The following is a 57,365-nucleotide window of genomic DNA, read 5'->3' on the forward strand; positions in this document are numbered from 1 at the left end:
CCACGGCAAGGACCGCATCAACGCGGCGCTCGCCTTCGGCGGGGTGCCGCTCGCAGTGAGCACCGTCGAGGACTTCACGGGCACCCGCATCGATCATGCCGCCCTCATCGACTTCGAGGGCATCCAGGGTCTCGTCGATGCGCTCGGCGGGGTCGACGTGCAGGTCAGCCAGGACTTCACAGCCGACGGCACCACCTTCACCAAGGGCTCGATGCACATGGACGGCGCGACCGCCCTGACCTTCGTGCGCCAGCGCAAGGCGTTCGCCGACGGCGACTTCCAGCGCAACCGCAACCAGCAGGCACTGCTGCAGGGGATCGTCTCCGAGCTGCTGAGCCGGGACACGCTGTCGAGCCCCTCGAGGATCTCCGAGACCGTGAAGGTGATCTCCCCGTACCTCACCACGGACGACGACCTCACCGGCAGCGCCCTGGTGAGCCTGGGGCTCTCCATGCGCGGCATCCGCGGCGACGACATCCACTACCTGGGCGTGCCCCACGGAGATCCCTACACCACCTCGGGCGGCGCGAGCGTCGTGGCCACCGAGGACGAGGACACCAAGGCCCTGCGCACCGCATTGAAGGACGACACCATGGACGAGTACTTCGCCGCGCACGAGGGCGAGTACTAGGAGCGGGCCGAGCACCGAGGTCGCGCAGGTACCATCGGACCGTCCCCGACACCGACCCCACACCGAGCAGGAGGCTCACGTGCCCAACCCATTGGTGAAGATCGCGATGACCGGTGCCTCGATCGCCGCCGGCATCGTCGGCCAGAAGGTGATCACCGCGGTGTGGAACGCCGTCGTCGACGACGACGCCCCCACGAACAAGAACATCAAGCGCTCCGCCAAGGAGACGAAGGCCGCCCGCAAGGAGGCCAAGAAGTCCGGTGCCTCCAAGCAGGAGGTCAAGGCCATCACGGACCCCGAGAACGAGCGTCCCGCCTGGCAGATCATCGTGTGGACCCTGCTCACGGGAGTGGTCCTGCAGGCGATCCGTCAGGCCGCCCGCAACGGCACCGAGGTGGGGGCGCGCAAGATCACCGAGCGCCGCCCGCGCGCGAACCGCGGCTGATCTCCCCCGCGACGTCAGCCGCCGCGGCCCGAGCAGCCGCGACATGCAGAACGGGGCCCCGACCGGATCGGTCGGGGCCCCGTTCTGTGTGCTGTGCGCCGCGTCGGCGCGCTCTCACTCCTCGTCAGGATCCCCCAGGGCGCCGCGCGAGTCGAGGGTGTCGCCGGTGACCAGGAAGCCCACGCGCCGCACGAGCGAGACGGCGTGGTCGCCGATGCGCTCGTAGTAGCGGGCGAGCAGGGTCAGGTTCATGACCTCGGCGCTCGAGTAGTCGTCGTTGCGGGCGATCGAGCGGTAGATCTCGGACTGCAGGGAGTCGAGCTCGTCATCGTCCTTCTCGACCTGCGCGGCCAGGGCCAGATCGTTGTCGCTGATGACCTTCGCGCTCGAGGTGACCGCGCCGAGGGCGAGCTCGCCCAGGCGCTGGAACTCCTCGCGATGGCGCTCGGGCACCCCCAGCTGCGGATGGCTGCGTCGCGCGACGATCGCGATGTGCGCGGCGAGGTCGCCCATGCGCTCGATGGTCGAGCTCATCCGGAGCCCCGCGACCAGCAGGCGCAGGTCGCTCGCGACCGGCCCCTGCCGCGCGAGCAGCTCGATCATCTTCTCGTCGATCTGCATCTGATCGTCGTCGATGTGCGAATCGGCGGCGATCACCCGCTCCGCCAGGGCGAGATCCCCCTCGAGCAGCGCCGTCGAGGCGTCCACGAGCCCCGACCGGACCAGGTCGAGCATCTCGACCAGATCCTCGACCAGGTGTCGCAGGTCGCTCCTGTAGGCCTCGCGCATGTGCCCCTCTTCTCCTCATGGCCGTGGTGGCCGTCATCCCCGTCGTGGCCGTCCGGCCGTCGCGGCCGTCCCGGCGATCGTGCCGACGGGACGCGTGCGTGCTGACGTCCGATGGTCGCAACCCTATGTGAACGCGAGGGCACGGCTTCGTGAACTCCTGCCGACCCGCCCGCCCCGACTCCGCCGACGGTGATTCAGCGCCGTTCACCTGCCTCTACGATGGGGGCGTGCCTGCGTCCGTCCTCCTCGTCCTCGCCGGGGCCATCGGCCTCGTGATCGGCTGTGCGGCGACGCTGTCGCTCGTGCGCCAGGACCGGCCCGCGCAGACCCCCTCGCCCGCGGGGACGGCCGTCGTCCCCCAGTCCGCCTCCGAGGTCCTCGCGATCCTCTCCACGGCCTACGTGGTGCTCGATGCGGGCGGCGACGTGCTGCGCGTCTCGCCCCTGGCGTACTCCTACGGGATCGTGCGCGCGAGCAGCGGCGACTACCCGCGCCTGGCGAACCAGGAGCTGGTCGAGCTCGCGGCCGACGTCGCCCGCAACGGCGGCTATCGCGACGAGCGCCTGACGATCCGCCGGCAGGGCCCGGAGGACTCCGAGTCCGTGATCGACGTGCGGCTCGGGACCCTCGGCTCCCACGGCGTGCTGCTGCTCGCCGAGGACCGCACCCGCGCGGTGCGCGTCGAGGAGACCCGTCGCGACTTCGTCGCCAACGTCTCCCACGAGCTGAAGACGCCCGTCGGCGCGATCACCCTGCTGGCCGAGACGATGGAGGACGCGGCCGACGACCCCGAGGCCGTGCGCCGCTTCGCCCAGCGCATGCAGACCGAGTCCCAGCGCCTCTCCCATCTCGTGCAGGAGATCATCGAGCTCTCGCGCGTCCAGGGCGCCTCGGCACTGCCCGACGCGAGCCCCGTGGACGTGGACGACGTGGTCGAGGAGGCGCTCAGCGCCAACCGCAACCTCGCTCTCGGCTCGGACATCGAGCTGAGCGGCGGCGCGTCCTCCGGCCTGCAGGTCTACGGCTCCACGACGATGCTCACCACGGCGCTGTCGAACCTGATCTCCAACGCGATCGCCTACTCGCCCGAGGGGACCCGCGTGGGCGTCTCGGTGCGCCGCGACAGCGGCATGGTCGAGATCGCCGTGAAGGACCAGGGCATCGGCATCTCCAAGGAGGACCTCGAGAGGGTGTTCGAGCGCTTCTTCCGCGTGGACCGCGCCCGCTCCCGCTCCACGGGCGGCACGGGTCTGGGCCTCGCGATCGTCAAGCACATCGCCACCGACCACGGAGGCGAGGTCACCGCCTGGTCGATGGAGGGCCAGGGGTCCACCTTCGTGCTGCGCATCCCCGAGATGGGACGCACCGACGCGGTCACGGTGGGCCAGGGCGGCAGACCTGCGGCGGAGGAGTCCTGATCCTCCACGCCGCTCCCGACGTCGTCGGCCCCGCCGGCGCGTCAGCCTCTGTATCATCCATCCAGCGCGGCGCCGCCGCACGAGAGAGAGGACGCCGATGACGCGGATCCTGATCGTCGAGGACGAGGAGTCGTTCTCCGACCCCCTCGCCTACTCCCTGCGCAAGGAGGGGTACGAGGTCGCCGTCGCCGGCACCGGCAACGAGGCGCTGCGGATCTTCTCGACCCACGGCGCGGACCTCGTCCTGCTCGACCTCATGCTCCCCGGCATCGGCGGCACCGAGGTGTGCCGCGAGATCCGCCGCACCTCGAGCGTCCCGGTCATCATGCTCACCGCCAAGGACGACGAGTTCGACAAGGTCCTCGGGCTCGAGCTCGGGGCCGACGACTACGTCACCAAGCCCTACTCCTCGCGCGAGCTGCTGGCCCGCATCAAGGCGGTGCTGCGCCGCGGCCAGGACACCGGAGAGGACGAGGAGGACGTGACCCTGCGCGCGGGCGGCATCGAGATGGATGTCGAGCGCCACGTGGTGACGGTGCGCGGCGAGGACGTCTCCCTGCCCCTCAAGGAGTTCGAGCTGCTCGAGCTGCTGCTGCGCAACGTGGACCGCGTGCTCACCCGCGGTCAGCTCATCGACCGGGTGTGGGGCGCGAACTACGTGGGCGACACGAAGACCCTCGACGTCCACGTGAAGCGCCTGCGCGCGAAGATCGAGCCCGACCCGAAGAACCCCGTCCACCTGGTGACGGTGCGCGGCCTCGGCTACAAGTTCGAGGCCCTCGAGCGCTGAGTGCCGGAGGGTCGAGTCCCGGAGCGCCCGGCTCCGAGAGGCTCAGCCCGTCTCCCCCGCATACGGATCGGGGGGGCCCCCCCCCCGGGGGGGCCCCCCCCGGGGGGGGGGGGGGGCCGGGCCCGCGGGGGGGGGGGGGGGGGGGGGGGGGCCCCCCCTGGTGGCGGGGGTGGCACCCAACATCCGGGGTTTGGGGGCCCCCCACGCTCATATCGTCGTGTCCGCGCGGGCATCGTCGTGCCCGCGCGGTCTCAGGCGTCAGCCCTTGAAGGCGACCTTCTTCTCGGCGATCAGGCCGTGCAGGAACTCGGCGGCCCATTCGCGGGTGAGCGCCTCGGCGGGCTGGAAGGTGCTGCCCGAGGCCACGCCCTCCTTCTTCAGCCAGGCGATCTGCCGGGCGAAGGTCGAGCTCGCCGGCACGTCGCTGAACGGCGCCTTCGTCGGCTTCGGGGCGGACGGGGAGCCCGCATACCGGTAGAGGTACGCGGCGGTCTCCTGACGGGTGACGGCCTGGGTGGGGCGGAAGGTGCCGTCGGAGTAGCCGCCGACGATCCCTTCCTGCTTCGCCCAGATGATCGCCCGGTAGTTGTTCGTCTTCCCCTGCTCGACGTCGCCGAAGGGCTCGTTGCGCGGCAGGCTCACCTCGGGCTTGCCGGCGGCGCGGTAGAGGAACGCGGCGAGCGCCGCGCGGGTGACCTTCTTGCGCGGGGCGAAGGTAACGTCGGCCCGGCCGGGGATGATCCCCTTGAGGGCCGCCCACTGGATCGCGTCGTAGTGCTCCGATCCCTTCTTCACGTCGCTGAACTCGGTGCGCGCGGGCAGGATCTGCACGACCGTCGGCTTCGGGCCGGTGCCCTCGAACTCGGGCCAGTAGGAGACCTGCTCGTCGAAGGTGCCGTCCTCGCCCGGGTGCTGGACCGAGACGAAGGCGGTGCGGTCCTGATCGCGCACGATCGGGCCGCAGGTCTCGGCATCCACCGGGACGGAGGCGAACTGCTCGACCTTGCCGCGCTGGTTCCCCTCGAGGGTCACGCGGAACAGGCCGTCGTTGTACCCGATGGTGCTCGGGGCGCCGTCGGTCGAGATCCAGAGGTTCCCGACCGAGTCGAAGGCCAGGTTGTCGGGGCAGGAGATCGGCGAGACCTTCTTCTTCGGGAAGCCCGAGAAGTAGGTCGAGGTGTTCTGCGCGGGGTCGCCGCACACCAGCAGCAGATTCCAGGCGAAGGACGTCCCGGACTGCTTGCCCAGCTCGTCGATCTCGACGACGTGGCCGTCGCGGTTGACGGTGCGGGGGTTGACCTCGTCGGGCCCGGCCTTGCCCTCGGTGCCGCGGCCGTCATTGTTCGTGCAGGCCACGTAGACCTTGCGGCTCTTCAGCGAGGGCTCGACGTCCTCGCAGCGGTCCATCTTCGTGGGACCCACCTTGTCGGCCGCGAGACGGGTCTTCACGAGCACCTCGTCGACGTCCATGCCCTCGACCTTGGACTTGCCGTCCACGATCAGCGGGATCCAGCGGCCGGTGCCGTCGAAGGCGCCGTCCTTCGGGACCGCGCCCGAGCCGTTGATGGTGCCCGAGTTGCCGTCGAACTTCGCGACGTAGAGGTCACCCTCCTCGAGGAGGGTCATGTTGTGCTTGCGGTTGCCCTCCTTGTACTTCTTCGCGGAGACGAACTTGTAGAGGTAGTCGAACTTCTCGTCGTCGCCCATGTAGGCGACCGCGTGGCCGTCCTCGGCGATGATGACGTTCGCGCCCTCGTGCTTGAAGCGGCCCATGGCGGTGTGCTTGCGCGGGGTGGACTCGGGGTCCCACGGGTCCACCTCGACGATCCAGCCGAAGTGGTGGGCGGAGTTCTCGTAGCCCTCGTTCGTGGTGTCGAAGCGCGGGTCCACGTTCTCCCAGCCGCGGGCGGTGGCCATGGCGCTCATGCCGTAGCGCTTGTCCTCGTCGGTGTCGCCGGCGGTGCGGAAGTACCCGTTGAAGTTCTCCTCGCCGCTGAGCTGCGTGCCCCACGGGGTGAGGCCGCCCGAGCAGTTGCCGAAGGTGCCGTGGGTGGCGTTGCCACGGGGGAAGTCCTTGGTCTTCAGCAGGTCGGAGAAGCGGGCGGGTCCGGTGAAGGCGTACTTCGTGTCGGCGAGGAAGCGGCGGTTCAGCTCGGCGTCGACCACGTACTCGTACGGCGAGTCGTGGTCCTCGCGCTGCAGCTCGACGACGGTCAGTCCGTGGGCGTTCAGGCCCACCTCGGCGACGGTCTCGGCGTCGGTGTCCTCCGGCAGCATGATGTTCTCGTTCGTGTACTCGTGGTTCACGAACATCACGGCGCGCAGGCCGTCGGAATCCGGGATCTCCTGGATCTCCGTGTAGTCGTTGTTGTAGCCGAACTGGCGCTTCTGCGCCTCGCCGGTCTGGGCGCCCCAGTCGAAGTCGGGGGCGTCGGAGAACAGCTTGTCGCCCCACTTGATGATGGGGTGCCACTCGAAGCCCTCGGGGACGGTGAACTCGTCGACCGTGAAGTCCACGGGGTCGATCGCGTCGAAGCGCAGCGGGCTGCCGTTCGGGGCCTTGGGGCCCTTTCCGGCGTCGACCAGGGGGCCGACGGGGGCCGCATCGGCCGACGTAGCGCCCGCGGTGCCGGCGACGGCGATCGCGAGGGCGCCCGCGGCGGTGCCGCCGAGCATGGCGCGGCGGCTCAGCGCGGCCGAGGCGACATCACGGAAGTAGGAGTTCGACGAGCTGTTGCAGGTCTCGCCGAGGCACGCGTTCGCGCACTTCAGGGCACAGGTCACGGGCGACCGCTTGCCGGCCACGTGATCCTTCATGAGCAGAGGGAGCTGGATGACCACGACGGGTCCTTTCGCGTGGGGACGAGGCCCCGGCGGAAGGATCTCCGGCGGCATGCGCAGCGCGGCACGGTCTCCGTCGCCGCACCATCGGGTGCAGCGCGGACTCCGCCGCCGCACCGATGGGCGCGGCGAGATCCTGCGCGGACGGTCGTGTCGCAGTGGCGCGTCCGCACTCCCCCGGGGCGCGAGGGGCGGATCGAGCATGTCGTCCCGGAATGTCCAGTGCCCCACGCCGACATGACAGGGAGGTGTCGGGACAGTGAGCGCGGCGGGGCCCGCCGCGTCAGTGAGCGGAGGACGCGAAGCGCAGCCCGGTGCCGGGCCGGAGCTGGGCGAGCAAGGGCAGATCGGCCTCGTCGACCACCGCGATCACGGGATACCCGCCGGTCACGGGGTGGTCCGCGAGGAACACGACGGGCAGACCGGAGGGCGGCAGCTGGACCGCTCCGGGGACCAGGCCCTCGCTCGCGAGCTCCTCGGTGCGCACCCGCCGCAGAGGAACGTCGCCGTCGGCCGCTTCGAGGCGGGCACCCACTCGGTCGCTGTCGCCGCCGACCACCCAGGTCCGCCCCAGCAGGGCGTCGTCCTCGGCCCAGTCCGCGCGCGGACCGCGGCGGATCCGGAGCACGGCGGCGATGCTCCCGCCGTCGCCCGCATCCTCGTCGAGGTCCGGGCCCTGAGGGGACTGCGGGGCCTCCGGGTCCTGAGGGGACTGCGGAATGACGGTCGCCGGCTCCTCGGGGGTGCCGACGCTGCGGTGCGCATCGGCCTGCCCGATGGTGAGCACGTCGCCGGCGGCGAGGGGGCGCGGGCCGAGTCCGGAGAGGGTGTCCGCCGCACGGCTTCCGAGCTGGGCCGGCACATCGATGCCTCCGCGCACCGCGAGATACCCACGCAGTCCCGAGGTCGGCGCGGCGAGGGCGAGGGTCTCGCCGTCGCGCAGGCCGAAGGGCTCGCACAGGGAGACGGGGAAGCCCGCGTCCTCGCGCTCGGCCGCCTCGTCGACCTCGTCGAGATCGCTGTCGCCCTCCTCCGCGGCACCGGCATCGGCCCCACGGATCACGCTCTCGCCGATCGCGCCGGTGAGTGCGAGGACCAGGTCGCCGCGGGCGCGCACACGGAGTCCGCCCAGCAGCGTCTCCAGGACCGCCGCGCCCGGGCCGTTGCCCACCAGGCGGTTCGCCTGGCGGGCCGAGGGACCGTCGGCCGCCCCGGAGCCCGTGACGCCGAGGTCGCCGAGACCGGGCCGGCCGGAGTCCTCCACGAGGGTGCGCGGACCGGGGGCGAGGATCTCGAGGGCGGACGCTCCCGCGGCCACCTCCGGGAAGGGGCGCGCCGCGGACGACGCGTCGCCGGCGGTCGCGACGTCCCCGCTGGTCGCGCCATCGCCGGACACCGCGGCCCCGACCGTCGCCTCGTCGGCCGTCGCGCCGCCGCGCCGCATCACCCGCGCGCTCTCGCGACGTGCCTCGAAGCGCACGGTGTCGCCGGGGCGGATCAGCGCGGGGTCCTTCGCGTCGGGGTCGAAGAGCACGGCGTCGGTGCGGCCGATGAGCTGCCAGCCGCCGGGCGAAGCCTTCGGGTAGACGGCGGAGAACTCGCCGGCGAGCGCGACCGCTCGCGCCGGGACCCGGGTGCGCGGGCTGTCCCGACGGGGCACCACAAGGCGCTCGTCGCCGCCGGTCAGGTACACGAACCCGGGGGCGAAGCCCCCGAAGGCCGCGGTCCAGGGCGTGCCGGTGTGGGCCGCGACGACGGCCTCGGCGCTCAGGCGGGTGGCGCGGGCGACCGCCTCGAGGTCCTCCCCGTCGTAGACGACGCCGATCCGGCGGGTCCGCCCCGTGGAGGCCTTTCCCGCTCCCGGGGTGCGCGCGGCGATCTCGTCGGCGGCCGCGAGGGCGTTGGCCGAGGTCGCGAAGCGCACGAGCACGGTGCGGGCGGCGACCACGCTCCACTCCTGGCCGGGCAGAGGCGCGGTGCACACGGAGTCGTTCCAGGCCAGGGCGTCCTCGAGGGTGGGCAGCTCGAGCAGCAGGGCCCGCTCCCCCATCGGCAGCACCTGCGCCGGGGCCGCGCCGGCGTCGTTCCCGCGCTTCGCGGCGCGTCCCCGTGCGGTCCTCCGGCTGGTGTCCCGGGTCTTCCCCGCCCGGTCCTCGCGGGGGCTCATGCGAAGCTCCGGACGTCCACGCCCGCGTCCTCGAGGCCGCGGCGCACGGCGCGGGCCAGGTCGACGGCCCCGGGGGTGTCGCCGTGCAGGCAGATGCTCGTCGCCTCGGGTCGCAGGACCGTGCCGTCGGTCGCCTCGATCTCGCCGCGGGTGGCGAACCGGACCATGCGCTCGGCGACCCGGACCGGGTCCTCGATCACCGCGCCGCTCTCCCGTCGCGGCACGAGCGTGCTCGAGGGGGTGTAGGCGCGGTCGGCGAAGGCCTCGCCGATCACCGCGAGCCCCGCCTCGCGCGCGAGCTCGGCCGCCCGGGAGCCGGGCAGCAGGAGCAGGGCGAGGGCCCCCGACCCTCCCGCGCCGTCGGGCCCGGCAGAGCCGCCGGCTCCGGCGGTCCCATCGGCCGCGCCGGAGTCGTCGGCCGCTCCGCCGACCTCGCGCACCGCCTCGACGACCGCGCGGGCATGCTGCTCGTGGTGGACGATCGTGTTGTAGAGGGCGCCGTGCGGCTTCACGTAGGCGACGCGGGCGCCCTCCGCGCGGGCCATGCCCTGCAGGGCGCCGATCTGGTAGATCACGTCGTCGGCGAGCTCGTCGGGGCTCGCGTCGACGAAGCGCCGGCCGAAGCCGGCGAGGTCCCGGTAGGAGACGTGCGCGCCGATCGTCACGCCGCGCGCGGCCGCCGCGCGCACCGTGCGCCGCATGTGCGAGGGGTCCCCGGCGTGGAAGCCACAGGCGATGTTCGCGCTGGTCACGACGTCGAGGATCGCCTCGTCGTCCCCCATGGTCCAGGCGCCGAAGGACTCGCCGATGTCGCTGTTCAGATCGATCGTGCTCATGGGGCCTCTCCGTCGACGCTCGTGGGACGCATCCTCGCTCCAAGGATCGCAGACTCCCCCGGGAGCCGGACCGCCCCGTCGGCCGGACACCCCGTCGGCACGGAACGCCCCACCGGCACGGACCGTGATCCCGTACATTCTGCGCGACCGATCGGGTGACATCGCGCCCAACCCATAAGCATTCCTAGGGTCACCCGAGTACGCTCGTCCCCATGGATCCTCGTCGTGTGCTCATCTTCCGGACGGTCGTGCGCAACGGCACCATCGGTGGTGGTGCCCGCGAGCTCGGCTGGACCCAGCCGGCCGTCTCCCAGCACCTCGCCGCCCTCGAGAAGGAGGTCGGCACCCAGCTGCTGCTGCGCTCCTCGAGCGGCGTCACGCCCACCGAGGCGGGCCAGCGCCTGTTCCGCCATTCCGAGCGGATCGCCTCCTCGCTGCATGCCGCCGAGGAGGAGCTCGCCGAGATCACGGCGCTGCGCCGCGGGCGCGTGCGCTTCGCGACGTTCCCGTCGGCCGCGGCCCTGCTGCTGCCGCCCGCGCTCGCGCGCATGGGCCGGGAGGCCGAGGGCGTGGACGTCACCTTCGACGAGCTCGAGCCGCCGGACGCGATCCAGGGTCTGCTCAGCAACGATCTCGACCTCGCGCTCGTCTTCCGCTACGAGGGCACCACCGTGGACGCCGAGGGTGCCCTCGAGTGGACCCCCGTGCTCGACGACCGCGTGCTCGCGGTGCTGCCGAAGGACCACGTCCGGGCCGACGACCCCGACCTCACCATGGCCGACCTCGCCGAGGAGGAGTGGATCGCCGGTTGTGAGCGCTGTCGAGCGAACCTGCTGGTCAACGCGCAGCGCGCGGGCTTCAGTCCGAAGGTCCGGCACACCACCGACGACGCGATCGTGGTGCAGCGCCTGATCCAGCACAGCGGCGGCATCGCCCTGCTGCCCGAGAGCGCGATCGAGGCTGCGCCCTGCGCGGATGTCACCGTGCGGCCGCTCTCCGGGCTCAACGAGCGCACCATCGGCCTGATCAACCGTCCCGGCGCGACCGCGATCCCCGCGGTCAAGGCGCTGCGGGACGCCCTCATCGACGTCGCGGCGGAGCGCTCGAGCGCCGCCGTGATGATCTGAGGTCCGACAGGGACCCGAGGATCCGAGGATCCGAGGACTCGAGGAGAAGCCGATGGAGCCGACGATCGCCCCCGATGCGGGCCGACGGATGAGCCGCGCGAGCCTGTGGGTCCGCCCGGTGCTGATGACCGTGGGCGGGCTCGCAGTGGCAGCCCTGCTGCTGCTCGCGGACCAGGAGATCGCCGCGGCGCTGCTCGTCCTCGCGGCCGTGTTCATGGGCTACTGGACCTCGCCGCTGCGCGCGGGGCGCCACGAGCCGTTCACCCAGGCATTGGCGCGCCGCGACGACGCCCACGCGATCATCCTCTGGGCTCCCGGCGATCCGCTCTCGGCGCGCCTGCAGACAGCCGTGCGCGGCGACCGCGAGGACGTGGCCTGGGTGAACGTGCTGCGCGATCCCTGCGCGGTCGAGTTCCTCGAGGCCCACGGCGGCCGCGGCGCGCTGCCGCTCGTGGTGGTCGGCTCGACGGTGCTGCGACGCGCGACCGCGAGCCAGTACCTCGAGGCGAAGGCCGAGGGCGAGCAACGAGCCGCCGCAGCGGGCTGACGCCGCGGCGCGGCCGATGGGCGGGACCGTCCGAAAGGAGTGCTCGAGCGACCCGCTCAGGACCGGGCGTACTCGGCGAGCACCACGCCGGACGCGAAGGCGCGCGTGTCCTCGCGCGTCCACGCCGAGGGCGCGTACGGGCGGGGGCCGAAGAGCGGCACGCCCTCGCCGAGCAGGACCGGGTTGATCTTCAGGGCGAGACGGTCGATCTCGTCGGCGAGCTGCGCGGCGAGCGCGCCTCCTCCGCACAGCCAGATCCCCCTGCCCTTCTCCCGCTTGAGCGCTCGGACCGTCTCGACGGGATCGGCGTCGGTGAAGGTCACGCCGTCGCTGCCCGCGGGAGCCTCGTGGGAGCGGGTGAAGACGATCTGCCGCAGGTGCTCGTAGGGGTCGGCCAGATGATGATCGGGCAGTCCCACGCCGTAGGTGTTCCAGCCCATGACCACGGTGTCGAAGGGACCGTCCTCGACCTCGAGCCCGACGGCGCGGGCGAGCGCGGTGGGAGCCGTCCCGCGGTAGCGCTCCCAGAGCGGCCCCATGTGATCGCCTTCGGCCAGGAACGCATCGAACTCGCCGCCCGCACCGGCGATGAAGCCGTCCAGACTCACGGCGACGTAATAGGTCAGCTCACGCATGGGGTTCCGTTCAGGAGGGGCGGCGAGCGCCGTGGGATGCCGTAGGGCGGCGGGGCGACGAGTCGACGGGCCGAAAGTCGACGGGCGGCACGTCGACGAGGCTGGTCAGACGAAGGAGACGGTCACGCGCCGAGCGAGCCGATGACCACGTTCCAGGTGTGGATCTCGCGCTCGGCGATCAGACCCTCGCGCCGGAACGGATCGTCCTCGAGCGCCGACTCGACCGCGGCGACGTCGGCCGCCTCGACGAGCAGCAGCGCGAGAGCACCCTCGGTGTCGGAGTACGGGCCGCTCGCGATGATCGTTCCGCGCTCCTGCAGGCCGCCCAGGAACTCCCGGTGGGAGGGGCGGTGCTCGTCGAGACGGGCCGGATCGTCCGCGTAGTGGTAGGTGACGGCGAAGGTGGTCACGGGTGCTCTCCTCGTGCTCGACGGTCGGGCCCGGCGCCCGCCGGGGTGTCTCGCGGCGGCGCTGGTCACAGCAGGATAGGTCGTCGGCGCGAGCACCGGGAAGGGCCATCCGTCTGCCGTCGGCCCGAGCGACTCGCGCCGCGCCCCGCCGGCGGCTCGCGCCGCGCGCGTCAGGCGCTGACGACCCCGCCCGCGAGCAGGCCCACGAGCACCAGGCCGACGATGATGCGGTACACGATGAACGAGGTGAACGAGTTCTTCGAGACGAACCGCAGCAGCCAGGCGATCGACGCGTAGGCCACGACGAAGGACACGACGGTGGCGATGATCGTCGGCCCCCATCCCACGGCCTCGGAGATGTCCCCGGCCGAGCCCACGGCCTCGAGCCCGCCCGCCGCGACCAGCGCGGGGATGCCCATGAAGAAGCTCAGGCGGGTCGCGGTGACCCGGTCGAAGCCGAGCATGAGCCCCGCGGAGATCGTCGCGCCCGAGCGGGAGACGCCGGGGAACAGCGGCGCGAGCGCCTGGAACACGCCGATGATCAGCGCGTCGAGCACCGAGACGTGGTGCATCTCCTTGGGCACGATCTGGTTCGCCTGGATGCGGTCGGCCGCCCACATGGCGAAGGACCACACGAGCAGCGCGATCGCGATCACCCACATGCTGCGCAGCGGCCCCTCGATGAGGTCCTTGAAGGCGAGGCCCACCACCGCCACGGGGATCGAGCCGACGATGACGCCCCAGCCCAGCGTGTAGTCGGGATCGGTGCGCGCCTCGGCGCTGAGCAGGCCGCGCACCCAGGCGACGGCGATCCGCACGATGTCCTTCCAGAAGTACAGGATCGCGGCGATGATCGCTCCGACCTGGATCACCGCCGTGAACGCGGTCATGCCGCGGGAGTCGATGTCGTAGCCCAGGAGCTTCTCGACGATGTTCAGGTGGCCGGTGCTGGAGACCGGGAGGAACTCGGTGATCCCCTCGATGATGCCGAGGAGGATCGCATGCAGCCAGTTCACGGGGCGTCTCCGGATCTCGGTGCGGACAGGACGCCCGGAGCATATCGCCGAGGTGCGGGGCGAGCCTGAAGCCTCAGCGGCGTGGGCGGCGTCCTGGCCCGGGCGGCGGGCGGGACCGCGCCAGCGCACGACCTCATCTCACCCTTGTCAACTTCTCCGGATTTCCGTAACCTCAATGTCTGCAGGCGGCGCCCCGCGATCGGCACGGCCGACCGCATGTGACGACGAGGAGGAACGATGGTCCGAGGAACGGCGAACAGCGAGGAAGCGTCCGCGCAACCACCGTCGGGCGCGTCCGGCCACGGCTCCACCCCCACCTCGCCGACGACCTCGACCTCGACCTCGACCTCGACGGGCAGCCTCGAGGACCGCATGGATCGGATGGAGCAGAGGCTCGAGGACGTCCTGACCCGACTGGAAACGGCAGCGGGAGAGACCTCCACGCCGTCGGCCAATGGCGCAGCGGCACCCTCGTCAGCCACCACCGATCCAGCCGACCCCACCGCCTCGGACCGCTTCTGGGCGCTCAACGCGTTGAAATCGCAGCTCCCCGCGCCCGGCGGCGTGGTCTACGCGGGCGCCGTCGACCTGCCGATCGGTCACGTCGAGTACCAGTGGGGCCGCCCCACCGATCCGCTGCTGCGCGCGGACTGGGCCGATCGAGCGGAGCGCGTCGCGGCCCTCGGCCACCCGCTGCGTCTCTCGCTGCTGCAGAAGCTGCTCGAGAGCGAGTGCACGGTCGCCCAGCTCGTCAACGAGCTGGACCTCGCCTCGACGGGCGTCGCCTACCACCACCTCCACCAGCTGCAGGCGGCCGGATGGGTGACCTCGCCCGCGCGCGGCACCTGGTCCGTCCCACCCACGCGCGTGGTGCCGCTGCTCGCGATCATCACGGCCCTCGAGGAGGCGTGAGCGATGAGCGAGAACCCGAAGAACGGCATTCCGGAGGTCGGCGTCCCGGGGCCCGAGGACCCGACGTCGGGCGGCCCTGACGTCGTCCGTCCCTCGCGCCGCACCGTGCTCGGGGTCGGCGCGCTCTCGGCCGTCGCTCTGCTGGGCACGGGCGCGCTCGCCGGTCCCCGGCCCGCGCGGCTCGGCGCACCGACGGGCAACCAGGATCTCGCGGCCGAGCTCGCCGACCACCTCACCGGCCAGCGCACCGTCGCGTGCGCGCTGATCGACGGCGACGACGTCCGCTTCGCGGGCTTCGGGACCGACGAGCACCGGGAGTTCGAGGTCGGCTCGGTATCGAAGACGTTCACCGCGGCCCTCGTCATGGACGCGGTCCGCCGCGGCGAGCTGGAGCTCGAGGCGACCGTGCAGGACGTGCTCGGCGCGAGCGCGAAGTGCTCGGCGATCCCGGACGTGACCGTGCGCGACCTCGCGAGCCACACCTCGGGCATCCCGTCGCTGCCGGCGCCGGTGATCGCGAAGAACCTCTGGCGCACGCCCCTGCACCGCGATCCGTACGCGGGCTTCGGCGCGCAGGAGGTCGTGGACCTCGCGCTGGACGTGACGCCCGTGGGCCGCGGCTCGGTCGCCTACTCCAACCACGGCGTCGCCCTCGAAGGACAGCTCGTCGCCCGCGCCGCCGGCGCGTCCTGGCCGGAGCTCCTCGCGGAGCGGGTGCTCACGCCGATGGGCCTCACGGCCACGCGCGCCCCGATCACTGCATCACGGCTCGGGGCGAAGGCCCCGACGGGCTTCACGGGCACCGGCCACCGCAGTGCCGCGTGGACCATGGACGGCTTCGCTCCGGCGGGCGGCATCCGTTCGACCGCGGCCGACCTGGTCACCTGGGTGCGCTCGATGATGGACGGCTCCAATGCCGGGGCCGACGGGATCCGCCCCACTGCGCGGCAGGACGAGAAGACCTCGGTGGGCGTCAACTGGTTCACGACCACGCTGGCGGGCGGCGGCCGCGCCGTCTGGCACAACGGAGAGACCGGCGGCTTCCACAGCTTCTGCGGCTTCTCGCCCGAGGCGAAGCGGGGGTGGGTCCTGCTCTCCGACACGGCCGACTCCGGGACCGACGACCTCGCCTTCCGGATCCTCGACGGGGAGGTCGCGGCATGAACGTCGCCGGCCTGCTGCTCGCCCTCGCCCCCTACGGGGCAGCACTGCTGCTCACGCTGCTGCTGATCCTCGAGCTCGTCCACATGCTGCTGAGGCGCCGCCATCCGCTGCGCATCCTCGAGCATGTGCTGAGCTGCGGGCTCTTCCTCCTTCTCGCGGGCCTGATGGTGCCGATCGGCGGCGCTCTCACGATCGTCTGGTGGGTGTTCGTGGCGTTGTCGCTCGGCGCGGCGATCCTGGCCCTGACGCGCAGCCGGGTCGCGGCCCCGAAGGCGGCGTCGACGCCGCCCGAGGCGCTCCCGGCACGCGGCACCCCGGCGGCCGCAGAGGCTCGACGCAATCGTCGCCGCCTCCACCGCGCCACGCGGCCGACGACCCCCGAGGTCGCGATCACCGTCGCCCTCTTCGCAGGCGCCGCGACCCTCTGGCTCCTCGCCGGCTGATCCCGAGCTCCCCGCGCAGCCCTCCAACGCCCCGCGCAGCCCCGCGCCCGGCGCACCCCGCGCCCGGCGCAGCCCTCGAGAGGTACGAAGTTGTTGCCAAGAACCGTCTTGGCAACAACTTCGTACCTCTCGAGCACCGAATGGCGGTTCGAGGATCGGATGGCTGCGGCTGAGCGGGTGGCGCCCCGCCCATCAGCGGCCGCGAACCGGCAGCCAGTCCAGGACGTCCTGGATGCCGCGGTCCCAGAATTCCCAGGCGTGGGTGCCGGGGCGCAGTCGGGAGGTGAGGTCGATGCCGCGCTCCTCGGCCAGGTCGATGAACGCCTGGTTCTGGGTGACCAGGTGGTCCTCGGTGCCGCAGTCCAGGAACAGCTGCGGCAGGGCGGTCGGATCGGCCGAGCCCAGCAGTCCCATGAGGTCGTCGGACGTGCCGGCGATGTCCTGACCACCCCAGATGCGCTGGGCGAGCTGACCCGCATGCTGGCTGAGGTCGAGGGCCACGGGGTCCAGCGCACCGGAGAGCGAGGCCGCGGCGGCGAAGCGCTCGGAGTGGTTCAGGGCGAGCTTGAAGGCGCCGAACCCGCCCATGGACAGGCCGGCGACGAAGGTGTCCTCGCGCGCCGTGGAGATCCGGAACGTGCGTGCGAGCAGCTGCGGCAGCTCCTCGGAGACGAAGGTCCAGTACTTCTCGCCGACGGCCTCGTCGGTGTAGAAGGAGCGGCGCACCTCGGGCATGACCACAGCGATCCCGCGCTCGGCGGCATAGCGCTCGATCGAGGTGCGGCGCTCCCAGATCGTGCAGTCGTCGCTCAGCCCGTGCAGCAGGTAGAGCACGGGGACGCCGCGCGGGGCAACCACCTCGCCGCCCGCGTCGCCGCCTGCGGCGCCCTCACCACCGTCTTCAGCGCCGGCGCCGTCGGCCCCGCCCATCCCGATGCCGGCCGCCTGCTGCGGCATGAGCACCACCATCGAGGTGCCCATGCCGAGGGACTCGGCGAAGAAGTCGGTGCGCATGCGGATCATGGGGGCTCCTCGTGGCTCTGCGGTCAGCGGCTCTGCGGCCAGTGGCTCTGCGGTGAGTGGCTCAGCGGTCTTGGGGTCTCGCCCGTCGCTCGTGCGCGGCGCCGCCCCGGTGGGTCGACCTCAGTATCCCAGCAGCCGCCCCACAGCGGGCTGCCTGCGGGCATAGGCGTCGACGAGCTTCCCGCCCAGGTCGACCGAGCGCACGAGGGGGTGCGTGGAGAAGCCCTCCCACGCGGCGCGGCGGGCGCGCACCGGATCACCGACGGTCGCGGCCTCGAGGATGCAGCGCTCCGCGCCGCGCTGCTGGGCCATCAGTCCGAGCTGCTCGAGGGGGACGGGGCCGACGGCCTGCGGATGGACGCCGTCGCCGTCGACCAGGCAGGGGAGCTCGAGGACGAGATCGGCCGGCAGCTGCGGGACGATGCGCCCGGAGAGGTCGACGGCGGTCGAAGATCCGGCCCGCGCATTGCCGACGTCCAGGATCATCCGCTCGGTGCGGCCGCTCGCGATCGCGGTCATCAGGCGCAGCGCGACCTCCTGGTAACCGCCCCCGGCGACGTCCTCGGGACGGCGCTCCTCGTCGGCCTCCCGGGACTCGGCCATGTAGGTCGCCTCGCGCTCGTGCAGCGTCGCGCGCCAGGCCGCGAGCGGTCTGTCACAGCAGGCCTCCGACCTCGCCCCCGACCCCTCCGCGGCCTGCCGGTAGAACCGTCCCTGCTGCTCGACGAGGAACTCGCCGCGGGTGGTGCCGGCCTCGAGGATCCGCTCCCGGGCCTGCTGGGTGAACAGGTAGTAGTAGAGGTACTCGTTGGGCAGGGCGCGCATGGCGCGCACCCAGTCGAAGCCCACGAGCCGCGCTTCCTCGATCTGCTCGAGGGCGGAGTCGTCGGCGAGGATCCCCGGCAGGCGGTCCTCGCCGTCGACCGAGAGGCCGCGCAGCCAGCCCAGATGGTTCAGGCCCACGTAGTCGATGCCGATGCGGTCGAGGGCGTCGGGCGCGTCGACGTCCTCGCCGATCAGGCGGCTCACGCGCCGCACCAGGCCGATCGGGGTGTCGCAGATCCCCACCACGCGGTCGCCCAGCACCGAGCGCATGGCCTCCGTGACGATGCCCGCGGGATTGGTGAAGGTGATGGTCCAGGCGCGGGGCGCGACCTCGGCGATGGTGCGGGCGATTTCGAGGGCCACGGGCAGCGTGCGCAGCGCGTAGGCGAGGCCGCCGGCGCCCACGGTCTCCTGGCCCAGCAGCCCCAGGTCGAGGGCGACGCGCTCGTCGACCGTCCGCCCCTCGGCGCCGCCCACGCGCACGGCGCTGAACACGAAGTCCGCGCCGGCCACGGCCTCGCGCAGATCGGTGGTCGCGATCAGGCGGGGCAGGGGGCCGACGGTCCGCCCCTGCGCGCGCAGCTCGGCCCCGAGGTCCTCGACGACCCGTTCGATGGTGCGCAGGCGGGACGGTTCGACGTCCTGCAGGACGATCTCGTCGATCGTGAGCCCGGTGGCGCCGGTCGCGGCCGCCTCGTAGACGAGCGGGACGCGGAAGCCTCCGCCGCCCAGGATGGTGAGCTTCATGGGGTGAGGACCTCCAGGTCGGAGTCGGGGGGCAGGTCCAGCTCGCGGGCCGACGGCGCTCTGTCCGTGACGAGCTGATCGAAGCGTGTGAGCGGCGCGACCTCGAGGTACCCGGTGCCGGGCAGCTTCTCGTGGTCGGCCAGCAGGCAGGAGACGGTCGCGATGTCGAGCAGGCCGCGCTTGATCGGCACCTCGCTGGGGGTCGTGTCCAGCACGGTCCCGTCGGCCCGGATCCCGGAGGTGCCCAGGAAGGCGCGGTCCACACGGATCTGGCGCAGCGCGGACTCGGTGAGGGGGCCGACGAGGCTGCCGTAGGTGGGGCGCAGGATCCCGCCGAGCACCACGAGCTCCACGTCGCGCGCCCCCGCGAGCCCTCGCACGACGGCGAGGGACGAGGTCACCACGGTGATGGAGCGACCCAGCAGGAAGGGGCACATGGCGGCGACAGTGGTGCCGATGTCCAGGGCGATGACGTCGCCGTCGGCCACCTGGGCCGCCGCCCGCTGGGCCATCTCGCGCTTGGGGCCGACGGCGTCGCGGGCGACCTGCTCGAAGCGCCGCGGGTCGGGCTCGGGGTGCGCGTCGCCCCGCGGGTCGCACGCGCCGCCGCGCACGCGCCGCACCTGGCCGTCCGAGGCGAGCTGCTCGAGATCCCGTCGGATCGTCGCCTCCGAGGCGGCGAAGGACTGCGCGAGATCGGCGACCGGGACCGAGCCGCGGCGGCGCACGGCGGCGACGATCCCACGGCGGCGGTCATCGGTGAGCATGCGGTCAACCTAGCACCGCGCACGCATCTTCACGCAGTTCCGAACACGTCCATCCATCTTCTCGCATCCTCGCGCAACCTGTGGGAAGCTGAGGTCCCCGCTCCCCTGGAGGACCTCATGCACCGTCGCCAGTTCCTCGCCTCCGCCACCGCCGTCGGCGGCATGGCCGCCCTCGCCGCCTGCGCTCCCGGCACCGGCACCACCGACGACCCCACCGGCCCGTCGTCCGACGAGGTCGACACCGACGTCGCCGGACTCGGCGACATCACCCTGCGGGTGTGGGACCAGGAGGTCCGCGGCTCGCAGGACGAGGCCATCACCGCCCTCATCAAGGCCTTCGAGAAGAAGTTCTCGAACGTGAAGATCGACCGCGTCAAGCAGTCCTTCGACGATCTGCAGAAGCAGACCGCCCTCACCCTCTCCGGGGCCGACGTCCCCGACGTCCTGCAGGTCAACAATGCGCGCGCCGACATGGGCGAGTTCGTGAAGGCCGGGCAGCTGCTGGACCTCTCGGGCTATGCGGAGGCGTACGGCTGGTCGAAGCGCTTCTCAGACTCCGTGCTCTCCAAGGCCCGCTACTCGAAGGACGCGAAGACCTTCGGCGAGGGCTCTCTCTGGGGCGTGCCGCAGACCGGCGAGGTCTGCGGCATCTACTACAGCGCGAAGGGGCTGAAGGGCATCGGCGCCGAGCCGCCGACCTCGTGGGACGAGCTGCGGACGGTCCTGGAGACGGCGGAGAAGGCCGGCGAGCTGCCGATCATGCTCGGAAACCTCGACAAGTGGCCGGCGCTCCACGTGTTCGGCCCGCTCCAGGCCGCCTACGTGGACCCCGAGCAGATCACGAAGCTCGCCATGGGCAACGCGGGCGGCGACTGGACCGACGCGAAGAACGTCGACGCCCTCACCGAGCTCGCCGACTGGGCGGAGAAGAAGTACCTGGGCGACTCCCCCAACGGCCTGGACTACGACGCCGCCTGGGCGGACTTCACCAAGGGCACGGGCGTGCTGCTGATCGGCGGCTCCTGGCTGGGCACCGACATGGCCAAGGCCATGGGGGACGACCTGCACTTCATGGCCCCGCCCGCCGGCGTCGGCGGGAAAGTCGCGACCACGGGCGGCACCGGTCTGCCGTTCTCGATCCCCGCGAAGGCGAAGAACCAGGTCGCGGCCGCGGCCTACATCGACTTCATCACCAGCGAGGACGCGATGAAGCTGATCGCCGAGAACGGCGGCATGCCCGTGCTGGACACCGCCGACCTCGCTCCGGAGAAGGGCGTGAACAAGGAGATCTTCGAGGCCTTCGACACCGTCTCGAACGACGGCGTGCTGCTGCCCTACCTCGACTACGCGACCCCCACGTTCTCCGACACCGCGGGCGCGACCCTGCAGGAGCTGATCGGCGGGCAGTCCTCGCCCAAGGACGCCGCGGCGGCCCTGCAGAAGGACTACGCGGACTTCACGGGCGCCTCGTGAGCACGCGCGCGGGGAACACGAGGACACGGCGCCGGAGCGCCCCGTCGGCCGTGGTCCGGGGCCGGCTCACGCCGTACCTGTTCCTGCTGCCCGGCTTCGTGGTCTACGCGGCGTTCGCGCTGTACCCGCTCGTGCGCTCGGCCCAGTTCTCGCTGTACGACTGGTCGGGGATCGGTGCCTCGACGTTCGTGGGGCTGGGCAACTACGCGGACCTGCTGCACGACGGCGGCTTCCTCGCCGCGATCGGCAACGCGCTCGTGCTCATCATCTTCTACGCGCTGCTGCCGCTCGCGATCGGCCTGCTGCTCGCCGCGGTGCTGCGCCGTGCGCAGGTGCGCGGGCTCGGCCTCTTCCGCACCGTGATCTTCCTGCCGCAGGTGGTCGCGCTGGTCGTGGTCGCCGTCGCCTGGAAGCACATCTATGCGCCCGACGGCCCTTTGAACACCGTGCTGCGCGCCGTGGGCCTGGACTCGCTGGCCCGCGGCTGGCTGGGCGATCCCGGGGCGGCGCTGCCCGCCGTGGGGTTCATCGGCACCTGGCTCGAGATGGGCCTGGTGATGCTCCTGCTGCTCGCGGGCATGAGCCGCATCCCCGAGGACCTCTATGAGGCGGCGCGCCTGGACGGCGCCGGTCCGGTGCGCGAGTTCTTCGCGATCACCCTGCCCTCGGTGCGCGGGGAGATCGTCTCGGCGCTCGTGCTGACGATCATCGCCGCCCTGAAGACCTTCGACCTCGTCTACATGACGACCTCGGGCGGACCGGGCGACGCCACCACCGTGCCCAGCTACGAGGTCTACCGGCGCGCCTTCGAGCTCAAGGACGTGGGCTCCGCGAGCTCCGTCGCGATCGTGCTGACGATCCTCGTGTTCGCGATCAACCTGCTGGTCACGCGCATCGACGAGCGTCCGGAGACGCGAGGGGGCCGACGATGAGGGTCTCCCCCGCCGAGCGCACCATGAACTACGTCGTCCTCGCGGCGTTCGCCGTGTTCGCGCTGTTCCCCGTCGTCACGATCCTGCGCGACGCCTTCTCCCCGCGCATCGGCGTCTCCGGCGGGATCCATCCGGAGAACCTGGTCGACGCCTGGCGGATCGGCGGCTTCGGGGCCTCGCTGGGGAACTCGCTCGTGGTCGCGCTGATCGTCGTGGTGGTCTCGGTGGCCCTGTCGCTGGGCACCGGCTACGCCTTCGGCACCATGCGCTTCCCGGGCTCGCGCGTGCTGTTCCCGCTGTTCCTGCTGGGGCTCATGATCCCCGCCGAGGCCATCGTGATCCCCCTGTTCTACGACCTGCGCACGGTGGGCCTCACCGACACCTACGCCGCGATCGCCCTGCCGCAGATCGCGCAGTCGATCGCCTTCGGCACCTTCTGGATGCGCGCCCAGTTCCGCGCCCTGCCGCAGAGCCTCGTCGAGGCCTCCGCGCTCGACGGGGCGGGTCCGCTGCGCACCCTGGTGCGGATCCTGGTCCCGGCCTCGCGGCCCGCGATCGTGACCCTCGTGGTGCTGGTGGGGCTGTGGACCTGGAACGAGTTCCTCATCGCCCTGGTGATGACCCCGTCGGGCCGTCACCGCACCGCCCCGCTGGGCCTGGCGAACTTCCAGGGCCAGTACACCGCCGACAACGCCCTGCTCGCCGCGGGCGCGATCATCGTCGCCGCGCCGATGCTGATTCTGTTCCTGGTGCTCCAGCGGCACTTCATCCGCGGCATGATCGACGGCGCCTCGAAGGAATGAGAGACGGAGTGAGAGAGATGGACGAGACCGCCCCAACGACCGACCCGTCGGCCGGCCCGTCGACCGGCCCCGCCCCCGCCATGACCTCGGCACCCGGGGACTGGGACCCGCTGGTCTCGCAGCGCACGCCCGAGGACCCGCCGCTGGACGTGCTGCTCTCGGGCACGGTCTTCTTCGACATCGTGTTCACGGGTCTCGAGCGGATGCCCGCTCCCGGCGAGGAGCTGTGGTCCGAAGGGCTCGGATCGTGCCCCGGCGGGATCGCGAACCTCGCGACCGCGACCGCGCGCCTGGGTCTGCGCACCGGGCTCGTCGCGGGCTTCGGGGACGACGCCTACGCGGACTGGATGTGGGAGACCCTCAGCCGCGACGAGGGCATCGACCTGCACGCCTCGCGCCGCTTCCCCAGCTTCCACTCGCCGCTCACCGTCTCCGTCGCGACCCCGCAGGACCGCGCGATGGTCACGCACGGCCATCCCCTGCCCGAGCCCCTCTCGACGCTCATCGACAAGGCGCCCGCCGCCCGCGCGGCCGTCGTGGACCTCGCCGGTGAGACCGCCTGGTGGGCCCGCCTGGCGGAGGCGGGCACGATGATCTTCGCCGACATCGGCTTCGATGCGACCGGACGCTGGGATCCGGCCGACCTCGCCCCGCTGACCCACTGCCACGCCTTCACCCCCAACGCGGTCGAGGCCATGGGCTACACGCGCACCTCCACCCCGGGCGCCGCCGTGCGCGCGCTCGCCGAGAAGGTGCCGCTCGCGATCGTCACCGACGGTGCCGAGGGCGCCTACGCGATCGACTCCTCGACCGGCGAGGAGGAGTACTGCCCGGCCGTCCCCGTGCGCGCCCTGGACACCACCGGCGCGGGCGACGTGTTCGCCGCGGCGATCGTGCTGGGCACCCTCGCCGGCAGGCCTCTCGAGCAGCGCCTGAAGTTCGCCTCGCTGTGCTCGGCGCTGGCCGTCCAGCAGTTCGGCGGCTCGCTCGCCGCCCCCGGCTGGGGCGACATCACCGACTGGTGGAGGGCGCTGACCAGCTCGTCCGACGGCGGCGACCTGCGCGCCAAGCACACCCGCGACGGCTACTGCTTCCTCGAGGAGGTGATCCCCGACCACGCCGTCCAGGGCAAGCGCCGCGCCCAGGGCACCTTCGCGCTGCGCTCGGACGCCGGCGCGCACTGAGCGCTGGGCACCGCATCCCGAGGATCCGTTCGAGGAGGAATGATGATCCCGATCCCCCAGACCACCACCCGCCCGTCCCGCCGCAGCGTCCTGCGCGGCGGCGCCGCCCTCACCCTCGCGGGCGGCGCCGGAGCACTCGCCGGCGGCGCGCTCACGCCCGCCGAGCAGGCCGCGGCCGCCGGCGCCGTCGACCTGGACGTGCTGTACATCGGCGCGCACCCCGACGACGAGGCATGGGCGCTCGCCGCCTTCGGCCAGTGGCACGAGTTCCACGACCAGGAGGCCGGGGTCATCACGGTGACCCGCGGCGAGGGCGGCGGCAATGCCGTCGGCCTCGAGGAGGGCCCCGAGCTGGGCGTCATCCGCGAGGCCGAGGAACGCACCGCGGTGGGCATCGCCGGCATCCGCCACGTCTTCAACCTCGACGCCGTGGACTTCTACTACACACTCTCCGCGCCGCTCACCCAGGACGTGTGGGGTGAGAAGGCCGTGCTCAGCCGCATCATCCGCGTCGTGCGCGCGACGCGGCCCGACGTCATCGTGACGATGAACCCGTCGGCCGTCGAGGGCAATCACGGCAACCACCAGCAGGCGGCGCGCTTCGCCCTCGAGGCCTACCTGATGGCCGGCCGCGAGGACGTCTTCCCCGAGCACTTCGACGAGGGGCTGAAGCCCTTCTCCCCCGCCCGGATCCTGCGCTCGGGCTCCGACGGCACGGGCGGCACCGGCCCGGACGCGGTGGCGGACGGCTTCGAGCCCACCGTCGCCTCCGACGTCGTCTTCGGCGCCTGGAACGGGACGGAGTCCGCGGAGCACGGCACGCGCTGGAGCGCCCTGCTCGACGAGTCGATCCACTCCTACGCCACGCAGGGCTGGACGGTGAATCCGCCGTCGCCGACCGACCCCGCGAAGATCCCCGTCGCCTGGTTCACGCTCCTCGATTCCCGCACGCCGCTCGCGGATCCCACCAGCGGCGACGAGGCCGCCCTGCGCGGCGCGTCCCTGCCGTCGGCGAAGGGCGGGCTGCCCGAGGGAACCCGCCTGGAGATCACCGCCGACGCCTTCGAGGTGGTCCCCGGCGTCCCGTTCACCGTGGAGGTCACGGCGCGCGCCGGCCGCAGCGCCCTGCCGCGGGCGGAGGTGGCGCTGGAGACGCCGAAGGGCTGGACCGTTCGGGGTCGGACGTCCCTCGGCACGATCGCGACGGGACGCAGCGCGACGGCCCGGCTCACCGTCACGCCCGCCTCCGACGCCGAGACCGGGACGGCCGTGCAGGTGCCGGCGGCCCTGCGCTCTCGACACGGCGAGGGCCGCAATGTGCTCCCCCTGCAGGTCTCCGGCCCGGTGCGCGCGGGTCTGGCGCCCCGCTCCGAGATCGCGCAGTTCCTGGAGTGGACCGAGAGCCTGGGGATGCAGCGCCTGGACGCGCTGGTGCCGACGCAGCACGCGCTGGGATCGGGGCTCGCGAAGACGCTCGACGTCGAGCTCCGCAACCTCACCGACGACCCCCGCTCCGCGGACGTCGAGCTCACCCTCCCCGAGGGCATCACGGCCGACCCCGCGACGCTCACCGGCACTTCGATCCCCGCCCATGGGACGAAGACCGTGCAGGTCACCCTCGAGAACACGGACTCGTCCCTGCCCACCGCCAACCGGGCGCCGCACGGCGGGATCTACCCGGTGACCGTGCGCGCCGTGAGCGACGGCGCCGCGCACGTGGAGAAGCAGGGGCTCGTGCTCGTGCCCCGTCTGATCGCGAAGACCTCGGACGGGGTCGAGGTGGACGGTCGCCGGGAGGACGGCGAGTACCCCGGCGATCCGATCGACGTGGGCACCCTGTGGGAGGGCGCGGAGGTCACCGCGGCCGACGCCTCCGGCTCCGCCTGGGTCACCGTCGACGAGGATGCGCTCCACGTCTTCGTGCACGTCGTCGACGACGTCGAGGGCACTGTGCTCGGGGCCGACGACAACAAGCAGCGCTTCCGCACGGACTCCGTCGAGATCATGATCGACCCGCGAGGCGACTCGGAGTCGACGGCCTCGACGTTCATCCTGGGCATCCTCCCGGACACCCTCGACGCCGACGGGGCCTCGGCCGGTGTCGCCGCCGGCCGGGACCACGACCAGCACCAGGGCGCGCTCGCGGAGACGGCGCCGGGAGTGCGCGTCGCCTCCCGCATCAGCGACCCGTACGAGGGCTACGACCTCGAGGCGACCATCCCCTTCGACGCCCTCCCCAACGGGATCGATCCCGAGCACATCGGCCTGAACGTCGTCGTGTACGACTCGGACACCCAGGACCGCACCGGCCAGTCCCGCATCGGCTGGTCGACCTTCCCCGGTGTGCAGGCGGACCCGTTCCGCTGGGGCGTGCTGCAGCTCCCCCAGGCCGAAGCTGGGGACGACGCGCCGCAGGATCCGGTCATCCCGAACACGGCCGCCCGCTCGGTCGAGTCGGCCCAGTCGATCATCCAGTCGGCGGGCGACGGCGTGGGTCTCGGCGGACGGCCGAGCCTGGGGCGCTCCGTGCTGAGCATCCACGACGCCCACCGCTCCGGCGACCGTGTGCGCGCCCGCGTCCGCTCGCGCCGCAGCGGCACCCTCCGCGTGCTCGCCTGGGACGGCGAGCGCACGCTGGGGCGGGCGGAGGAGATCGAGGTCCGCGAGGGTCGGACCACGCACGTCTCCTTCGCGATCGAGGCACCGAAGGGCGGGTCGTCCGCGCGGCACCGGATGCTCCTCGCCGCGTCCCTCGAGGACTCCGACGGGGCGACGGCGGCCGCGACCGCGAAGGTGTGAGCGAGTCCGCGCCGCCGTCGCCTGCCGGCCGTCGGCCCCGGCCGATGGCCGCCGACCCCGTGACGCCGCTCACCGCACGGGGTAGCGTCGAGCCATGAAGAAGCTCATCGATGCCACGGCCGACGTCGTCGTCGACGCCCTGCGGGGCATGGCCCTCACTCATCCCGATGACCTGCAGGTGGACCTCGAGAACCGCGTGGTGCTGCGCGGCCGCTCGAAGGCCGACGGCAAGGTCGCGATCATCTCCGGCGGGGGCAGCGGGCACGAGCCGCTGCACGGCGGCTTCGTGGGCGAGGGCATGCTCGACGCGGCCTGCGCGGGCGAGGTCTTCACCTCCCCGGTCCCCGACCAGATCACCGCCGCGATCGCCGCCGTGGACCGCGGCGCCGGCGTGCTGCAGATCGTCAAGAACTACACCGGCGACGTCATGAACTTCGAGATGGCGGCGGAGCTGGCCGATGCCGAGTCCGGCACCGAGGTGCGCAGCGTCGTCACGAACGACGACGTCGCCGTCGAGGACTCCACCTTCACCGCCGGCCGCCGCGGCGTGGGCGGCACCGTGCTCGTCGAGAAGATCGCGGGCGCCGCCGCCGAGGAGGGCCGGTCGCTCGACGAGGTCACCGCGATCGCCGAGAGGGTGAACGAGAACGCCCGCTCGCTCGGCGTGGCGCTGACCTCGGTCACCGTCCCCGCGAACGGCAAGCCGTCCTTCGAGCTGGGCGATGACGAGATCGAGATCGGCATCGGCATCCACGGCGAGCCCGGGCGGCGCCGGGAGAGGATCGCCCCGGCGCGCGAGATCGCCCGCACCATGCTCGAGCCGATCCTGGCCGAGCTCCCCGGCGAGGGCCCGGTGCTCCTGTTCGTCAACGGCATGGGCGCGACCCCGCTCCTCGAGCTCTTCATCCTCGCGGCCGACGCCCACGCGGTCCTCGAGGAGGCGGGCGTCGAGGTCGCGAGCGACCTGGTCGGGAACTACATCACGAGCCTCGACATGGCCGGCGCCTCGATCACCCTGCTGCGCCTGGACGAGGAGCTCACCGCGCTCTGGGACGCGCCGGTCGCCACACCCGCGCTGCGCCGCGGGCTCTGAGCCCGTCGGCCGTACCCGTCGGCCGCCCACGTCGGCCTTACCCGGCGGTCGGCCCGTCGGCCGCCCCTCATCAGCCACCACGAAAGGAGCTGGCGATGACCAGCGAGAACACCCCCGTCTCGGAGCTCGGGCTGCCCGAGCTGACCACCTGGCTGCGCCGCTGCACGGAGCTGGTCGACGAGAACGCCCCGTATCTCACCGACCTCGACGCGGCGATCGGCGACGCCGACCACGGCGCGAACATGCAGCGCGGCTTCGACGCCGTCGCCGGGATCCTCGACGCCGAGTACGAGGACGTCCAGGCGCTCATGAAGAAGGTCGGGATGACGCTCGTCTCGAGCGTCGGCGGCGCGTCCGGGCCGCTCTACGGCACGTTCTTCCTGCGCTTCGCGACCAGCGCGAAGGGGGCCGACGCGCTCGACCTCCACGCCCTGTTCGCCGCGCTGCAGGCGGGCGTGCACGGCATCGAGGAGCGCGGCAAGTCGATGATCGGCCAGAAGACCATGCTCGACGCCTGGGTCCCGGCGCTCGACGCCTACCAGCGGGCGGGCGAGACCCTGCAGGGCGCGGTCCTCGCCGGAGCCGCCGGTGCGCAGGAGGGCCGCGACGCGTCCGGGCCCATGGAGGCCACCAAGGGGCGTGCGTCCTACCTGGGCGAACGCTCCGTCGGGCACATCGATCCCGGCGCCGCCTCGACCGCGCTGCTCTGGGAGGCGCTGGCCGACGTGGTCCGCCCCGGCGGCCCGACGCCCGACGGCGAGGCCGGTGCCGACGGAGAGACCCGCGCCGACGGAGAAACCCGCGCCGACGGGGAGGCGGCCTCATGACCGGCATCGTCGTCGTCTCGCACTCGCGTCCGCTCGCCGAGGCCGCCATCGACCTCGCCCAGCAGATGGTCCGCGACGGCGGGCCCCGCATCGAGATCGCGGCCGGCGTGCAGGACCCCGAGACCGATCAGCTGGGACTGGGCACCGACGCGGCGGCGATCAGCGCGGCGATCGAGAAGGCCGACGACGGCCAGGGCGTCGTCGTCCTCATGGACCTGGGCTCGGCGATCCTCTCCGCGCGCACCGCCCTCGAGTTCACCGAGCCCGACATCGTCGAGCGCACCCGCCTGAGCTGGGCACCGCTCGTGGAGGGGCTCGTGGGCGCGGTAGTCACCGCCGCGAGCGGCGCCGACCCCGCCGAGGTCGCCGCGCAGGCCGAGGTCGCCTCCGAGGCCAAGCACCAGCAGCTCGCGGACTGACCGGCGCCGCTGCGCACCGCTGGCCGTCGGCCAGCCCGCGCCGCACCACACGGTCGGCCCCTTCGGCCCCGCTCCTTAGCGCACCCAGCCAGTCCGGCCCGTGAGAAGTACGAAACGGTTGCCAAGAGCGCTCTTGGCAACCGTTTCGTACTTCTCACGCGGCATCCGCGCCCATGAGCGACGCCCCCGCGTCCGATCGGCGCGAAGTCGGCGTCCTATCGGTGCGAACGCCGCACCCATCAGCGCGAGCACCGCCGCCCCGGGATCACTCCCCTGCGGTGATCATCTCCGCGCACTTCTCGCCCATCATCATCACGGTGATGTTGGGGTTGACGGTGACGATCTCGGGCATCGCGGAGGCGTCGACGACGCGCAGGCCGGTGACGCCCTTGACGCGCAGCTGCGGGTCGAGCGGCGAGTCGGCGTCGTCGAGCGGACCCATCCGGCACGTGCCCACCGGGTGGTAGACCGTGTTGTGGGTGGCGCTGATGTACTCGGCGAGCTCCTCGTCGGTCTGCGCCTCGATGCCCGGGGACAGCTCGCGGCCCGCCCACTCGGCCATGGCCGACTGGGAGACGATCTCGCGGGCCTTGCGGATCCCGGCGATCATCACGCGCATGTCGTGGCCCTCGGGATCGGTGAAGTAGCGGGGATCGACTTTGGGCTTGTCGCGGAAGTCCCGCGAGCGCAGGCGCACGGTGCCGCGCGAGCGGGCGTGGGTGACGTTCGGGGTGAGGCAGAAGACCTCCTCCGCCGTCGGGTAGCCCGCGCGGTAGGTGTGCATGTCGAAGGGCACCGACCCGAAGTGCATCATCAGGTCGGGCCGGTCCAGGCCCTCCTCGGTGGGGGCGAACACGCCGATCTCCCACCACTGGGTGGACTCGCGGACCATGGGCTGCTTCGACTCCCACTGGACCAGTCCCTCGGGGTGGTCCTGCAGGTGGGCGCCCACTCCCGGGGAGTCCACGCGCACGTCGATGCCGTGCTCCTCGAGGTGCTCGCGCGGGCCGATGCCGGAGAGCATGAGCAGCTGCGGGGTGTTGATCGCCCCGGCGGAGACGATCACCTCGCGCCGGGCCTCGATGAGCGAGGGCCGCCCGAAGGCGTTGTCGACGACCTGCACGCCGGTGCAGCGCTGGTCGTCGTCGAACTGGAGCTCCCGCGCCCAGGACCCGGTGAGGATCGTGAGGTTCTCGCGCTCGAGGATCGGGTGCAGGTAGGAGACGGAGGACGAGGACCGGGTGCCGTCGGCCCGACGGTTGACCTGGAAGAAGTTCGCGCCGTTCACGACGGTCTGCCCGGCGTTGAAGCGCGTGCGGGGGATGCCCGCCTGCTCGCAGGCCTCGAGCAGGGCGACGCCCGAGGGGTCCTTCGGCGGCACGTTCATGAGGTGCACGGGGCCGTCGTGCCCGTGGTGGGCGTCGGTGTCCTCGTTGGTCTCGAGCTTCGTGTACAGCGGGTAGGTGCGGTCGGACTCCCAGCCCTTGGCGCCGTGGACGTCGGCCCACTCGTCGAGGTCCTCGCGCGGCGCCCAGAAGGCGATGCAGGAGTTGTGGGAGGAGCAGCCGCCCAGCACCTTCGCGCGCGCGTGGCGCATGAACGAGTTGCCGTTCTCCTGCGGCTCGATCGGGTAGTCCCAGTCGAAGCCGGACTCGAGCAGCTCCATCCAGCGGTCCAGCTGGAGGACGACGTCGTGGTCCTGGTCCGAGGGGCCCGCCTCGAGGAGGCCGACGCTCACCTCGGGGTCCTCGCTCAGGCGGGCGGCGACGGCGGCGCCGGCGGAGCCGCCGCCCACCACCACGTAGTCGAAGGTGTGGGTGGTCTGCATGTGTGGTGTTCTCCTTCGTTCGGTGTCCGGGGGTCGGGGCGCGGCGGGGCCGACGGGCCGGTCAGGTTCCCCGCTCGGTCCGGCGGCCGCTCGCGCGCTCAGTGCTGGGGGAACCAGCCGGTGACCGCGGGGCGCAGGTTCTGGTAGATGTGCTTGGCCTCCTGGTACTCCGCGAGGCCCGTCGGCCCCAGCTCGCGGCCGGAGCCGGACTGCTTGTACCCGCCCCACTCGGCCTGCGGCAGGTAGGGGTGGAAGTCGTTGATCCAGATGGTGCCGTGGCGCAGCGCGCGGGCGACGCGCTGGGCGCGGCCGGCGTCCTGGGTCCAGACGGCGCCGGCGAGGCCGTAGAAGGTGTCGTTGGCGATGGCGATCGCCTCGTCCTCGCTGGTGAAGGTCTCGACGGTGACCGTCGGCCCGAAGGCCTCGTCGCGCACGACGGACATGCCGCGGCGCACCTGGTCGATGACGGTGGGCTGGTAGTAGAAGCCCTCGTCCAGGCCCTCGCCGGTGGCGAAGGCGCCGCCGGTGCGCACGCGCGCGCCCTCGGCCTCGCCGGCGCGCACGTAGGCGTCGACCTTCTCGCGGTGGGCCTTCGAGATCAGCGGGCCGGTCTCGGCGGCCTCGTCGAAGGGGCCGCCCAGGCGGATCTGCTCGGCGCGGCGCACGAGCTCGTCGACGAACCTCTCGGCGATGGACTCCTCGACGATCAGCCGGGCGCCGGCGGAGCACACCTGCCCCGAATGGACGAAGGCGGCGTTCATGGCGTTGTCCAGGGCCGCGTCGAAGTCGGCGTCGGCGAAGACCACGTTGGGGTTCTTGCCGCCCAGCTCGAGGGCGACCTTCTTGACGGTGCGCGCGGCGTTCTCCGCGATCAGGCGGCCGGTGACGAGTCCGCCGGTGAAGGACACCATGTCCACGTCGGGGTGCGTGGACAGCGGACCGCCGACGCTCGCACCGGCCCCGAGCACGAGGTTGCCCACGCCCGCGGGCAGACCCAGGTCCTCGAGCACCTGCAGCATGAGGATCGCGGTGTGCGGGGTGAGCTCGGCGGGCTTGAGCACGAAGGAGTTCCCGGCGGCGAGTGCGGGCGCGATCTTCCACGCGGCCTGCAGCAGCGGGTAGTTCCACGGGGTGATCAGCGTGCACACGCCCACGGGCTCGTGCTCGATGCGGCTGGCCACGTCCGGATCGCCGGCGTCGACCACGCGGCCGGCGTCCTGCGCGGCGATCCGCCCGAAGTAGTCGAAGCAGGCGGCGATGTCGTCCATGTCCAGGCGCGACTCGACGAGGCGCTTGCCGGTGTCCAGGGACTCGGCGCGGGAGAACTCCTCCTTGCGCTCGCGCAGCTGCTCGGCGGCGCGCAGCAGCAGGGCGCCGCGGTCGGCGGCCGGGACGGAGGTCCACACGCCGGAGTCGAAGGAGCGGCGGGCGGCCTCGATCGCGGCGATCGTGTCCGTCTCGGTGCCCTCGTCGACGACGGCGACGAGCTCGCCGTCCGCGGGGCAGCGGATCTCGCGCGTGCCGCCCTCGGCGGCGGCGCGCCAGGTCCCGTCGATGAACAGGGTGCTGGGCATGGTCTCTCCCTTCGTGGTGGGGCGCGGGCCCCTGGGGGTGATGGTCGGTGCTGTCGGCGGGTGGGGTGGGGTCGGGCGGGGTCAGCGCACCGGGGCGGGCTCGTCGTCGGCCCGGTCCCCGCGCGCCGGATCCCCGTCGGCCGACGGGCCCTCAGGATCCTCCTCGACCGCCGGGAAGTCCTCGTGCCAGTCGGTGGTGACGGCCGAGGCGAGGGCCCCGTCGACCCCTCCCTGCGAGACGCGCAGGTACTCTAGGTGGGACTCGTAGAGGTCCAGGACATCGGTGATCAGGTGCTCCGAGGAGTAGCCGTACACGTCGTAGCCGCGCGAACCGGTCGCGGTGAAGACCTCGAGCCGGTAGTAGTCGTCGTCCTCGGGGGCGACGCGCACGGCGAAGGACGGCATGGGCTGGGCGACGGGGTGCACCTGGTAGACGAAGTCGTCGCATCCGGGCAGGCGCACGCGCAGCACGAGGCTGGGCACGGGATGGCCCTCGACGTCCTGCCGCTCGACGTCGACCTCAGCGCCGCCATCGCGCATCTCGGAGGCGACCTCCTGCAGGGCCGGGGCGACGGTGCGCTCGAGGTAGCGCAGGGTCGCGCCACGCTGCGGGTAGGACATGGAGCGGCGCAGTCGCGAGCGCCAGGAGTGCTCGGAGGCGCCGGGGCGGGCCACCAAGGTGGCCCGGAAGCTGTCGACCTGCTGGGTCTCGCTGCGCAGCGCGCGGTACAGGGAGATCATCACCAGGTACAGGACGATCGAGAAGGGCACGCCGATCACGAGCGTCGCCCCCTGCAGGGTGGTGATCCCCCCGACCAGCAGCATCGCGAGGGTGAGCACGCCGGTGAGGACCGCCCAGAACACGCGCAGCCAGGTGGCGCCGTCCTGCTTCGGGTCCTCGATCACGGAGGTGAAGTTCGCGAGGACGAGCGCGCCCGAGTCGGCCGAGGTCACGTAGAACAGCAGGCCGGTGAGGGTCGCGAGGCCGATGAGCAGCGTCGCGCCCGGGTACTGGGCGAGCAGGTCGTAGAAGGCGCGCTCGGGTGTGGCCATCGCGACCTGTCCGAAGGCGTCGTCCCCGCCGATCACGAGCTCGAGGGCGCTGTTGCCGAACACCGAGATGAACAGGGCGATGAACAGGAACGGCACCACCAGCACGCCCAGGACGAACTGGCGGAGCGAGCGGCCGCGGGAGATCCGCGCGAGGAACAGGCCCACGAACGGCGCCCAGGCGATCCACCAGGCCCAGAAGAACAGGGTCCAGGTGCTCGACCAGGTGTCCGGCTGCTCCCACGCGAAGGTGTCCAGGAGCATGCCCGGGAAGCGCGAGAGGAAGTCGCCGACGTTCATCACGAGGCCCTCGAGGATGCGGCGCGTGTTCCCGGTGGCGGCGATGTAGACGAGCAGCACGATCGCGAGGATGACGTTGAGCTCGGAGAGCCGGCGGATGCCCTTCTCGACGCCGCTCACGGTGGACACAGTCGCCATCAGCACGCTCAGCACGATGAGGCCGATCTGCGCGCCGACGCCCTCGGGTAGTCCGAAGAGCTGGTGCAGGCCGTAGTTCAGCTGCACCACGCCGATGCCCAGCGAGGTCGCGATCCCGAAGACGGTGCCCAGCACGGCGGCGATGTCGACCGTGTGGCCGGCCCAGCCGTCCATGCGCCGTCCGAACAGCGGCGAGAGCAGCGTGCGGATGCTCAGCGGCATGTTGCGCCGGTAGGCGAAGTAGGCGAAGGCCGCGCCCATCAGCGCGTACATCGCCCAGCCCACGGGCCCGTAGTGGAAGAGGGTCCAGACGATGGCCTGCCGGGCGGCCTCGAGGTTCTGCCCTCCGCCCGTGGGCGGCTCGTAGTACTGGGAGATCGGCTCGGAGACCGAGAAGAACATGAGGTCGATGCCGATGCCCGCGGCGAACAGCATCGCCGTCCAGGTGAACAGGTTGAACTGGGGCCGGGCGTGGTCGGGGCCGAGCTTGACGGCGCCGGTGCGGCCGAGGGCGAGGAAGAGCACGAAGGCGATGACGATGCCAGCGGTGACGATGTAGTACCAGCCCAGGTTCTGCGAGGTCCAGGTGACGATCGCTCCGATCACCACCCCCGCCTGGGCGGGGGCCAGGATCGCCCAGAGGGCGACCGCGCCGATCAGGGCGGCAGAGCCGATGAGGACGGGTGGGTTCGCACGAGGTCCGCGCGGAGCCCGCGGCGCCGGGCCGCTCGAATCGCTCGGCGGTGCGGCCGAAGGGGCCGTCCTCGGCGGTGCCGGGGTGGTCGGGGTGCGGTCGGTGCCTGCTGTCATCTGCTCCTCGTCCTGCTGCGGGCGGTCGCGGATCCCGGCACCGGGACGCAGAGCACCCGGGCACGCCATCGATCCTCCAGCACCATAGACGAGGCCCGCAGCGGGGCCAGCGACCGCGCGGTGCAGGTGGACAGCGTGCGGCAGCACGTGGTACATACCCCGCGCCACCAGCGCGGAACCACACGCTCCCAGGGGTGCGGGGTCGCTGGGAGGTCAGGCGGGGATACTCGGAGACGACCCCTCGGATCGGGAGGCACCTCACAGCGCGTGTCCGTACCATGGCCCGATGGAGACCTCATCCGCCCCTGAGGCCCTGCCCCCGTTCGCCTCCGACACCCGCGCCGCGGCAGCCGCTGACCCCGCTGCGGGTGCCGGTGCCAGTGCCAGTGCCGCACCGTGGTGGCAGCACGCGATCTGCTGGCAGGTCTACCCCCTGGGATTCTGCGGCGCCCCGCTGCACCGCGAGGACCTGGGTGCCGAGACCTACGGCGAGCGCCAGGGCGACAACGTGGTCCATCGGCTGGACCGCATCGTCGGCTGGCTCGACCACCTGCTCGCGCTCGGCGCGGACGTGCTGATCCTGAACCCGATCTTCGACTCCGTCTCCCACGGCTACGACACCCTCGACCACCTGCGCGTGGACCCCCGGCTGGGCGACGAGGCGGACCTCGACGCGCTCATCGGGGCATGCCGCGAGCGCGGCATCTCGCTCGTGCTCGACGGCGTCTTCAACCACGTCTCGCACCTGCATCCGCTGGTGCGACGGGCGCTGGCCGACGGCCCCGACTCCCCCGCCGGCGCGTGCATCCGCTGGTCCGGCGCCCATCCGTACGGCTTCGAGGGCAACGAGGACCTCGTCGAGCTGAAACTCGCCGAGCCCGCGGTCCAGGAGCGGATCGCCCAGGTGATGAACCTGTGGCTCGACCGCGGGATCGACGGCTGGCGGCTGGACGCGATGTACGCGGCGGGCCCCGAGGCCTGGGCGCCGATCCTGGACATGGTGCGGGCAGAGCACCCGGAGGCGTGGATCCTCGGCGAGGTCATCCACGGCGACTACCGCGCCTTCGCCGAGGCCTCCGGCGCGGACTCGATCACCCAGTACGAGCTGTGGAAGGCGATCTGGTCCTCGATCCGCGAGACGAACCTCTTCGAGCTCGCCCACGCGATCGGCCGGCACGAGGCCTTCGTGCACGGCGGAGAAGACGACGGCGAGGGTGCCCCCTTCCTGCCGCTGACCTTCCTGGGCAACCATGACACCACGCGCATCGCCTCGCAGCTCGAGGACGGGCGTGACCTCGCGGTCGCGTTCGCCCTGCTCGCACTGCTGCCGGGCATCCCCGCCATCTATGCGGGCGACGAGATGGGCGCCGTCGGCACCAAGGAGGAGCGCGCGGGCGGGGATGACGCCGTGCGTCCCCTGTTCCCCGCCTCGCCCGACGCCCTGCGCTCGGGCATCGGACCCGACGGCACCTGGCACGGCGAGATCCCCGTCGGCACCTCCCCCTCGCTCGCGCTGCTCGCCCGCCCCGCCGCGCCGCGCCTCTTCGAGGTGCATCAGCGCCTGCTCGGCCTGCGCCGCCGCGAGGGATGGCTCGCGACCGCCCGGATCCGCGTGGACGAGGACTCGCTGACCAACGCGTCCGTGCGCATCGTGCTCGAGCCCGACGGCCTCGCCCCGTCCGATACCCCGCGCGGCCTCGCCCTCTGGCTCAACCTCGGCGACGAGCCCCTCGACCTGCCGAACGACGCGGAGGTCCTCACGCAGGTCTCGGGCGCCGACATGCTCGATGCCGTCGGCCCCGCCGCTCCCGGCACCGTGCCCGCCCACGGAGCCGCCGCGGTGCGGTGAGCGATGCGGTGCAGTGCGGTGACGGCCCGACCCCGCCGCCTCACACACCCCCTGCACCTGTCCAGCGTCGCGTCATAGGCTCGGCCCCATGAGCACCTCCACCGCGCTGAAGCCCGCCGAGTCCGTCCGCACCGCCCCCGTCGTCGCCACAGGTCTGCTGGGCGGCTGGATCACCGCGCGGGAGACGGGCATCCGCCCGCTCGGCGGCGTCGTCCTCGCCGCCGCAGGCGTCTATGCGGGCCGCACCTGGCTCGCCAAGCGCGGCGCCGGCACCACCGCGGCGCTGAGCGCGCTGTACGTGCTGGGCTTCGGGCTCTCCCACCCGCTCGCGAAGAAGATCGGCCCCTGGCCGTCCGTGCTGGCCGTCGCCGGCGCGAGCGCGGGCGCCGCGGCGCTGCTCTCGGACGCGAAGCCCGCGCGGGACTGAACCGCGCCGAGCGGCCGCAGCGACCGCACAGGACCGAGGGACCACCCGCGACGCCGCGCCGTCGTCCGGCCCGACTCGACGTCCCGCTCCGATCACGCCTCGGAATCCTCTGGATTCCCACGTGATCGTTGACTAGGCTAAAGGGCCGGTCCGCACGAGGCTCCCGATGCCCCCGGAGCCCGCCGGACCGGCCCGCCCCGCATCCCGCCCCTTCTCAGCCTCAGCCCGGTGCCCCGACCCGTCGGAGCATCCGGGCTGGACCGTCCTCCCCGCCCGCTCCGCCTCCTCAGCCCGCGCCGCACTCCCCCGCCCATCACCGCACAGCGAGGTGCCGCCTCTTCATGATCGCGTCCATGGGCCGTCTCTGGCAGACGGTCCGCCCCATCCGCTTCCGCCTCTTCCTCGGACTCCTCAGTGCGCTCGTCGCCTCCACGAGCGCCCTGCTCATCCCGCAGGCCCTCGAATGGATCATCAACCGCCTGGACGCCGATCCGACCGCCGCCGCGGTGTGGACCGGCGGCGCGCTGGTGATGGGCATCGGGCTCCTCGAGGCCTCCCTCATCTGGCTGCGACGCATGTTCGCCGTCTCGCCCTCGACCACGGTCGAGAAGGAGATGCGCGTCAGCTTCTACCGCAAGGTCATCCACCTGCCCGTCGCCTTCCACGACGCCTGGGGGTCCGGCCAGCTGCTCTCGCGCATGATGAGCGACATCAGCCTGATCCGCCGCTGGGTCGCCTTCGGCATGATCATGATCGTCACCGACGTGGTCACGATCATCGTCGGCATGGTGCTGCTGTTCCGCTCGAGCTCGCTGCTCGCGCTGATCTTCGTCTGCGCGGCGGTGCCGGTGTGCATCCTGGCCTTCCGCTTCAACCAGCGCTTCGCCTACCTCTCGCGCCTCTCGCAGGACCAGAACGGCGACCTCGCCACCACCATCGAGCAGTCCGTGCAGGGCATCCGCGTGCTCAAGGCCTTCGGCCGCGGCCCGACGGCCCTCGAGGGCTTCACCGCGCAGGCCGACGAGCTGCGCCGCACCGAGGTGAAGATGGCGACGGCCATGGCCACCTTCAACATGTTCATGTTCATGCTCCCCGAGCTCGCCCTCGGCCTCGCGCTGCTGCTGGGGCTGTACGAGACGGCGCACGGGAACATGACCGTGGGGCAGATGGCCTCCTACTTCGCGACCGCGACGATGGTGATCGGCCCGGTGCGGATGCTCGGCAACCACCTGGGCCAGGCGATCAACACGAACACGGCGCTCGACCGCCACTTCGAGGTCATGGACCTGTCCAACGACATCACCTCGCCCGAGAGCGCGGACGAGCCCGCCCCCGCCGGCTCGCGCGGCGACGTGCGCCTGACCGGCGTCCACTTCCGCTACGCCGACGCCCCCTCGCGCATCCCCGACGTCATCGACGGCGCCGACCTGCACATCCGCCCCGGGGAGACCATGGCGCTGGTGGGCGTCACCGGCAGCGGCAAGTCCACGCTGCTGCAGCTGATCCCCCGCCTCTACGACGTCACCGCCGGCCGCATCACCATCGACGGCGTCGACGTGCGCGACATGGACCTCGTGGACCTGCGCTCGCTGACGGCGGTCGCCTTCGAGGACGCCACCCTGTTCTCCGACACCGTGCGCGGCAACGTCATGCTCGGGGCCGACGAGACGCTCACCCCCGAGCAGTCCGAGGAGCTGCTGCACCTCGCGCTGCGCACGGCCGACGCGGGCTTCGCCCTCGATCTGCCCGACGGCCTGGACACCCGCATCGGCGAGGAGGGCATGAGCCTCTCCGGCGGCCAGCGCCAGCGCCTGGCGCTCGCCCGCGCGATCGCGGCGCGGCCCTCGGTGCTGCTGCTCGACGACCCGCTGTCGGCCCTGGACACGAAGACCGAGGAGCGGGTGACCGACCGTCTGCGCGAGGTGCTCGAGGGCACCACCACGCTGATCGTCGCCCACCGCACCTCGACGGTGGCCCTCGCCGATCGCGTCGCGCTCATCGACCACGGGGAGATCGTCGCGGTGGGCACCCACACCGACCTCATGCGCAGCTCCGCCCGCTACCGGTACGTGATCGCCAACCAGGAGGAGGAGGCCCGCAGCAACCAGGACATCGAGACCCTCACCGGGGAGCTCGATCTGCGGGAAGTCCAGGAGACCGCAGGGAAGGAGGGCGAGCGATGAGCGCCCCCGCACGTGAGGAGGACGAGGAGCAGCGCGTCCTCTCCCCCGAGGAGAACAGGCAGGCCCGGTCCCGCTCGCTGACCCTGCTGCGCGAGCTGCTGCACCCCGTGCGCGGCCAGTTCGCCGCCATGAGCGTGATGGTCGTGATCGCCCAGCTCGCGGTCGTCGCGGGCCCCGCGATCATCGCCTGGGGCATCGACAACGCCCTCACGCCGATGGTCGAGGGCAACCCCGCGCCCGCGCTCGGCGCCGCCGCCCTGCACCTGAGCTGCGCGATCGTCGGCGGCGTGCTGACCTTCGGGTACGTCCGCCAGGGCACCGTGGTCGGCGAGCGGATGCTGCTGAGCCTGCGCCGGAAGGTCTTCCGCTTCACCCAGAAGCAGGACCTCGAGTTCCACGAGCGCTACACCTCCGGCCGCATGGTCTCCCGCCAGACCTCCGACATGGAGGCCCTGCGGGAGCTCGTCGACTCCGGCGTCGACATCCTCGTCGGCTCCACCCTCTCGATGGTGTTCACGGTGATCCTCATCGTCACCATGGACTGGGTGACCGGCGTGGTCATGCTGCTGATGCTGATCCCCGGCGTCATGCTCACCAGCTGGTTCCAGAAGCGCTCGCGCGAGCAGTACCGGCAGATCCGCACCCATTCCGCGCGGCTCATCGTCCACTTCGTGGAGACCATGGGCGGCATCCGCGCCGTCCAGGCCTTCCGCAAGGAGCCGGCCGACGAGAAGCGCTTCGACGACCTCGCCCAGGACTATCGGGACGCCTCGCTGGCCTCGACGATGACCTTCGGCATCTACCAGCCGGCCCTGCGCATCCTCGCCAACGCGACGATCGCGGTGGTGCTGCTCGTGGGCGGCTTCCGCGTGCTCGGCGGCCACCTCGAGGTGGGGTCGCTGGTGGCGCTCGCGCTGTACTCGCGGCGCTTCTTCCAGCCCATCGACCAGCTCGCGAGCTTCTACAACACGCTGCAGAGCGGGCTGTCGGCCCTCGAGAAGATCGCGACGCTGCTCGCGGAGTCGCCGAGCGTCAAGGAGTCCGAGCACCCCACGCCGATGCCGGCCTCCACCGGGCGCGTCGACTTCGAGGACGTCTCCTTCCGCTACACGGCCGACGGCCCCCTCGTCCTGAAGCCCCTGGACCTCCACATCCCTCCGGGGCAGACGATCGCCCTGGTGGGGCAGACGGGCGCGGGCAAGTCGACGGTCGCGAAGCTCATCAGCCGCTTCTACGACGCGACCGAGGGCGAGGTGCTGCTGGACGGCGTGGATCTGCGGGACATCTCCATGGAGGACCTGACGCGCAACATCGTCATGGTCACCCAGGAGGCCTACCTGTTCTCCGGGACGGTCGCGGACAACATCGAGCTGGGCATGCCCGGTGCCCCGCGCGAGGACATCGAGCGGGCGGCCCGCGCCATCGGCGCGGACGACTTCATCGAGAACCTCCCCGACGGCTACGACACCGACGTGAACAAGCGCGGCGGCCGCGTCTCCGCCGGTCAGCGGCAGCTGATCTCCTTCGCCCGCGCCTTCCTCGCCGATCCGCGCGTGCTGATCCTCGACGAGGCCACGAGCTCGCTGGACATCCCCAGCGAGCGCATGGTCCAGGAGGGGCTGACCAAGCTGCTCGGCGAGCGGACGGCGCTGATCATCGCCCACCGCCTCTCGACGGTGATGATCGCCGACCGGGTGCTCGTGGTCCACGGAGGCGAGGTCGTCGAGGACGGCTCCCCCGCCGAGCTGGTCGCCGCCGGCGGCCGCTTCGCCGCGCTCTACCGGGCCTGGCAGGAGTCCCTCTGACGGCACCCCTGGGCGATGTCGCGCAGACGACATCGCTCAGGGGGTGCCGGCCTCCGTTCCGGGTGCTATCTTCCGACATATCCCCGTCGGACCGGGTCCCCGCAGGACGATGACGCCCCGCGGCCCCTCAGATCCTCCAGAGGTCACCATGCATCTGCCCCTCCTCCAGCGCGCCCGATTCCAGGACGTCCGCGTCCGGCCCCTGCTCGCCCTCATGCTGCTGCTCGCGCTCGTCGCGGGCCCGATCGCGGTCGCCCCGTCGGCCGATGCGGCGACGAAGAAGCCGCTGGACATCGTGAAGATCGTCTACGACCCCTCGGGCCGCGACACCTGGAAGAACGGCCACCTGAACAAGGAGTACATCGTCCTCAAGAACACGGGGAAGAAGACCCTCTCGCTGACCGGGTACACGCTGCGCGACAACGGCCCGCAGCGCTTCCGCTTCCCCAAGGGCACCAAGATCAAGCCCGGCAAGACCCTCACGATCCGCTCGGGCAAGGGGAAGAACACCTCCTCCACCCTGTACTGGGGCACCAAGAGCTACATCTGGAACAACACCCACGACACCGCCCGGACGTACAACTCCAAGGGCAAGAAGCTCGAGTCCTGCTCGTACAAGAAGCTCACCAAGAAGGCGACGAAGAAGTACGTGCGCACCACCGCGACGACCGCCTACTGCTGACGCCGCCGGGTCGTCCTGCGGCACCTGCACGTCCAGCCGGCGAGCAGGTGCCGCACGGGCCGGGCGATAGAGTGGGAGGGCTCCCGCGACCTCGGACCCCACCGGCGGTGTGTGTCCGCTTCGCCCGAAGCCCCTGACCGCCCGTCGCTGCCGGTCCCGCGCAGCCGGCGCCCACGACCCCGGAGCCGCCCATGATCAACCTGGCGCTGGTCATCGGCCTGCTCGCCGTCACCGTCGTCTGCGTCGCCCTGGGCGAGCGTCTGCGACTCCCCTATCCGATCCTCATGCTCCTGGCGAGCTCCGCGATCGCCTGCATCCCCGGTCTCCAGCACCTCGAGATCGACGAGGACCTGATCCTCCCCCTGTTCCTGCCGCCGCTGCTGTTCGCGACCGCGCAGAAGACCGACTGGTCCGTCTTCCGCTTCCGCTGGCGCACGCTGCTGTTCCTCGCCGTCGGGCTCACGGCGACCACGGCCGTGCTCGTGGCGGGCGCCGTGTTCTTGCTCGTGCCGGCCGTGTCCATCCCGCTCGCGCTGATGGTGGGAGCGATGGTCGCCCCGCCCGATCCGGTCGCGGTCGAGGCCGTCGCCGGCCCCGCGCGGATGCCGAGGCGGCTGCTGTCGATCCTGCAGACCGAGGGCCTGTTCAACGACGCCGTCGCGATCGTGCTGTTCACCGCCGCGCTGAGCGCGCTCACCGGCCCGGACACCCTGGGTGTGGGCCAGGGCGTGGGCCTCGTGCTGAACTTCTTCGTGGGCGCCGCGATCGCCGTCGCGATCGGCCTCGTGATCGGCTTCCTCTACCGCTTCGCCTCGCACCGCGTGACCACGACGGCCGCGCGCACCGCGATGAGCGTCGTGGTCCCCTTCGCCGCCTACATGCTCGCCGAGGAGCTGCACGCCTCCGGGGTGATCGCCGTGGTGGTCACCGCGCTGGAGACCCGCCGCCGCGCCCGCGCGGAGGACTCCGAGGCCCGGATCTCGCGCGCGACCTTCTGGGACGTGGCGAACCTGCTGGTCACCGGCCTCGCCTTCGGTCTGATGGGCATGCAGCTGCGCGACATCGTCGCGAACGAGGGCGCGGACGTGCTCCGCTACCTCCCCGTCGCGGCCGTGGCCTGCGTGATCGTGGTGGCGGTGCGACTGGTGGGCATGCTCCTCATCAAGCCGATCGTCCGCTTCGACGCCGGCGAGGTCCTCTCGCTCAAGGACTCCTCGGTCCTCACCTGGTGCGGGATGCGCGGCCTGGCGACCCTGGCCCTGGCCCTCGCGATCCCCACCTCGGGGGTCTCCGGGGCGGAGGCCGACGCCCGCAACATGATGGTGATCGTGGCCTGCTCGGTGCTGCTGGTGACCCTGGTGCCGACGGGCCTCGGGCTGGGCTGGCTGCTGCGCCTGCTCAAGCTCCAGGACGACGGCACGGTCGCCGACCAGGAGATCGCCGAGCTCACCCACCGTGCGCAGCGCGCCGCCCTGGGTGCGATCCACGAGCGCTTCGAGGAGACCGGCGAGCTCACCGAGGAGCAGATGCGCGCGGTGAAGAAGCGCTTCAAGGGCCTGCGCCAGGAGCTGGACTCCACGACGCAGGCGATGAGCGCGATCAACCCCGACGGCTCACCGGTGGACCCCGAGGCGCAGAAGGCCCTCGCCGCGCGGCGCAAGAAGATGAAGCGGGGGCGCGAGCTCATGGTCGCCGCGCAGACCGTGGGCCTGGACGCCGCGCGCACCGAGGTGCTCCTGGCGCGATCGGAGCCCGGCATCGACCCCGAGGCGGCCGACGTGGTGCTGCGTCAGCTGGACCTCCAGATGCTCGCGGCCCCGCCGCGCATGCGCGCCCGCAAGCACTGACGAGCACCGAGATCGGCGGGAGCTTTCCACCCCCGGGGCGGGTGCCTGCCCGGTCTGCAGCGCGCAGGCCCCGGCCCCGGGTCGGACGTCACCCCTCGGCACCCTCGTGCACGCCGGGCTGGGGGATCGGCTCGAGGTCACGCAGCTGCGTGACGTGGCGCGGCTCGAGCTCCTCGATCGAGTGCACCTGGAGCAGGCGCATGGTGCGGGCGACCTCCTCGGAGAGGATCTCGATGGTGCGGTCCACGCCGCGACGTCCGCCGGCCATGAGGCCGTAGAGGTAGGCGCGGCCCACGAGCGTGAAGTCGGCGCCGAGGGCCATCGCGGCGACCACGTCGGAGCCGTGCATGATGCCGGTGTCCACGATGATCTCCGTGGCCGAGCCGACCTCGCGCTTGACCTCGGGCAGCAGGTGGAAGGGCACGGGCGCCCGATCGAGCTGGCGGCCGCCGTGGTTGGAGAGCACGATCGCGTCGACGCCCAGGTCGGCGAGCTTCTTCGCGTCCTCGACGTTCTGCACGCCCTTGATGGCGATCTTCCCGGGCCACATCGCGCGGATCTCGCGCAGGTCGTCGTAGTCGATCGACGGGTCCATCGCGGAGTCCAGCAGCTCGCCGACGGTGCCCCCCGTCGAGGTGAGCGAGGCGAACTCGAGCTTCGGGGTGGTCAGGAAATCGATCCACCACCAGGGCCGCGGGATCGCGTTGATGACCACGCCGGGGGTGAGCTGCGGCGGGATCGAGAAGCCGTTCTTCTTGTCGCGCAGGCGGGCGCCCGCCACGGGGGTGTCGACGGTGAAGAAGAGGGTGTCGAACCCGGCCTTGGCGGCGCGCTCGACCAGCCCGTAGGAGATCGACCGGTCCTTCATGACGTACAGCTGGTACCAGTTGCGCCCGTGCGGGTTCGTGGCGTGCACGTCCTCGATCGAGGTGGTGCCCAGGGTGGACAGCGTGAAGGGGATGCCCGCGGCGCCCGCGGCGCCCGAGCCGGCGATCTCGCCCTCGGTCTGCATGAGCCGGGTGAAGCCCGTGGGGGCGATGCCGAAGGGCTGCGCCGAGGGGCCGCCGAGGATCTCCACGCTCGGATCGACGTGGGAGACGTCGGTGAGGATGCCCGGATGGAACTCGACGTCCTCGAAGGCCTTGCGGGCACGGTGCATCGAGATCTCGCGCTCGGCGGCGCCGTCGGTGTAGTCGAAGGCCGCGGCCGGAGTGCGGCGCTTGGCGATCTTCCGCAGGTCGTAGATGGACTGCGCCTTCTCCAGTCGGGTCCCGGTGAAGTCGAGCGAGGGCTTGCGGAACTTCATCAGCTCGAAGATCTCGTCGGGCTTGGGGAACTGGCGGGTGACCATGGAGCCTCCTTGTGCGAGGTGCGGTGCCGGGGCATCGCGTGCGGATCTTTCCTGGACCTCGGGTCGACGACGGCGGCACGTCGCCGTCGGCCGGGCGGGCGGGGATCGGGAGGGCCGGCGGTGTGGGACACCGTCGGCCCGCCCTCTCAGCGTGTCACGAGTTCGAGCACGGGGACGCCGGGCGGGGTGAAGCCGAAGACCTGTCCGTAGAAGGACAGCGAGGACTCGGTCGCGCGGATGATGCTCTCGGCCTTGCGGAAGCCGTGCTGCTCGCCGTGGAACAGCAGGTAGGCGTGCGGAATGCCCTTGGCGGCGAGCGCGTCGCGGAACATCTCGGACTGGCTGGGCGGGACGATGCGGTCCTCGTCACCCTGCAGCAGCAGCACGGGGCACTCGAGCTCGTCGACGTGGCTGAGCGGGGCCCGCTCCGCGTAGAGGTCCTTCCGCTCGGGGTAGGGGCCGACGAGCCCGTCGATGTAGCGGGACTCGAAGTCGTGGGTGTCGCGGATGAAGTTCTCGAGCTCGGCGACCCCGAAGCTCGAGACGCCCGCGGAGAACGTGCTGGTGCGGGTCAGGCATGCGAGCGTGGTCCAACCGCCCGCGCTGCCGCCCTCGATGCCGAGGCGGCGGCCGTCGGCCAGTCCGGAGGCGACCAGGTGGTCCATGACGGCGACGGTGTCGGCGACGTCGACCACGCCCCACTGGCCCTTCAGGCGGTCGCGGTAGGCGCGCCCGTAGCCGGTGGAGCCGCCGTAGTTGACCTCGACAACGCCGATCCCCCGCGAGGTGTAGTAGGCGACCGGGAGGCTGAGCACGGGAGGCACGACCGACGTGGGTCCGCCGTGCACGCGGGCGATGACGGGCGGGAGCTCGTCGGCCGGGCCCTCGATGCCGCTCTGGCGCGGAGCGAACCAGATCGCGTGGACGGTGCCGCCGTCGGGCAGCGGCACCTCGATCTCCTCTGCGCTCGGGAGGACGTCGGGGTCGGGGGCGTCGTCCCGCGAGGAGCGCACCTGGCGGAGGGCGCCCATGTGCGGGGCCGCGAACCCGCCCTCGATGCGGGTGAGATAGATGGCGGAGAAGCGGGCCGGGGAGGCGCCGAGCAGGACGAGGCCGCCGTCCTCGCACACGTCCATCCCGGCGATCGAGGTGAGCGGCAGGTCGAGGTCGACGACCTCCCCGCTGGAGATCGTGAGCACTCCCAGGGTCTCGCCGGCGTGCCTGTGGGCGACGAGCGCGTGATCGGCGTCGAGCACGGCGTACCACGTGGTGCCGAGCCCCCACATGGCGCCGCCGAACTCCTGCCGCGCGAAGGGCGAGTCCGCGGGGAGCACGGCGCGGCTCCCGTCGGCCGCGGACCACACGCGCGGGTTCCACCAGCCGGACTCGTCGGAGACGAACATCAGGCGCTCGTCGTCGAGCCACTCGGGCTGCAGCACGGAGATCTCCCGGTCCCCCTCGGCCGCGCCGCCGGGCCCGCCGGAACCGTCAGGGCCGACGGGCCCGCCGGGCCCACCGGGTCCGCCGGCGACGATCTCGCCGGTCCCGGCGCTGCCGCCGATGAGCGGGGCGACATGCAGGAGCGTCCCGTCCCAGGGCATGCGCGGGTGCTCCCAGCTGATCCAGGCGACGAGCGTGCCGTCGGGGCTGAGGCGTGGGTAGGCGACGAAGCGGGAGGCGGGGGTGACGCGGCGGATCGCGCCCGGGTCCTCGGCGGCCGAGCCGTCCAGCGGGACCGCGGCGACGAAGCGCTCGATGTGCGGGGCGCCGTCGGGATCCGCGCGGGGCCCCTCGACCCCGCCGGTGTGGTCCTCGCAGATCCACCAGATCTCGCGGGAGCCGTCGGCGAGGGTCACCGGGGTGGGGCAGGCCCAGCGCAGCGAGGGCCCGTGGGCGGACTCGACCTCGGGGCCGACGGGGGTCAGGGGACGCGGCTCGCTGCCCTCGGTGAACGCATAGACCCGCTGGTCATCGAAGTTCACGAAGAGCACGAGGGGGTCGCGGAGGACGGCGGGGTCCTCGTCGACGAGGGCGTCCGGGATGGCGGCCCACGACCCTCCGCCGTACTCGTGCACGCGGGAGCGCGCGTTGAAGGGCGCGGGCAGCACGGTGACCGTCCCGGCGTCCTCGGGGACCGGCACGGGAGAGCGCCCACCCGCGCCGGTGGGCGTGGCGACGGCATCGGCGGTGCGCACGATCGCCTGCCGCCCTCCCTCGGCGGCGATGCCCTCGACCCACCACAGCTGCTCGCCGACGAACACCGGGCCGCCCAGACGCGCTCCCCCGGTGGCGAGCTGCTGGGCGGTGATGGGCGAGGGCCAGGTGCCGTACGGGAGCGTCGTCGTCATGGGGCCAGAGTATGACGGGCGGCGCGGAGCGGGCAGACTGGACCCATGGCAGACTCCACCGACCCCCGCGTCGCCGTCTACCTGGACTTCGACAACATCGTCATGTCCTGGTACGACCGCGTGCACGGGCGCCACTCCTTCAGCCGCGACCGCCAGAAGATCGCCGCCGACCCCACCGACCCCGAGGTCGCCGAGCGCCTCGCCGAGGCCACGGTCGACGTGGGCGCACTCATCGACCACGCCGCATCCTTCGGCTCCATCATGCTGACCAGGGCGTATGCCGACTGGTCGGCGCCCGTGAACGCCGAGTACCGCTCGCAGCTGGTCGCGCGCGCCGTGGACCTCGTGCAGCTGTTCCCGGCCGCCGCCTACGCGAAGAACGGCGCGGACATCCGCCTGGCCGTCGACACCGTCGAGGACTGCTTCCGGATCCCCGACCTCACGCACGTCGTGATCGTCGCCGGGGACAGCGACTACGTCCCGCTCGCCCAGCGCTGCAAGCGCCTGGGCACCTACGTCGCCGCGGTGGGCGTGGCCGGCTCGACCGCGAAGTCCCTGGCCGCGGCCTGCGACCAGTTCGACTCCTACGAGACGCTGCCCGGCATCGAGCTGCCCGAGAAGCCGGCGAAGTCCCGCTCCGCGCGCGGCGGCTCCGGCACGAAGAAGGGCCGGGGCGGGGTCGACGGCGGGAACGGATCGGACGGAACGAACGGCGCGGGCGGGTCGAGCGGGTCCGACGGGTCCGACGGGTCCGACGCTCCCGGTGCCGGGTCCACCGGCGCCGAGACGCCCGACGGCTCCGGTTCCGCTGCCAAGGGGTCGAAGGGCGCCAAGGGCTCCGCCGGGAACGGCGGCAAGGGCGGCAAGCACAAGGGCTCCGAGCGCGGGGGCGATGCTGCTGACGGCGCGGACCAGGTCGAAGCTGCCTCCTCCGATGCGGACCTCGTTGCTCTCGATGCGGATCTGGACATCGACGACTCCGACGACATCAGCCCCGAGGAGGCGCAGGCGGCGGCGAGCAGGCTGCTGGGCCGCGCCCTCCAACTGGGCGAGCGGGACGACACCGAGTGGCTGCACAGCTCGCTCGTGAAGACCTACATGCGCCGCATGGACCCCTCGTTCAGCGAGAAGCTGCTGGGCTTCCGCTCGTTCTCCGACTTCCTCAAGGCCAACGACGACATCGCCGAGCTCGAGGAGACCGGGCACGAGCGCCTGGTGCGCGCGATCGAGCCGCCGGTGAAGCAGACGGCCAAGCGCTCGGGCAGGCGCCGCCGCACCAGCTGAGCGGCCCCGTCGGCCGACGCGATCGGCGGGCGAGGTCGGCGCACGTGATCGGCGCACGCGATCGGCCGGCGAGAGGTGAGTTGTTGCTCTTATAGAGCCCGAATAGCAGCAACAACTCACCTCTCGGTGCTCGGTCCGTCGGCCGTCAGTCGTCGGTCGTCGGTCGTCGGTCGTCGAGATCGGCCGGCTCTCGGCGTTGCGGCTCTCCTTCGCCGTCCGGTTCCTCGGCTCCACCTCGCCCCCGGACCCTCGGCTCTCCCCTTGACTCCTGACCCCGGCAAGCGCATGCTCGACATGTGCGGATTTCCGCACATGTCTTGGCGGAGGTCCCCGATGGCCGATCCCGATGCCCGTGCACGGCACACGTCGGTCTGGGACGCCCTCGCCCATCCCGCACGGCGCCGGATCGTCGAGATCCTGCGGGGCGCTCCCGCGCCCACCGGGCGGATCCACGAGACCCTCGAGGACGAGGGCCTCTCGACCAGCCGCTTCGCGACCCTGCGCCATCTGGAGCAGATGCGCGAGGCGGATCTCGTGCTCGCGACCCGCAGCGGCCGTGAACGCATCAACGCCCTGAACGGCTCCGCCCTCTACGAAGCGACGATCGGCTGGCTCGCTCCGCCGGATCGCTCTCTCGCCACCTCCCTGCACCGACTGCGACTCAGCGCCGAGGAGAACGCCATGTCCGAGGTACGCCACCTCTCCGTCCACCAGTCGATCCTGATCAGCGCCCCGCGCGAGCGGATCTGGTCCCTGCTCACGCGGGACACCCGCTCGTGGTGGCGCCCGCCGTTCGCACTGCTCGGCGACGCCGACGAGGTCGAGCTCGTGATCCCCGAGCGCGCCGGCGGGTCGGTGATCGAGCGCTCCGGGCCAGGTCCCGAGCGGACCGCAGCATGGGGCATGCTCGTGCGGCGCGAGGAGGGCACCCTCCTGGAGTGGACGAGCGTCGTGTGCGGTGCCCCAGGGGCGAGCGGCACCGTGCGCATCACCCTCGAACCCACTGAGGAGGCCGCTGCGCGCCTGACCGTGACCCAGGACGCCGTGGGAGCCCTGCCGGATGGCATCGACGCCGACATCGAGCTGGGCTGGTCGAACAAGCTCACCACGATCTCGGGCCTTCTCGCGGGGCCCGACGGGCAGGATGCCGGCTGAGCGGGCTCCGCGCCTCTCGACACCGCCCGCACTCCTCCACCGGTGGCCACACGCCCCTCACCGCTCACCGCTCACCGCTCACCGCTCACCGCTCACCGCTCACCGCTCACCGCTCACCGCTCACCGCTCACCGCTCACCGCTCACCGCTCACCGCTCACCGGACGGATCGTCCCGCATCGCATCACCCAGGAGAACGCCATGTCACTCACGACCATGCACGTCACCCAGTCCATCGTGATCGCCGCGTCCCGGGAGGCCGTGTGGCGCGCCTTCCGCGAGCACCCCTCTCAGTGGTGGGGCGCGCCCTACACCCTGCTCGATCAGCCCGGGTCCGCGATCGAGATGCCCGTCGAGGTCGGTGCGCCGATCGTCGAGCACTCCGGATCCCACCGCGCCGCATGGGGCATCCTCACCGAGATCGACCACGAGCGCACCTACGCCTGGACGGGGAACATGGGGATGGGCGGTCCCAGCTGGGGCACCGTCTCCTACGTCTTCGCCGACGAGGGCGAGGGCACGCGCGTCACCGTCGACCACGTGCAGATGGGCGAGATCCCCGATGGCGTCGCCGCCGGCTACGACGCGGGCTGGCTGGACCTGAACGAGCGGCTGCGGCTGTTCGTCGAGGAGGGCGAGGCGTACGGGCTCGCGGGCACCAACACGGCTCCGCCGTCGATCGGCTGACCCGACGCGAAGCGTCCTGACCCGGCCGATCAGCGCAGTTCGGGCCCGGCCCGGAATGCAGATCCGTCCTCGCCGAATAGGTGCTGCCGGCCCACCGGGTCCACCGGGCCCACGGAACCGGGCCTCAGACGAGGATCTCGCCCTGGATGCCGGTCCTCACCGTCCCGCCGATCCAGATCGTCCCCTCGGCGTCGACGTCGACGAGCACGCGGCCGTGGCGTCCCAGCCGGGTGCCCTGCCGGACCGTCCACGGCGGGGCGAACCGTCCCCGCTCGAGCATCCACTGCGCGATGCCGGCGTTGAGGCTGCCGGTCACGGGGTCCTCGTAGCCGGGCGTGCCGGAGACGGGATCGGGCGCGACGAAGCCGCGGACCTCGTAGGCGGGCCCGTCGGCGCCCGTGGTCGGGGCGTCCGCTGTCGCCCCGACAGCACCGAGCGCGCCGATCTTGCGCCCCGGGATCACCGCGAGATCGGGCTCGAGGTCGAGCACGTCCTGCGCCGAAGCGAGCTCGAGCACGCACCAGCCGGCGCCGTTGTCGACCCAGGCGTGATCGAGGACGTCCGCGGGGTCGATGCCGAGCGCCGCGGCGGCGTCCGCGAGGTGGTCGGCGTCCATCGGTCCGCTGCGCACGAGGGGCGGGGCGGCGAAGGCGAGGTCGTCGCCGTCCACCCGCACCTCGACGAGTCCCGCACGGCATTCCTGCACGAGGATGCGCTCGTCGGCCGAGCCCGTCGCCTCCCCGCCGTCCGCCTGAGCAGCGAGCCAGGCGAAGGCGCTGCCGAGGGTCGGGTGGCCGGCGAAGTCGAGCTCGGTCGAGGGGGTGAAGATGCGGACGCGGTAGTCGGCGCCGGGTCGGGTGGGGGCGAGCAGGAACGATGTCTCGGAGAGGTTCGTCCAGGACGCGATGCGCTGCATCTGCTCATCGCTCAGACCGTCGGCATCGACGACGACGGCGAGGGGATTGCCGGCGAACGCATCCGCCCCGAACACGTCGACCTGTCGGAAGCGCCGGGTGCTCGGCGTCCTCCTGGTCTCGGTGCTCGGGGCGGATGCGGATGCTGCGGCGTCGGCCGCACGGGCGCTGGAGGCCGCGGAGGGCGAGGTCATGGCTCGATCCTGTCAGACCTGCCGTGCCTCGGTCCGCTCGCGGTCAGCGGCCGCAGTCGTCGAGGGCCTGGGTCTCGGCGGTGATCGCCTCGACGCCGTAGTCCTCGCGCTGGGATTCGGGGACGTCGGTGCCCACCAGCGAGGCGCCCGCGGTCTCCTTGAGGAAGAACAGGGCGACGATGCCGAAGAGGCAGCCGAACATGACGTACACGGCCGGGAACTCGAGGAACCCGGTCGCGCTCACCACGGCCTCGTTGATCGGCGCGGCGGTGCCGCCGAAGACCGACGTGAAGACGTTGTACGTCACCGCGAAGCCCGCGAAGCGCACGTGGGCCGGGAACATCGCGGGGAACGTCGCGGAGATCGTCGAGAGCTGCGGGATGTACAGCAGGCCCAGCACCGCGAAGGCGATGATCGCCCACACGAAGCCCTGGCCCATGAGGTAGTACATCGGAAGGGCCATGACGAACAGGCCGATCATCGATGTCCACCACATCTTCTTGCGGCCGATGACGTCGGAGAGACCGCCGCAGAACGGCAGCAGCGCCATCATGATGACCTCGCCGATGAGGATCGTCGCCAGCGATTGGTTCGCCGACATGTTGATCTTGGTCTCGAGGTAGCCCGGCATGTACGTGAGCAGGGTGTAGTTCGCGATGTTCAGCGGGATCACGAGGCCCGCCATCGTGAGGATCGGCTTCCAGTAGTCGCGGATCAGGCTGACGAACCCGTGGACGGCGGACTGCTGCGCCTCGCCCTCGTGCTCGAGGTCCTGGAAGACCGGGGTCTCGTCCAGGCGCGACCGCAGGTACAGGCCGATCAGACCCATCGGCAGCGCGAGGAAGAACGGCAGGCGCCAGCCCCACGAGGCCATGGCGTCCTCGGAGAGGATGAGCTGCAGGATCAGCACCACGATGGTGCCGAGCGCGAAGCCGCCGAGCGTGCCGAACTCGAGGAAGCTGCCGTAGCGGCCGCGACGCTTGTCCGGCGCGTACTCGGCCATGAACGTGGCCGCGCCGCCGTACTCGCCGCCCGTCGAGAAGCCCTGCACGATGCGCAGCACCGCGAGCAGGATCGGCGCGAGGATGCCCACCTGCTCGTAGGTGGGGAGCACGCCGATGAGGGTCGTGGCCAGGGACATGATGATGATCGTGAGGGCGAGGACGTGCTTCCTGCCCAGACGGTCGCCGAGCGGCCCCCAGATGAAGCCGCCGAAGGGGCGGGCGATGAAGGAGATCGCGAGGAACGCGTAGGTCCAGAACTGGGCCGCGGAGCCCTCGGGGAAGAAGTGCGAGGCGATGTAGGTGGCGACCACGGCGTAGACGCCGTAGTCGTACCACTCGGTGGCGTTGCCCATCGCCGAGGCCGCGACCGCTTCCTTGATGGTCTTGCGAGGCGGGAGATCCGCGAACGGGGTCCCTCCCGTCGTCGTCGTGGGAGGTTCGTCCGGGTGCTTGAACGGGGCTGCGGATGACGTGTTCACGTTTCTCCGATCGACGATGACGCACGGGACTCGCCCCCGCACTCGGATTCGGCCGACGCCTCAGCGTATGTGGCCTACCAGACACATGCCAGAATGCACAGCTTCTTACGATTGTGTTCACCGGACATTGCGGGCGGACACGCCCGGACTCATCCGGTCATCGGGCCCCGCGCCGCCCGGGCCATCGCCCGTACAGTGGGCCCATGACCTCGTCTTCCGCTGTTCCGACCCCTGATCCGACCCTGCCGTCGACCGCTCGCGAGTTCGTCGAGGCCCTCCTCGCGCTCGACACCACCTCGGACACCGGCAACCTGCCCGCGATCGAGCTCATGGAGCGGGCGCTGCGGGAGGCCGGCGCCGAGGTGCACGTGCTGCCCAGGGGCGACGGGAGGAACGCGAACCTCGTGGCGACCTTCCCTGCGAACGAGGAGGGCGATCCCAGCGCCGACGATCCCAGCGCCGACGCTCTCTTCGTCGACCCCGAGGACCCGACGCGCCGCGGCGTCCTGCTCGCCGGGCACGCGGACTGCGTGCCGGTGACGGGCCAGGACTGGGCATCGGACCCCTTCACGCCCACCGAGCGCGACGGACGGCTCTACGGCCGCGGCACCGCGGACATGAAGTCCTACCTCGCGATCGCGACGGCGCTCGCCCCCGAGTTCGCGGCCGCCCGGCGCACCGTGCCCGTGCACATCGCGGCGACCTGGGAGGAGGAGACCACCTGCAACGGCGCCCGCGCGCTCGTCACCCAGCTCGAGGAGCTCGGGATCCGGCCCGCGGTCGCCTTCGTGGGCGAGCCGACGTCCATGCGGGCCGTGCCCGCCCACAAGTCGATGAACGTGCTGCATGCCGATTTCCACGGCGTCGCCGCACACTCGAGCCTGCTCCCCCACGGCCTGAACGCGATCCGCTACGCCGCGCGATTCGTGGACTGGTTCCACCGCGAGATCATCGACGACCTGCGCGAGAACGGCCCGCACGATCCCGCCTTCCCCGTCGCCTGGACCACGGGCGGCGTGAACCTCTTCGACGGCGGCATCGCCACCAACACCGTCCCCCAGGACGTCCATCTGAAGTTCGAGTTCCGCGCCCTCCCGCAGGTCGACGTCGAGCCGATCGTCGCCCGCATCCAGGAGGAGATCGACCGCCTCGATCAGCAGATGAAGGCCGACGCCCCCGCTGATCCCTCGGACCCCGCCGCCGCCCAGCGGGTCGGCGCGCAGCTCGACGTCGTCTCCCTGCTCTACGGACTCGACGGCTCGGCCGACGGCCCGGCGGCCCGCGCGGCCGTGGCCCTCGGCGCCGAGCGCACGGAGAAGAAGGTCACCTACGGCACCGAGGCGGGCATCTACGAGCACGCGGGCATGGCCGCCGTGGTCGTGGGGCCCGGCGACATCGCCCAGGCCCATGGCACCGACGAGTTCGTGGAGATCACCCAGCTCGAGTGGTGCGAGCGGTTCCTGCGGAACGTCGCGGGGGCGCTCGCGGCCTCCTGAGCACCGGCGCGGCTCGCCCGCATCCGCGCCTTCCCATCTCCCGGACGCCTCTCCGGGGCCTCGAGCCCCGTGGCACCATGGACTGCGGTGAGCCGGGAAGTCTGGTCGGCATCGGGGCATAGAGTGCCCTGATCCCCGACCCCGTCCTGCCCTGGAGGCCCGATGACATTCCCGGCCTGGACGATCGCCCCGTTCGTGCTGATGCTCGCGGCGATCGCGATCGCACCGCTCGTCCCCTCGCTCTCGAAGCTCTGGGACCGCCCGCGCAACCAGCTGATCTACGCCCTCCTGCTGGGCCTGCCCGTCGCGATCGGCGTGATCGCCGTGGGCGAGTGGCACCTGGTCGTCGACGCGCTCGTGGAGTACGGGCAGTTCATCGCGCTCCTCCTCGCCCTGTTCATCGTCTCCGGCGGCTTCTTCCTGCGCGGCGACATCGCGGCGACGCCGCGCGTGAACACGATCTTCCTCGCGATCGGCGGGGTGCTCGCGAGCTTCATCGGCACCACGGGCGCCGCCATGCTGCTGATCCGCCCGCTGCTGAACACGAACCTCGAACGTCGGCACAAGGCGCACACCGTCGTCTTCGCGATCTTCATCGTCGCCAACTGCGGCGGCCTGCTCACCCCGCTCGGCGACCCGCCGCTGTTCCTGGGGATGCTGCGCGGCGTGCCGTTCACCTGGACCTTCCACCTGCTGCCGATGTGGCTGTTCGTCAACGCCCTGCTGCTGCTGACGTACTGGGCACTGGACCGCCGGATCATCGCGCACGAGGCGAAGGAGGACGTCTACGCGGACACCGTGAACGTGATCCCGCTGAAGCTCGTGGGCGCGAGCAACGCCATCTGGTTCGCGATCATCATCCTCGCGGTCGCGCTCATCCCCTCGCTGGATCCCGACGCGATCGTCGAGGGCGATGCGACGTGGACCCAGTACGTGCCCTGGCGGGAGATCGTCATGATCGGCGCGGCCCTGTGCTCGCTGTTCCTGGGCAGCCGCAGCATCCGCTACGACGAGAACGAGTTCGAGTTCGGGCCCATCCAAGAGGTCGCGGCGCTCTTCGTCGGCATCTTCCTCACCATGATCCCGGCGCTCGCTGTGCTGCGCTCCGCCGCCCCGTCGCTCCCTCTGAACGAGATCACGCTGTTCGTGTTCACGGGCGGTCTGAGCTCCGTCCTGGACAACGCCCCCACCTACGCGACCTTCTTCGAGATGGCCTCGCAGCTGCCGGGCGAGCCGCGCGTGGCCGACGTCCCCGAGCTGTACCTGATGGCGATCTCGCTGGGCGCCGTGCTCTGCGGAGCGATGACCTACATCGGCAACGGCCCGAACTTCATGGTGAAGTCGCTCGCCGAGACCTCGGGCGTGAAGATGCCCAGCTTCGGCGGCTACGTGCAGCGCGCCGTCATGTACCTCGCGCCCACGCTGATCGCGATGATGCTGCTGTTCATCGCCCAGCCCCTGTGGCTGAAGGCCATCGGGCTCGCCCTCACCCTGCTGCTGCTGGGCCGCATCGTCATGCTGTTCGTGACGACCGACGGCGAGGTCGGCGCGGCGCTCGCGCATCTCGACCCCGACGTGCGCGGCACGCGCCCCGCCGTGCCGCCCGTCGGCCGCAGCCGGAAGCCCGCAGGGGCCTTCGACTCCCCGCCCCGGCCCGATGAGCCCTGAGACCCCGGCACCCCCACACCCGAGGAGAGCCGCATCATGACCAGTCGACGACGCACCGAGCACGAGTCCCGACGACGCCGAAGGATCCTCGAGCGCGGCACCTACCGCGAGCACCTGCGCATCGAGCGGATCCTCACGCAGGAGACCACCGGCGGATTCGTGCTTCTGGGGGCGACCGTGCTCGCCCTCGTGCTCGCGAACTCTCCGCTCGCCCCCGCGTACTTCGGGGTGCGCGATGCGCATCTGGGCTTCGACGTGGGCAGCTTCCACCTGAACCTCAGCATCGGGCACTGGGCGGCCGACGGACTGCTCGCGATCTTCTTCTTCCTCGCGGGCCTCGAGCTCAAGATGGAGTTCACGGTGGGCGACCTGCGCTCACCGGGGAAGGCGCTGGTGCCCGTCGTCGCCGCGGCCGGCGGCGTCGCCGTGCCCGCCGTCATCTTCACGGTCATCAACGTCTTCGGTCCGCCGGGGGCGCTCACGGGCTGGGCGATCCCCGCCGCGACGGACATCGCCTTCGCCCTCGCCGTGCTCGCCCTGCTGGGCTCGCACCTGCCCAGCGCCGTGCGCACCTTCCTGCTGACCCTCGCGATCGTCGACGACCTCATCGCGATCCTCATCATCGCGATCTTCTACTCGAGCGACCTGCACCTGCTCTACCTGGTGCTCGCGATCGTGCCGATCGCCGCGTACCGTCTGCTGGCCACGCGCGCCGAGTCCCTGTTCCGGATCTCCTACGGCGCGGCATGGTTCCTGCTGCTGCCGCTCGGGGCGATCACCTGGGCGCTGTTCCTGAACTCGGGCGTGCACGCGACGATCGCCGGCGTGGTCCTCGCCTTCATGGTGCCGGTGCGCTCGCGCACCCGCCTGGGCGCGCAGTACTCGCTGGCCGAGACCTTCGAGCACCGCTTCCGGCCGCTGAGCAGCGGGATCGCCGTGCCCGTGTTCGCGTTCTTCAGCGCGGGCGTGGCCGTGGGCGGCGCCAGCGGACTCCTCGAGGCCTGGGAGTCGAGCGTCGCGATCGGCGTGGTCGTGGGGCTCGTGTGCGGCAAGATCCTCGGCATCGTCGGCTCGACGTTCCTGGTCACGCGTCTGCAGCGCGCGAACCTCGATCCCGATGTGCGCTGGATGGACCTCGTGGGCATGGCCGCCCTCGCGGGCATCGGCTTCACCGTCTCGCTGCTCGTCTCGGAGCTCAGCTTCGAGGCGTCCGACCCCATGCACGACCACG

46 protein-coding genes and 1 pseudogene (2 of these 47 running past the window's edge) are annotated in these 57,365 nt (G+C 71.9%); 30 read left to right on the plus strand and 17 right to left on the minus strand.

Going from position 1 to position 57,365, the window contains the following annotated elements; translation table 11 throughout:
- Together I8D64_RS12915 and I8D64_RS12920 are read left to right on the plus strand one after the other, a co-directional pair.
- Positions 1-631 carry the 3' portion of an LCP family protein gene (locus tag I8D64_RS12915; RefSeq protein ID WP_200503198.1) on the plus strand. The gene continues 410 nt to the left of window position 1, outside the view, so only the last 631 of its 1,041 coding nucleotides appear in the window; its start codon lies off the left edge, out of view; the stop codon is at positions 629-631.
- 79 nt (positions 632-710) lie between these two features.
- On the plus strand, positions 711-1,076 hold the full coding sequence (locus tag I8D64_RS12920; RefSeq protein ID WP_152352072.1) for a DUF4235 domain-containing protein: 366 nt from the start codon (positions 711-713) through the stop codon (positions 1,074-1,076).
- 114 nt (positions 1,077-1,190) lie between these two features.
- On the opposite strand, the gene phoU is transcribed toward I8D64_RS12920, so the two are convergent.
- Entirely contained in the window at positions 1,191-1,865 is a 675-nt protein-coding gene (phoU, locus tag I8D64_RS12925; RefSeq protein WP_200503199.1) for a phosphate signaling complex protein PhoU, read from the minus strand.
- 227 nt (positions 1,866-2,092) lie between these two features.
- Between phoU and I8D64_RS12930 the strand changes: the two genes are divergently transcribed.
- On the plus strand, positions 2,093-3,283 hold the full coding sequence (locus tag I8D64_RS12930) for an ATP-binding protein (RefSeq protein ID WP_200503200.1): 1,191 nt from the start codon (positions 2,093-2,095) through the stop codon (positions 3,281-3,283).
- Between the two features lie 97 nt (positions 3,284-3,380).
- On the plus strand, positions 3,381-4,073 hold the full coding sequence (locus I8D64_RS12935; protein ID WP_200503201.1) for a response regulator transcription factor: 693 nt from the start codon (positions 3,381-3,383) through the stop codon (positions 4,071-4,073).
- A gap of 258 nt (positions 4,074-4,331) precedes the next feature.
- Here the strand turns inward: I8D64_RS12935 and I8D64_RS12940 are convergent, their stop codons facing one another.
- The 3 genes from I8D64_RS12940 to I8D64_RS12950 all read right to left on the minus strand — a co-directional run bounded on the left by I8D64_RS12940 (position 4,332) and on the right by I8D64_RS12950 (position 9,917).
- Positions 4,332-6,890 (minus strand): alkaline phosphatase PhoX, encoded by a 2,559-nt coding sequence (locus I8D64_RS12940; protein ID WP_343068583.1) that lies wholly within the window; start codon positions 6,888-6,890, stop codon positions 4,332-4,334.
- Between the two features lie 307 nt (positions 6,891-7,197).
- A complete protein-coding gene (locus I8D64_RS12945; protein ID WP_246483037.1) occupies positions 7,198-9,081 on the minus strand; it encodes a 5-oxoprolinase subunit B/C family protein in 1,884 nt (627 codons plus the stop codon).
- Positions 9,078-9,917, minus strand: a complete 840-nt coding sequence (locus tag I8D64_RS12950; protein ID WP_200503203.1) for a LamB/YcsF family protein — start codon at positions 9,915-9,917, stop codon at positions 9,078-9,080. Before I8D64_RS12950 ends, I8D64_RS12945 begins: the two co-directional genes overlap by 4 nt.
- Before the next feature lie 212 nt (positions 9,918-10,129).
- Here I8D64_RS12950 and I8D64_RS12955 point away from each other — a divergent pair, with 212 nt between their 5' ends.
- A complete protein-coding gene (locus I8D64_RS12955) occupies positions 10,130-11,044 on the plus strand; it encodes a LysR family transcriptional regulator (RefSeq protein WP_200503204.1) in 915 nt (304 codons plus the stop codon).
- Between the two features lie 52 nt (positions 11,045-11,096).
- Positions 11,097-11,591, plus strand: coding sequence for a hypothetical protein (locus tag I8D64_RS12960; protein WP_246483038.1), 495 nt, complete (start codon positions 11,097-11,099; stop codon positions 11,589-11,591).
- 56 nt (positions 11,592-11,647) lie between these two features.
- On the opposite strand, the gene I8D64_RS12965 is transcribed toward I8D64_RS12960, so the two are convergent.
- The 3 genes from I8D64_RS12965 to I8D64_RS12975 form a co-directional block, all read right to left on the minus strand.
- Positions 11,648-12,226, minus strand: coding sequence for a dihydrofolate reductase family protein (locus I8D64_RS12965; protein ID WP_200503205.1), 579 nt, complete (start codon positions 12,224-12,226; stop codon positions 11,648-11,650).
- Between the two features lie 122 nt (positions 12,227-12,348).
- On the minus strand, positions 12,349-12,636 hold the full coding sequence (locus tag I8D64_RS17845) for a YciI family protein (RefSeq protein ID WP_200503206.1): 288 nt from the start codon (positions 12,634-12,636) through the stop codon (positions 12,349-12,351).
- 170 nt (positions 12,637-12,806) lie between these two features.
- A complete protein-coding gene (locus tag I8D64_RS12975; protein WP_200503207.1) occupies positions 12,807-13,652 on the minus strand; it encodes an undecaprenyl-diphosphate phosphatase in 846 nt (281 codons plus the stop codon).
- Positions 13,653-13,889: 237 nt separating this feature from the next.
- Here I8D64_RS12975 and I8D64_RS12980 point away from each other — a divergent pair, with 237 nt between their 5' ends.
- The 3 genes from I8D64_RS12980 to I8D64_RS12990 are packed head-to-tail and all read left to right on the plus strand — an operon-like array spanning position 13,890 to position 16,171.
- Positions 13,890-14,564, plus strand: coding sequence for a helix-turn-helix domain-containing protein (locus I8D64_RS12980; RefSeq protein ID WP_246483039.1), 675 nt, complete (start codon positions 13,890-13,892; stop codon positions 14,562-14,564).
- Positions 14,565-14,567: 3 nt separating this feature from the next.
- Positions 14,568-15,728, plus strand: coding sequence for a serine hydrolase domain-containing protein (locus tag I8D64_RS12985; protein ID WP_200503208.1), 1,161 nt, complete (start codon positions 14,568-14,570; stop codon positions 15,726-15,728).
- Positions 15,725-16,171 (plus strand): hypothetical protein, encoded by a 447-nt coding sequence (locus I8D64_RS12990; protein WP_200503209.1) that lies wholly within the window; start codon positions 15,725-15,727, stop codon positions 16,169-16,171. Before I8D64_RS12985 ends, I8D64_RS12990 begins: the two co-directional genes overlap by 4 nt.
- Positions 16,172-16,363: 192 nt before the next feature.
- On the opposite strand, the gene I8D64_RS12995 is transcribed toward I8D64_RS12990, so the two are convergent.
- From I8D64_RS12995 to I8D64_RS13005, 3 genes are all read right to left on the minus strand, one after another.
- Entirely contained in the window at positions 16,364-17,194 is an 831-nt protein-coding gene (locus tag I8D64_RS12995; protein ID WP_200503210.1) for an alpha/beta hydrolase, read from the minus strand.
- A gap of 120 nt (positions 17,195-17,314) precedes the next feature.
- Positions 17,315-18,766: a family 4 glycosyl hydrolase gene (locus I8D64_RS13000; RefSeq protein ID WP_200503211.1), complete on the minus strand. Its 1,452-nt coding sequence runs from the start codon at positions 18,764-18,766 to the stop codon at positions 17,315-17,317.
- Positions 18,763-19,533, minus strand: a complete 771-nt coding sequence (locus tag I8D64_RS13005) for a DeoR/GlpR family DNA-binding transcription regulator (RefSeq protein ID WP_200503212.1) — start codon at positions 19,531-19,533, stop codon at positions 18,763-18,765. The genes I8D64_RS13000 and I8D64_RS13005 overlap by 4 nt, the downstream gene beginning before the upstream one ends.
- A gap of 117 nt (positions 19,534-19,650) precedes the next feature.
- Here I8D64_RS13005 and I8D64_RS13010 point away from each other — a divergent pair, with 117 nt between their 5' ends.
- The 8 genes from I8D64_RS13010 (at position 19,651) to dhaM (ending at position 29,063) form a co-directional block, all read left to right on the plus strand.
- Positions 19,651-21,006: a sugar ABC transporter substrate-binding protein gene (locus tag I8D64_RS13010; protein ID WP_200503213.1), complete on the plus strand. Its 1,356-nt coding sequence runs from the start codon at positions 19,651-19,653 to the stop codon at positions 21,004-21,006.
- A complete protein-coding gene (locus I8D64_RS13015; protein WP_425490314.1) occupies positions 21,003-21,938 on the plus strand; it encodes a carbohydrate ABC transporter permease in 936 nt (311 codons plus the stop codon). The genes I8D64_RS13010 and I8D64_RS13015 overlap by 4 nt, the downstream gene beginning before the upstream one ends.
- Entirely contained in the window at positions 21,935-22,741 is an 807-nt protein-coding gene (locus tag I8D64_RS13020; protein WP_200503214.1) for a carbohydrate ABC transporter permease, read from the plus strand. The genes I8D64_RS13015 and I8D64_RS13020 overlap by 4 nt, the downstream gene beginning before the upstream one ends.
- Positions 22,742-22,758: 17 nt before the next feature.
- The gene (locus I8D64_RS13025) at positions 22,759-23,925 is read left to right on the plus strand and encodes a carbohydrate kinase family protein (RefSeq protein WP_425490315.1); all 1,167 of its coding nucleotides are present in this window, start codon (positions 22,759-22,761) and stop codon (positions 23,923-23,925) included.
- A 42-nt stretch (positions 23,926-23,967) separates the two neighbouring features.
- Positions 23,968-26,724, plus strand: a complete 2,757-nt coding sequence (locus tag I8D64_RS13030; protein ID WP_200503216.1) for a sugar-binding protein — start codon at positions 23,968-23,970, stop codon at positions 26,722-26,724.
- Between the two features lie 94 nt (positions 26,725-26,818).
- On the plus strand, positions 26,819-27,817 hold the full coding sequence (gene dhaK, locus I8D64_RS13035; RefSeq protein WP_200503217.1) for a dihydroxyacetone kinase subunit DhaK: 999 nt from the start codon (positions 26,819-26,821) through the stop codon (positions 27,815-27,817).
- Positions 27,818-27,912: 95 nt separating this feature from the next.
- The gene (gene dhaL / locus I8D64_RS13040; RefSeq protein ID WP_200503218.1) at positions 27,913-28,644 is read left to right on the plus strand and encodes a dihydroxyacetone kinase subunit DhaL; all 732 of its coding nucleotides are present in this window, start codon (positions 27,913-27,915) and stop codon (positions 28,642-28,644) included.
- Complete coding sequence (gene dhaM, locus I8D64_RS13045; protein WP_200503219.1) at positions 28,641-29,063, plus strand: dihydroxyacetone kinase phosphoryl donor subunit DhaM; 423 nt, start codon at positions 28,641-28,643, stop codon at positions 29,061-29,063. Before dhaL ends, dhaM begins: the two co-directional genes overlap by 4 nt.
- Positions 29,064-29,328: 265 nt before the next feature.
- On the opposite strand, the gene I8D64_RS13050 is transcribed toward dhaM, so the two are convergent.
- From I8D64_RS13050 to betT, 3 genes are all read right to left on the minus strand, one after another.
- Entirely contained in the window at positions 29,329-30,891 is a 1,563-nt protein-coding gene (locus I8D64_RS13050; protein WP_200503220.1) for a GMC family oxidoreductase, read from the minus strand.
- A 98-nt stretch (positions 30,892-30,989) separates the two neighbouring features.
- Positions 30,990-32,465 carry an aldehyde dehydrogenase family protein gene (locus tag I8D64_RS13055; protein WP_200503221.1) on the minus strand — a complete coding sequence of 492 codons (1,476 nt, stop codon included), beginning with the start codon at positions 32,463-32,465 and terminating at the stop codon, positions 30,990-30,992.
- Between the two features lie 81 nt (positions 32,466-32,546).
- Positions 32,547-34,763 (minus strand): choline BCCT transporter BetT, encoded by a 2,217-nt coding sequence (gene betT / locus I8D64_RS13060; RefSeq protein ID WP_200503222.1) that lies wholly within the window; start codon positions 34,761-34,763, stop codon positions 32,547-32,549.
- A 286-nt stretch (positions 34,764-35,049) separates the two neighbouring features.
- On the opposite strand from betT, the gene I8D64_RS13065 reads away from it, so the two are divergent.
- From I8D64_RS13065 to I8D64_RS13090, 6 genes are all read left to right on the plus strand, one after another.
- A complete protein-coding gene (locus I8D64_RS13065; protein WP_200503223.1) occupies positions 35,050-36,612 on the plus strand; it encodes an alpha-amylase family glycosyl hydrolase in 1,563 nt (520 codons plus the stop codon).
- Positions 36,613-36,700: 88 nt separating this feature from the next.
- Positions 36,701-37,039 carry a hypothetical protein gene (locus I8D64_RS13070; protein WP_200503224.1) on the plus strand — a complete coding sequence of 113 codons (339 nt, stop codon included), beginning with the start codon at positions 36,701-36,703 and terminating at the stop codon, positions 37,037-37,039.
- A 341-nt stretch (positions 37,040-37,380) separates the two neighbouring features.
- Positions 37,381-39,222: an ABC transporter ATP-binding protein gene (locus tag I8D64_RS13075; RefSeq protein ID WP_200503225.1), complete on the plus strand. Its 1,842-nt coding sequence runs from the start codon at positions 37,381-37,383 to the stop codon at positions 39,220-39,222.
- The gene (locus tag I8D64_RS13080; RefSeq protein ID WP_200503226.1) at positions 39,219-41,027 is read left to right on the plus strand and encodes an ABC transporter ATP-binding protein; all 1,809 of its coding nucleotides are present in this window, start codon (positions 39,219-39,221) and stop codon (positions 41,025-41,027) included. Before I8D64_RS13075 ends, I8D64_RS13080 begins: the two co-directional genes overlap by 4 nt.
- A 148-nt stretch (positions 41,028-41,175) precedes the next feature.
- A complete protein-coding gene (locus tag I8D64_RS13085) occupies positions 41,176-41,709 on the plus strand; it encodes a lamin tail domain-containing protein (protein WP_200503227.1) in 534 nt (177 codons plus the stop codon).
- A gap of 191 nt (positions 41,710-41,900) precedes the next feature.
- Entirely contained in the window at positions 41,901-43,556 is a 1,656-nt protein-coding gene (locus tag I8D64_RS13090; protein WP_200503228.1) for a cation:proton antiporter, read from the plus strand.
- An 88-nt stretch (positions 43,557-43,644) separates the two neighbouring features.
- On the opposite strand, the gene I8D64_RS13095 is transcribed toward I8D64_RS13090, so the two are convergent.
- Positions 43,645-44,907 carry an alpha-hydroxy acid oxidase gene (locus I8D64_RS13095; protein ID WP_200503229.1) on the minus strand — a complete coding sequence of 421 codons (1,263 nt, stop codon included), beginning with the start codon at positions 44,905-44,907 and terminating at the stop codon, positions 43,645-43,647.
- Between the two features lie 146 nt (positions 44,908-45,053).
- Complete coding sequence (locus tag I8D64_RS13100) at positions 45,054-47,255, minus strand: S9 family peptidase (RefSeq protein ID WP_200503230.1); 2,202 nt, start codon at positions 47,253-47,255, stop codon at positions 45,054-45,056.
- A gap of 45 nt (positions 47,256-47,300) precedes the next feature.
- Here I8D64_RS13100 and I8D64_RS17445 point away from each other — a divergent pair.
- The 4 genes and pseudogenes from I8D64_RS17445 to I8D64_RS13115 all read left to right on the plus strand — a co-directional run.
- Positions 47,301-47,903: pseudogene (locus tag I8D64_RS17445) on the plus strand (NYN domain-containing protein); the annotation flags it as partial.
- A 396-nt stretch (positions 47,904-48,299) separates the two neighbouring features.
- A complete protein-coding gene (locus tag I8D64_RS17450; RefSeq protein WP_228359634.1) occupies positions 48,300-48,539 on the plus strand; it encodes an OST-HTH/LOTUS domain-containing protein in 240 nt (79 codons plus the stop codon).
- A gap of 333 nt (positions 48,540-48,872) precedes the next feature.
- Positions 48,873-49,694 (plus strand): SRPBCC domain-containing protein, encoded by an 822-nt coding sequence (locus I8D64_RS13110; RefSeq protein ID WP_200503231.1) that lies wholly within the window; start codon positions 48,873-48,875, stop codon positions 49,692-49,694.
- 199 nt (positions 49,695-49,893) lie between these two features.
- The gene (locus I8D64_RS13115) at positions 49,894-50,379 is read left to right on the plus strand and encodes an SRPBCC family protein (RefSeq protein ID WP_200503232.1); all 486 of its coding nucleotides are present in this window, start codon (positions 49,894-49,896) and stop codon (positions 50,377-50,379) included.
- 124 nt (positions 50,380-50,503) lie between these two features.
- Here the strand turns inward: I8D64_RS13115 and I8D64_RS13120 are convergent, their stop codons facing one another.
- A complete protein-coding gene (locus tag I8D64_RS13120; protein WP_200503233.1) occupies positions 50,504-51,487 on the minus strand; it encodes a PhzF family phenazine biosynthesis protein in 984 nt (327 codons plus the stop codon).
- 43 nt (positions 51,488-51,530) lie between these two features.
- On the minus strand, positions 51,531-52,970 hold the full coding sequence (locus I8D64_RS13125; RefSeq protein WP_343068581.1) for an MFS transporter: 1,440 nt from the start codon (positions 52,968-52,970) through the stop codon (positions 51,531-51,533).
- Between the two features lie 203 nt (positions 52,971-53,173).
- On the opposite strand from I8D64_RS13125, the gene I8D64_RS13130 reads away from it, so the two are divergent.
- From I8D64_RS13130 to nhaA, 3 genes are all read left to right on the plus strand, one after another.
- Positions 53,174-54,466 carry a M20/M25/M40 family metallo-hydrolase gene (locus I8D64_RS13130; RefSeq protein ID WP_200503234.1) on the plus strand — a complete coding sequence of 431 codons (1,293 nt, stop codon included), beginning with the start codon at positions 53,174-53,176 and terminating at the stop codon, positions 54,464-54,466.
- Positions 54,467-54,628: 162 nt separating this feature from the next.
- The gene (locus I8D64_RS13135; RefSeq protein ID WP_200503235.1) at positions 54,629-56,134 is read left to right on the plus strand and encodes a sodium:proton antiporter; all 1,506 of its coding nucleotides are present in this window, start codon (positions 54,629-54,631) and stop codon (positions 56,132-56,134) included.
- 36 nt (positions 56,135-56,170) lie between these two features.
- Positions 56,171-57,365 carry the 5' portion of a Na+/H+ antiporter NhaA gene (nhaA, locus tag I8D64_RS13140; RefSeq protein WP_200503236.1) on the plus strand. It continues 179 nt past the right edge of the window, so 1,195 of the gene's 1,374 nt are visible here — the first part of the coding sequence; it begins with the start codon at positions 56,171-56,173; the stop codon falls past the right edge of the window.

The sequence above is a fragment of the Brachybacterium halotolerans genome, assembly GCF_016623465.1.
Taxonomy (GTDB): Bacteria; Actinomycetota; Actinomycetes; order Actinomycetales; family Dermabacteraceae; genus Brachybacterium; species Brachybacterium halotolerans.

Bases quoted from the DNA above. Each gene is read 5' to 3' on its own strand.
- dhaL (WP_200503218.1), top strand. From the start codon at position 27,913: ATGACCAGCGAGAACACCCCCGTCTCGGAGCTCGGGCTGCCCGAGCTG.
- I8D64_RS13135 (WP_200503235.1), top strand. From the start codon at position 54,629: ATGACATTCCCGGCCTGGACGATCGCCCCGTTCGTGCTGATGCTCGCG.
- I8D64_RS12955 (WP_200503204.1), top strand. From the start codon at position 10,130: ATGGATCCTCGTCGTGTGCTCATCTTCCGGACGGTCGTGCGCAACGGC.
- I8D64_RS12965 (WP_200503205.1), bottom strand. From the start codon at position 12,226: ATGCGTGAGCTGACCTATTACGTCGCCGTGAGTCTGGACGGCTTCATC.
- dhaK (WP_200503217.1), top strand. From the start codon at position 26,819: ATGAAGAAGCTCATCGATGCCACGGCCGACGTCGTCGTCGACGCCCTG.
- I8D64_RS12940 (WP_343068583.1), bottom strand. From the start codon at position 6,890: ATGAAGGATCACGTGGCCGGCAAGCGGTCGCCCGTGACCTGTGCCCTG.
- I8D64_RS13010 (WP_200503213.1), top strand. From the start codon at position 19,651: ATGCACCGTCGCCAGTTCCTCGCCTCCGCCACCGCCGTCGGCGGCATG.
- I8D64_RS12985 (WP_200503208.1), top strand. From the start codon at position 14,568: ATGAGCGAGAACCCGAAGAACGGCATTCCGGAGGTCGGCGTCCCGGGG.
- phoU (WP_200503199.1), bottom strand. From the start codon at position 1,865: ATGCGCGAGGCCTACAGGAGCGACCTGCGACACCTGGTCGAGGATCTG.
- I8D64_RS12960 (WP_246483038.1), top strand. From the start codon at position 11,097: ATGGAGCCGACGATCGCCCCCGATGCGGGCCGACGGATGAGCCGCGCG.
- I8D64_RS13090 (WP_200503228.1), top strand. From the start codon at position 41,901: ATGATCAACCTGGCGCTGGTCATCGGCCTGCTCGCCGTCACCGTCGTC.
- I8D64_RS13075 (WP_200503225.1), top strand. From the start codon at position 37,381: ATGATCGCGTCCATGGGCCGTCTCTGGCAGACGGTCCGCCCCATCCGC.
- I8D64_RS13080 (WP_200503226.1), top strand. From the start codon at position 39,219: ATGAGCGCCCCCGCACGTGAGGAGGACGAGGAGCAGCGCGTCCTCTCC.
- I8D64_RS13120 (WP_200503233.1), bottom strand. From the start codon at position 51,487: ATGACCTCGCCCTCCGCGGCCTCCAGCGCCCGTGCGGCCGACGCCGCA.
- I8D64_RS13095 (WP_200503229.1), bottom strand. From the start codon at position 44,907: ATGGTCACCCGCCAGTTCCCCAAGCCCGACGAGATCTTCGAGCTGATG.
- I8D64_RS13055 (WP_200503221.1), bottom strand. From the start codon at position 32,465: ATGCCCAGCACCCTGTTCATCGACGGGACCTGGCGCGCCGCCGCCGAG.
- I8D64_RS13005 (WP_200503212.1), bottom strand. From the start codon at position 19,533: ATGCTCACCGATGACCGCCGCCGTGGGATCGTCGCCGCCGTGCGCCGC.
- I8D64_RS13130 (WP_200503234.1), top strand. From the start codon at position 53,174: ATGACCTCGTCTTCCGCTGTTCCGACCCCTGATCCGACCCTGCCGTCG.
- I8D64_RS13110 (WP_200503231.1), top strand. From the start codon at position 48,873: ATGGCCGATCCCGATGCCCGTGCACGGCACACGTCGGTCTGGGACGCC.
- I8D64_RS12995 (WP_200503210.1), bottom strand. From the start codon at position 17,194: ATGATCCGCATGCGCACCGACTTCTTCGCCGAGTCCCTCGGCATGGGC.
- I8D64_RS13025 (WP_425490315.1), top strand. From the start codon at position 22,759: ATGGACGAGACCGCCCCAACGACCGACCCGTCGGCCGGCCCGTCGACC.
- I8D64_RS12945 (WP_246483037.1), bottom strand. From the start codon at position 9,081: ATGAGCCCCCGCGAGGACCGGGCGGGGAAGACCCGGGACACCAGCCGG.
- I8D64_RS12980 (WP_246483039.1), top strand. From the start codon at position 13,890: ATGGTCCGAGGAACGGCGAACAGCGAGGAAGCGTCCGCGCAACCACCG.
- I8D64_RS13070 (WP_200503224.1), top strand. From the start codon at position 36,701: ATGAGCACCTCCACCGCGCTGAAGCCCGCCGAGTCCGTCCGCACCGCC.
- I8D64_RS12990 (WP_200503209.1), top strand. From the start codon at position 15,725: ATGAACGTCGCCGGCCTGCTGCTCGCCCTCGCCCCCTACGGGGCAGCA.
- I8D64_RS13000 (WP_200503211.1), bottom strand. From the start codon at position 18,766: ATGAAGCTCACCATCCTGGGCGGCGGAGGCTTCCGCGTCCCGCTCGTC.
- I8D64_RS12935 (WP_200503201.1), top strand. From the start codon at position 3,381: ATGACGCGGATCCTGATCGTCGAGGACGAGGAGTCGTTCTCCGACCCC.
- dhaM (WP_200503219.1), top strand. From the start codon at position 28,641: ATGACCGGCATCGTCGTCGTCTCGCACTCGCGTCCGCTCGCCGAGGCC.
- I8D64_RS12950 (WP_200503203.1), bottom strand. From the start codon at position 9,917: ATGAGCACGATCGATCTGAACAGCGACATCGGCGAGTCCTTCGGCGCC.
- I8D64_RS13115 (WP_200503232.1), top strand. From the start codon at position 49,894: ATGTCACTCACGACCATGCACGTCACCCAGTCCATCGTGATCGCCGCG.
- betT (WP_200503222.1), bottom strand. From the start codon at position 34,763: ATGACAGCAGGCACCGACCGCACCCCGACCACCCCGGCACCGCCGAGG.
- I8D64_RS13085 (WP_200503227.1), top strand. From the start codon at position 41,176: ATGCATCTGCCCCTCCTCCAGCGCGCCCGATTCCAGGACGTCCGCGTC.
- I8D64_RS13100 (WP_200503230.1), bottom strand. From the start codon at position 47,255: ATGACGACGACGCTCCCGTACGGCACCTGGCCCTCGCCCATCACCGCC.
- I8D64_RS13030 (WP_200503216.1), top strand. From the start codon at position 23,968: ATGATCCCGATCCCCCAGACCACCACCCGCCCGTCCCGCCGCAGCGTC.
- I8D64_RS13065 (WP_200503223.1), top strand. From the start codon at position 35,050: ATGGAGACCTCATCCGCCCCTGAGGCCCTGCCCCCGTTCGCCTCCGAC.
- I8D64_RS13020 (WP_200503214.1), top strand. From the start codon at position 21,935: ATGAGGGTCTCCCCCGCCGAGCGCACCATGAACTACGTCGTCCTCGCG.
- I8D64_RS13050 (WP_200503220.1), bottom strand. From the start codon at position 30,891: ATGCAGACCACCCACACCTTCGACTACGTGGTGGTGGGCGGCGGCTCC.